59 protein-coding genes (1 of these 59 running past the window's edge) are annotated in these 41,416 nt (G+C 49.6%); 16 read left to right on the top strand and 43 right to left on the bottom strand.

Annotation, left to right across the window (positions count from 1 at the left end):
• Positions 1 to 763, bottom strand: a 763-nt coding sequence (locus tag MES37_RS01740; protein ID WP_237929997.1) for an enolase C-terminal domain-like protein, incomplete at its 3' end; no start/stop codon positions are given.
• A gap of 365 nt (positions 764 to 1,128) precedes the next feature.
• Between MES37_RS01740 and MES37_RS01735 the strand changes: the two genes are divergently transcribed.
• The gene (locus MES37_RS01735) at positions 1,129 to 1,866 is read left to right on the top strand and encodes an IclR family transcriptional regulator domain-containing protein (protein ID WP_064546584.1); all 738 of its coding nucleotides are present in this window, start codon (positions 1,129 to 1,131) and stop codon (positions 1,864 to 1,866) included.
• Here the strand turns inward: MES37_RS01735 and MES37_RS01730 are convergent.
• The 4 genes from MES37_RS01730 to MES37_RS01715 all read right to left on the bottom strand — a co-directional run bounded on the left by MES37_RS01730 (position 1,863) and on the right by MES37_RS01715 (position 4,737).
• Positions 1,863 to 2,399, bottom strand: coding sequence for a GNAT family N-acetyltransferase (locus tag MES37_RS01730; protein WP_121813530.1), 537 nt, complete (start codon positions 2,397 to 2,399; stop codon positions 1,863 to 1,865). The two genes, MES37_RS01735 and MES37_RS01730, sit on opposite strands and share 4 nt — an antisense overlap.
• 3 nt (positions 2,400 to 2,402) lie before the next feature.
• Entirely contained in the window at positions 2,403 to 3,815 is a 1,413-nt protein-coding gene (locus tag MES37_RS01725) for an aminotransferase-like domain-containing protein (protein WP_237929996.1), read from the bottom strand.
• A 359-nt stretch (positions 3,816 to 4,174) separates the two neighbouring features.
• Entirely contained in the window at positions 4,175 to 4,498 is a 324-nt protein-coding gene (locus tag MES37_RS01720) for a hypothetical protein (RefSeq protein WP_237929995.1), read from the bottom strand.
• Positions 4,498 to 4,737, bottom strand: a complete 240-nt coding sequence (locus tag MES37_RS01715; RefSeq protein WP_237929994.1) for a DNA polymerase V — start codon at positions 4,735 to 4,737, stop codon at positions 4,498 to 4,500. Before MES37_RS01715 ends, MES37_RS01720 begins: the two co-directional genes overlap by 1 nt.
• Positions 4,738 to 4,882: 145 nt before the next feature.
• Here MES37_RS01715 and tssD point away from each other — a divergent pair, with 145 nt between their 5' ends.
• From tssD to MES37_RS01700, 3 genes are read left to right on the top strand one after another with little or no spacing between them, the layout of a single operon-like run.
• Entirely contained in the window at positions 4,883 to 5,374 is a 492-nt protein-coding gene (gene tssD / locus MES37_RS01710; protein ID WP_237929993.1) for a type VI secretion system tube protein TssD, read from the top strand.
• 8 nt (positions 5,375 to 5,382) lie between these two features.
• Entirely contained in the window at positions 5,383 to 5,745 is a 363-nt protein-coding gene (locus MES37_RS01705; RefSeq protein WP_237929992.1) for a tlde1 domain-containing protein, read from the top strand.
• Entirely contained in the window at positions 5,742 to 6,245 is a 504-nt protein-coding gene (locus MES37_RS01700) for a hypothetical protein (RefSeq protein ID WP_237929991.1), read from the top strand. Before MES37_RS01705 ends, MES37_RS01700 begins: the two co-directional genes overlap by 4 nt.
• 44 nt (positions 6,246 to 6,289) lie before the next feature.
• On the opposite strand, the gene MES37_RS01695 is transcribed toward MES37_RS01700, so the two are convergent.
• The 5 genes from MES37_RS01695 to MES37_RS01675 all read right to left on the bottom strand — a co-directional run bounded on the left by MES37_RS01695 (position 6,290) and on the right by MES37_RS01675 (position 10,034).
• Positions 6,290 to 6,433 carry a hypothetical protein gene (locus tag MES37_RS01695; RefSeq protein WP_237929990.1) on the bottom strand — a complete coding sequence of 48 codons (144 nt, stop codon included), beginning with the start codon at positions 6,431 to 6,433 and terminating at the stop codon, positions 6,290 to 6,292.
• Positions 6,434 to 6,537: 104 nt separating this feature from the next.
• Positions 6,538 to 6,975, bottom strand: a complete 438-nt coding sequence (locus tag MES37_RS01690) for a tail fiber assembly protein (protein WP_237929989.1) — start codon at positions 6,973 to 6,975, stop codon at positions 6,538 to 6,540.
• Positions 6,976 to 6,977: 2 nt separating this feature from the next.
• Positions 6,978 to 8,201, bottom strand: a complete 1,224-nt coding sequence (locus MES37_RS01685) for a hypothetical protein (RefSeq protein WP_237929988.1) — start codon at positions 8,199 to 8,201, stop codon at positions 6,978 to 6,980.
• Positions 8,201 to 8,824 carry a hypothetical protein gene (locus tag MES37_RS01680; protein ID WP_237929987.1) on the bottom strand — a complete coding sequence of 208 codons (624 nt, stop codon included), beginning with the start codon at positions 8,822 to 8,824 and terminating at the stop codon, positions 8,201 to 8,203. The genes MES37_RS01685 and MES37_RS01680 overlap by 1 nt, the downstream gene beginning before the upstream one ends.
• Positions 8,805 to 10,034 (bottom strand): baseplate J/gp47 family protein, encoded by a 1,230-nt coding sequence (locus MES37_RS01675; RefSeq protein WP_237929986.1) that lies wholly within the window; start codon positions 10,032 to 10,034, stop codon positions 8,805 to 8,807. The genes MES37_RS01680 and MES37_RS01675 overlap by 20 nt, the downstream gene beginning before the upstream one ends.
• A gap of 29 nt (positions 10,035 to 10,063) precedes the next feature.
• Between MES37_RS01675 and MES37_RS01670 the strand changes: the two genes are divergently transcribed.
• Entirely contained in the window at positions 10,064 to 10,612 is a 549-nt protein-coding gene (locus tag MES37_RS01670; protein WP_237929985.1) for a hypothetical protein, read from the top strand.
• A gap of 17 nt (positions 10,613 to 10,629) precedes the next feature.
• On the opposite strand, the gene MES37_RS01665 is transcribed toward MES37_RS01670, so the two are convergent.
• The 23 genes from MES37_RS01665 to MES37_RS01555 form a co-directional block, all read right to left on the bottom strand.
• Positions 10,630 to 10,977 carry a hypothetical protein gene (locus tag MES37_RS01665; protein ID WP_237929984.1) on the bottom strand — a complete coding sequence of 116 codons (348 nt, stop codon included), beginning with the start codon at positions 10,975 to 10,977 and terminating at the stop codon, positions 10,630 to 10,632.
• Positions 10,974 to 11,699 carry a phage baseplate protein gene (locus tag MES37_RS01660; protein WP_237929983.1) on the bottom strand — a complete coding sequence of 242 codons (726 nt, stop codon included), beginning with the start codon at positions 11,697 to 11,699 and terminating at the stop codon, positions 10,974 to 10,976. The genes MES37_RS01665 and MES37_RS01660 overlap by 4 nt, the downstream gene beginning before the upstream one ends.
• Before the next feature lies 1 nt (position 11,700).
• Positions 11,701 to 12,699 carry a hypothetical protein gene (locus MES37_RS01655; protein ID WP_237929982.1) on the bottom strand — a complete coding sequence of 333 codons (999 nt, stop codon included), beginning with the start codon at positions 12,697 to 12,699 and terminating at the stop codon, positions 11,701 to 11,703.
• Entirely contained in the window at positions 12,699 to 12,965 is a 267-nt protein-coding gene (locus MES37_RS01650; RefSeq protein ID WP_237929981.1) for a hypothetical protein, read from the bottom strand. Before MES37_RS01650 ends, MES37_RS01655 begins: the two co-directional genes overlap by 1 nt.
• Positions 12,962 to 13,633, bottom strand: coding sequence for a hypothetical protein (locus tag MES37_RS01645; protein ID WP_237929979.1), 672 nt, complete (start codon positions 13,631 to 13,633; stop codon positions 12,962 to 12,964). Before MES37_RS01645 ends, MES37_RS01650 begins: the two co-directional genes overlap by 4 nt.
• 2 nt (positions 13,634 to 13,635) lie before the next feature.
• A complete protein-coding gene (locus MES37_RS01640; RefSeq protein ID WP_237929977.1) occupies positions 13,636 to 15,477 on the bottom strand; it encodes a transglycosylase SLT domain-containing protein in 1,842 nt (613 codons plus the stop codon).
• A 61-nt stretch (positions 15,478 to 15,538) separates the two neighbouring features.
• Complete coding sequence (locus MES37_RS01635) at positions 15,539 to 16,156, bottom strand: hypothetical protein (protein ID WP_237929976.1); 618 nt, start codon at positions 16,154 to 16,156, stop codon at positions 15,539 to 15,541.
• Positions 16,156 to 16,584, bottom strand: a complete 429-nt coding sequence (locus MES37_RS01630) for a hypothetical protein (protein WP_237929998.1) — start codon at positions 16,582 to 16,584, stop codon at positions 16,156 to 16,158. The genes MES37_RS01635 and MES37_RS01630 overlap by 1 nt, the downstream gene beginning before the upstream one ends.
• A gap of 23 nt (positions 16,585 to 16,607) precedes the next feature.
• The gene (locus MES37_RS01625) at positions 16,608 to 17,936 is read right to left on the bottom strand and encodes a DUF3383 domain-containing protein (protein ID WP_237929975.1); all 1,329 of its coding nucleotides are present in this window, start codon (positions 17,934 to 17,936) and stop codon (positions 16,608 to 16,610) included.
• A complete protein-coding gene (locus tag MES37_RS01620) occupies positions 17,926 to 18,879 on the bottom strand; it encodes a hypothetical protein (protein ID WP_237929974.1) in 954 nt (317 codons plus the stop codon). Before MES37_RS01620 ends, MES37_RS01625 begins: the two co-directional genes overlap by 11 nt.
• Positions 18,866 to 19,294, bottom strand: a complete 429-nt coding sequence (locus MES37_RS01615) for a hypothetical protein (protein WP_237929973.1) — start codon at positions 19,292 to 19,294, stop codon at positions 18,866 to 18,868. Before MES37_RS01615 ends, MES37_RS01620 begins: the two co-directional genes overlap by 14 nt.
• Positions 19,291 to 19,743: a hypothetical protein gene (locus MES37_RS01610; protein ID WP_237929972.1), complete on the bottom strand. Its 453-nt coding sequence runs from the start codon at positions 19,741 to 19,743 to the stop codon at positions 19,291 to 19,293. The genes MES37_RS01615 and MES37_RS01610 overlap by 4 nt, the downstream gene beginning before the upstream one ends.
• A complete protein-coding gene (locus tag MES37_RS01605) occupies positions 19,743 to 20,213 on the bottom strand; it encodes a hypothetical protein (RefSeq protein WP_237929971.1) in 471 nt (156 codons plus the stop codon). The genes MES37_RS01610 and MES37_RS01605 overlap by 1 nt, the downstream gene beginning before the upstream one ends.
• Positions 20,214 to 20,280: 67 nt before the next feature.
• Positions 20,281 to 21,309 (bottom strand): hypothetical protein, encoded by a 1,029-nt coding sequence (locus MES37_RS01600; protein ID WP_237929970.1) that lies wholly within the window; start codon positions 21,307 to 21,309, stop codon positions 20,281 to 20,283.
• Between the two features lie 10 nt (positions 21,310 to 21,319).
• Entirely contained in the window at positions 21,320 to 21,937 is a 618-nt protein-coding gene (locus MES37_RS01595; RefSeq protein ID WP_237929969.1) for a hypothetical protein, read from the bottom strand.
• Positions 21,924 to 23,240 carry a cell envelope integrity protein TolA gene (locus MES37_RS01590; RefSeq protein ID WP_237929968.1) on the bottom strand — a complete coding sequence of 439 codons (1,317 nt, stop codon included), beginning with the start codon at positions 23,238 to 23,240 and terminating at the stop codon, positions 21,924 to 21,926. The genes MES37_RS01595 and MES37_RS01590 overlap by 14 nt, the downstream gene beginning before the upstream one ends.
• Positions 23,221 to 24,057, bottom strand: a complete 837-nt coding sequence (locus MES37_RS01585; protein ID WP_237929967.1) for a hypothetical protein — start codon at positions 24,055 to 24,057, stop codon at positions 23,221 to 23,223. The genes MES37_RS01590 and MES37_RS01585 overlap by 20 nt, the downstream gene beginning before the upstream one ends.
• Positions 24,011 to 25,441, bottom strand: coding sequence for an anti-CBASS protein Acb1 family protein (locus MES37_RS01580; RefSeq protein ID WP_237929966.1), 1,431 nt, complete (start codon positions 25,439 to 25,441; stop codon positions 24,011 to 24,013). The genes MES37_RS01585 and MES37_RS01580 overlap by 47 nt, the downstream gene beginning before the upstream one ends.
• 14 nt (positions 25,442 to 25,455) lie before the next feature.
• Positions 25,456 to 26,781: a terminase gene (locus MES37_RS01575; protein WP_443106264.1), complete on the bottom strand. Its 1,326-nt coding sequence runs from the start codon at positions 26,779 to 26,781 to the stop codon at positions 25,456 to 25,458.
• Positions 26,778 to 27,905 carry a terminase small subunit gene (locus MES37_RS01570; protein WP_237929964.1) on the bottom strand — a complete coding sequence of 376 codons (1,128 nt, stop codon included), beginning with the start codon at positions 27,903 to 27,905 and terminating at the stop codon, positions 26,778 to 26,780. The genes MES37_RS01575 and MES37_RS01570 overlap by 4 nt, the downstream gene beginning before the upstream one ends.
• A complete protein-coding gene (locus MES37_RS01565; RefSeq protein ID WP_237929963.1) occupies positions 27,905 to 28,177 on the bottom strand; it encodes a hypothetical protein in 273 nt (90 codons plus the stop codon). The genes MES37_RS01570 and MES37_RS01565 overlap by 1 nt, the downstream gene beginning before the upstream one ends.
• Positions 28,140 to 28,844 (bottom strand): ParB N-terminal domain-containing protein, encoded by a 705-nt coding sequence (locus MES37_RS01560; RefSeq protein WP_237929962.1) that lies wholly within the window; start codon positions 28,842 to 28,844, stop codon positions 28,140 to 28,142. Before MES37_RS01560 ends, MES37_RS01565 begins: the two co-directional genes overlap by 38 nt.
• Entirely contained in the window at positions 28,834 to 30,111 is a 1,278-nt protein-coding gene (locus MES37_RS01555) for a putative antirestriction adenine methyltransferase (RefSeq protein ID WP_237929961.1), read from the bottom strand. The genes MES37_RS01560 and MES37_RS01555 overlap by 11 nt, the downstream gene beginning before the upstream one ends.
• A gap of 78 nt (positions 30,112 to 30,189) precedes the next feature.
• Between MES37_RS01555 and MES37_RS01550 the strand changes: the two genes are divergently transcribed.
• On the top strand, positions 30,190 to 30,558 hold the full coding sequence (locus MES37_RS01550; RefSeq protein ID WP_237929960.1) for a hypothetical protein: 369 nt from the start codon (positions 30,190 to 30,192) through the stop codon (positions 30,556 to 30,558).
• A 21-nt stretch (positions 30,559 to 30,579) separates the two neighbouring features.
• On the opposite strand, the gene MES37_RS01545 is transcribed toward MES37_RS01550, so the two are convergent.
• From MES37_RS01545 to MES37_RS01510, 8 genes are read right to left on the bottom strand one after another with little or no spacing between them, the layout of a single operon-like run.
• Positions 30,580 to 31,017 (bottom strand): hypothetical protein, encoded by a 438-nt coding sequence (locus tag MES37_RS01545; RefSeq protein ID WP_237929959.1) that lies wholly within the window; start codon positions 31,015 to 31,017, stop codon positions 30,580 to 30,582.
• A 25-nt stretch (positions 31,018 to 31,042) separates the two neighbouring features.
• The gene (locus MES37_RS01540) at positions 31,043 to 31,642 is read right to left on the bottom strand and encodes a class I SAM-dependent methyltransferase (RefSeq protein WP_237929958.1); all 600 of its coding nucleotides are present in this window, start codon (positions 31,640 to 31,642) and stop codon (positions 31,043 to 31,045) included.
• 17 nt (positions 31,643 to 31,659) lie between these two features.
• Positions 31,660 to 32,568: a hypothetical protein gene (locus tag MES37_RS01535; protein WP_237929957.1), complete on the bottom strand. Its 909-nt coding sequence runs from the start codon at positions 32,566 to 32,568 to the stop codon at positions 31,660 to 31,662.
• Complete coding sequence (locus MES37_RS01530; protein ID WP_237929956.1) at positions 32,561 to 33,106, bottom strand: hypothetical protein; 546 nt, start codon at positions 33,104 to 33,106, stop codon at positions 32,561 to 32,563. Before MES37_RS01530 ends, MES37_RS01535 begins: the two co-directional genes overlap by 8 nt.
• Before the next feature lie 60 nt (positions 33,107 to 33,166).
• Positions 33,167 to 33,358: a hypothetical protein gene (locus MES37_RS01525; RefSeq protein ID WP_237929955.1), complete on the bottom strand. Its 192-nt coding sequence runs from the start codon at positions 33,356 to 33,358 to the stop codon at positions 33,167 to 33,169.
• 40 nt (positions 33,359 to 33,398) lie between these two features.
• Positions 33,399 to 33,674, bottom strand: a complete 276-nt coding sequence (locus MES37_RS01520) for a hypothetical protein (protein WP_237929954.1) — start codon at positions 33,672 to 33,674, stop codon at positions 33,399 to 33,401.
• Positions 33,675 to 33,713: 39 nt separating this feature from the next.
• Positions 33,714 to 34,187 (bottom strand): glycoside hydrolase family protein, encoded by a 474-nt coding sequence (locus tag MES37_RS01515; protein WP_237929953.1) that lies wholly within the window; start codon positions 34,185 to 34,187, stop codon positions 33,714 to 33,716.
• Positions 34,171 to 34,521, bottom strand: coding sequence for a phage holin family protein (locus tag MES37_RS01510; RefSeq protein WP_237929952.1), 351 nt, complete (start codon positions 34,519 to 34,521; stop codon positions 34,171 to 34,173). Before MES37_RS01510 ends, MES37_RS01515 begins: the two co-directional genes overlap by 17 nt.
• Before the next feature lie 169 nt (positions 34,522 to 34,690).
• Here MES37_RS01510 and MES37_RS01505 point away from each other — a divergent pair, with 169 nt between their 5' ends.
• The gene (locus MES37_RS01505) at positions 34,691 to 34,981 is read left to right on the top strand and encodes a DUF2622 domain-containing protein (protein WP_237929951.1); all 291 of its coding nucleotides are present in this window, start codon (positions 34,691 to 34,693) and stop codon (positions 34,979 to 34,981) included.
• On the opposite strand, the gene MES37_RS01500 is transcribed toward MES37_RS01505, so the two are convergent.
• Both MES37_RS01500 and MES37_RS01495 read right to left on the bottom strand, forming a co-directional pair.
• On the bottom strand, positions 34,971 to 35,225 hold the full coding sequence (locus tag MES37_RS01500) for a hypothetical protein (protein WP_237929950.1): 255 nt from the start codon (positions 35,223 to 35,225) through the stop codon (positions 34,971 to 34,973). The genes MES37_RS01505 and MES37_RS01500 overlap by 11 nt on opposite strands.
• Positions 35,226 to 35,334: 109 nt before the next feature.
• Positions 35,335 to 35,733 carry a hypothetical protein gene (locus tag MES37_RS01495; protein WP_237929949.1) on the bottom strand — a complete coding sequence of 133 codons (399 nt, stop codon included), beginning with the start codon at positions 35,731 to 35,733 and terminating at the stop codon, positions 35,335 to 35,337.
• A 182-nt stretch (positions 35,734 to 35,915) separates the two neighbouring features.
• Between MES37_RS01495 and MES37_RS01490 the strand changes: the two genes are divergently transcribed.
• The 9 genes from MES37_RS01490 to MES37_RS01455 form a co-directional block, all read left to right on the top strand.
• The gene (locus MES37_RS01490; RefSeq protein WP_237929948.1) at positions 35,916 to 36,176 is read left to right on the top strand and encodes a transcriptional regulator; all 261 of its coding nucleotides are present in this window, start codon (positions 35,916 to 35,918) and stop codon (positions 36,174 to 36,176) included.
• Positions 36,173 to 36,655 carry a toxin YdaT family protein gene (locus tag MES37_RS01485; RefSeq protein ID WP_237929947.1) on the top strand — a complete coding sequence of 161 codons (483 nt, stop codon included), beginning with the start codon at positions 36,173 to 36,175 and terminating at the stop codon, positions 36,653 to 36,655. The genes MES37_RS01490 and MES37_RS01485 overlap by 4 nt, the downstream gene beginning before the upstream one ends.
• A gap of 51 nt (positions 36,656 to 36,706) precedes the next feature.
• Positions 36,707 to 37,483 carry a DnaT-like ssDNA-binding domain-containing protein gene (locus tag MES37_RS01480; protein ID WP_237929946.1) on the top strand — a complete coding sequence of 259 codons (777 nt, stop codon included), beginning with the start codon at positions 36,707 to 36,709 and terminating at the stop codon, positions 37,481 to 37,483.
• Between the two features lie 98 nt (positions 37,484 to 37,581).
• The gene (locus MES37_RS01475; protein WP_237929945.1) at positions 37,582 to 39,201 is read left to right on the top strand and encodes a DUF4942 domain-containing protein; all 1,620 of its coding nucleotides are present in this window, start codon (positions 37,582 to 37,584) and stop codon (positions 39,199 to 39,201) included.
• Between the two features lie 9 nt (positions 39,202 to 39,210).
• A complete protein-coding gene (locus tag MES37_RS01470; RefSeq protein WP_237929944.1) occupies positions 39,211 to 39,855 on the top strand; it encodes an antitermination protein in 645 nt (214 codons plus the stop codon).
• Between the two features lie 364 nt (positions 39,856 to 40,219).
• A complete protein-coding gene (locus MES37_RS01465) occupies positions 40,220 to 40,639 on the top strand; it encodes a hypothetical protein (protein ID WP_237929943.1) in 420 nt (139 codons plus the stop codon).
• Between the two features lie 17 nt (positions 40,640 to 40,656).
• On the top strand, positions 40,657 to 40,941 hold the full coding sequence (locus MES37_RS01460) for a hypothetical protein (RefSeq protein ID WP_237929942.1): 285 nt from the start codon (positions 40,657 to 40,659) through the stop codon (positions 40,939 to 40,941).
• Complete coding sequence (locus MES37_RS24710) at positions 40,934 to 41,065, top strand: hypothetical protein (RefSeq protein ID WP_273693534.1); 132 nt, start codon at positions 40,934 to 40,936, stop codon at positions 41,063 to 41,065. Before MES37_RS01460 ends, MES37_RS24710 begins: the two co-directional genes overlap by 8 nt.
• Positions 41,066 to 41,343: 278 nt before the next feature.
• A protein-coding gene (locus MES37_RS01455) for a hypothetical protein (protein WP_237929941.1) crosses the window boundary here: on the top strand, positions 41,344 to 41,416 show its 5' end (the start). It continues 263 nt past the right edge of the window; the window shows 73 of its 336 coding nt (coding positions 1–73); the start codon lies at positions 41,344 to 41,346; the stop codon falls past the right edge of the window.

The raw sequence follows: 41,416 nt of genomic DNA, 5'->3' as shown, positions 1-41,416 counted from the left end.
CGCTACTGGCTACGGCTTCATCCGCAAGAATCGCTGCATTGCCACGCTGACTCAAACGCACCAGGCTTTCTATGTCATGAGCGGCAACAGGCTGTTCGATTAAGTCGATTCCCATCGCGTCGAGTTCCGCACAGCCGCGTACTGCCTGGCTTGCATCCCACGCCTGGTTGACATCGACACGGATACTGGCTTGCGAACCAAGAGCTTCGATGATGGCGCGCGTATGTTGCAGATCGGTGCGTAAATCCCGAGCACCGATTTTCAGCTTAAAGGCGTTGTGTCGCCCCTGGGCCAGCACCTTCTGACCTTCAGCAATATCTTTGGCAGTATCACCGCTTGCCAGCGTCCATAACACCGGAAGTTCGCTGGTTAACGCCCCGCCCAACAAGGCGCTGACCGGTAAACCCAGCGCTTTGCCCTGCGCATCCAATAACGCCGTTTCGATGGCAGATTTGGCGAAAGTATTGCCGCGCACGCATTTATTCATCAGCGCGACCAGACGGTTGACGTTATCCGCAGGCTGGCCTTCCAGTAACGGGGCAAGATAGGTATCGATCGCGGATTTGATCCCTTCCGGGCTTTCAACGCCATAACTCAGCCCGCCAATGGTGGTCGCTTCGCCCAGGCCGGTGATGCCGTCGGAGCGCGTCAGGCGCAGAATAACCAGCGTCTGGCAGCCCATAGTGGTCATCGAGAGTTTGTGTGGCCGAATCGTTGGCAGATCAACAATCAGGCTTTCAAGATGTTCGATTGTGGCGCTCATATCCTTCCCGTCGGCGTGGTAGTTACGCCTTTATTTTTTAAGATGTTTGCCGGTCAAATCCCCTGCAAACAAAACGGTGTTTCCTGACAATAGGAGCAACCCCACCAAAGCGTCAACGGCGGTAATCGAATTGTTGTGCGATTATCGACGCGTTTCATTTATACGGCGGATATTTGTGATCGTGGTGGAATATTCCATACATTGTCCGGGGCAAAGTTGCCGGGCAAACGGGCTTAGCGCATCCTGATGACCATGAAGAGCGGCTGGAGCGGCAACTTGTGAACGAAAAAAACCATGATATTCAGAATGTTATTCATGATGATAATCAAAAAATTCAAAGCGTTGCTAAAAGAGATCCCAACTTTATGCTGTCACTGGCTCGTGGGCTGGAGGTGCTTAACGCCTTTACCCCCCAGCGCCAGCGACTGACTATCTCGCAACTGAGCCAGAAAACGCATATCTCCCGTGCAGCTGTGCGCCGCTGTCTTTATACCCTCGCCACCTTAGGGATGGTTCACAGCCCGGATGGTCGCAGTTACGAATTACTGCCGCGCGTATTGACGGTCGGCCATGCTTATCTTGCCGGTACGCCGCTGGCGAAAGTGGCGCAGACCGCGCTCGATAATCTCAGCAAATCGCTTAACCACTCGTGTTCCGTCGCCACGCTGGATGGTGACAATGTGCTCTACATCGCCCGTACCGCTGTAGATAATTTAATGAGTATTGATATTGGCCGTGGCAGCCGCCTGCCCGCGTGGGCAACATCGATGGGGCGAGTATTATTGAGCGCGTTACCGGAAGAAGAACTGGAAGTTTATTTGGGGCGGGCAAAGTTGCTGCGTTACACCCAACATACGGTTTCCAGCGTGGCGCAGTTACGTGAAGAGATTGCGCTGGCGCGACGCCAGGGTTATGCGATTAACGATCAACAACTGGAGATTGGTTTACGTTCAGTTGCCGTACCGATGCTGGCACGTGGTGGCAAAGTAGTTGCCGCAATGAATGTCGGCGTACCCGCCACCGAAGTTAGCGTCACAGAACTGCGCGCCAACATTCTGCCACCGCTACGACGCGCGGCGGCAGATTTATCAATGTCACTTTAAAGCATCTGGTTTTTGGTGATGCGGTACAGTACGTGGCGGCACAACGGCTGGCCTTGCTTGAGGGCTGGGTGGTCAAACTCTTCGCAACGATGCATGCCGATTTTTTCCATCACGCGTTGTGATGGCTGATTTTCCAGCGCGGTAAAAGCGACGATTTCGTCCATTGCGTATTGGTTGAAACCAATTTCCAGCGCTTTACGTGCCGCTTCCGGTGCGTAACCTTTACCCCAGAACGGTTTATCCAGCCGCCAGCCTATTTCAATCACCGGGGAAAACGGCAGTTCGTATCCAGGAATATTCAGGCCCACAAACCCGATAAACGCCCCGCTGCTTTTCTCTTCCACCGCCCATAATCCCCAACCTTTATCGGCGAGGATCTGTTCGACAGCATTCACCATATTGTCGCTTTCTTCACGGGTGCGCGTATTGGGGAAGTAACGCATTACTTCAGGACTGGCATTCATCGCGGCAAACGGCTCGCGGTCGCTTTGCTTCCATAGCCTTAAAATCAGGCGCTCGGTCTGGTATTCCATTGTTCACTCCTTAATTTGTTGGCGAATTAAATCAGCCAGGGTGATCACCGCGTGTTGTTCACGCTCACCTAACACCCACGAAGCATTAAGACGAAAATAATTATGCCATGCGCCGCCAGTGGTAAACATTTTGCCCGGTGCAATGCTGATTTTGTGGGTAATAGCTTGCTCACTCAACACGCTGGCATCCATATAATCGGGTAATTCTACCCACAGGAAATAGCCGCTTTCGCTATGGTGAATTTTCACCTCAACTGGGAAATACTGATGCAGCGCCTGCAAGGTTTGCTGTTTACGCTCAGCCAAAATGCGCCGCAGTTTGCGTAAATGGGTGTCGTAACGTTTGGTCGCCAGATAATCAACCAGCGCCAGTTGCATCGGCGAACTGGTGGAAAGTGTGCTCATTAATTGCAGTTGCTGAATACGCCGCGCATGTTTGCCTGCCGCCACCCAACCGATGCGAAACCCCGCGACCAGGCATTTCGAAAATGATGAACAGTGCAGCGTGATGCCTTGCTCGTCATACGCCCTGGCCGGTAACGGACGATCGCGTCCAGAATACAGCTCGCTGTAAACATCATCTTCGATGAGCGTGACATTATGCTGTTGTAACAATTCCACCAGTTGCAGCTTCTTATCAGGTGACAACGTCACGCCTAGCGGATTCTGACTATTGGTCATTAACCAACATGCTTTCACCGGATAGTCGTTAAGCGCCTGTTTCAGTGCAATGAGATCAATGCCGTTTTGCGGGTCAGTTGCCACCGACAGAGCCTTTAAGCGCAAGCGTTCCAGCGCCTGTAACGCGCCATAAAAACACGGGTTTTCAACAATCACCCAATCCCCCGGCTCAGTGACTGCTTGCAGGCTGAGATTGAGCGCTTCAAGCGCACCAGCGGTTATCACAATCTCCTCTGGCGATACCTGCATTCCCTGCTGCGCATAACGCCTGGCAATGGCGTGCCGCAAGGCTTCGTTACCCGGTGGCAAGTTTTCAATCACGCTCATGGCAGTGGCGGTTTTGCTGACAGTGGCCAGTGAGCGGTTAAGTTGTTGTAGCGGAAACAGACGCGGATCTGGGAATGCCGAACCGAATGGCACTACCGATGCGTCGCAACTGGCCTGCAACACATCAAAAATGTAGGTATTGATATCCACCGCTTCATCACGCATGACTTTCACGGGTGCAAGCGTGCTCCGCGCTGCAGGGCGAGAAGCGACGTAATAACCCGACTGCGGCCTGGCAACAATCAAACCCTGGCTTTCCAGGGTTTGATAAGCATGGCTGACGGTCATGAAGCTCATACCACTCATCGTCACCTGCTCACGTAGCGAAGGAAGCTTGTCCCCTGGCAACCACGCCCCGAGTGCAATCTGGTCAATGATTTGCTGCGCAAGTTGCTGGTATTTTTTCATGATTAACCTGTGCTTGCTGCCTATATCAGATAGCTAAAAATACGCTAAATATCACAACTGTTATAGGCAAAAAACGTTGTTCTGTTTCTTATTCCCACCAGGGTAACCCTCTAACATAGCGTCGAAGTTACTGTGCTATGAGGTTGCGCATGTTCGGTTTAGACGCTTTTCATCTGGCGAGGATTCAGAAGTAACGCAAAGCAAGTTAAGTAATATTTTTCAATATATTAGGCATCCAAAAGCTATAAAATAACCCCTCGTTATAGAATGGTTTTTTTCTATAAAACTCAGATAGATAGAAATAGTTTTGGGGAAGTCTTTTCCAACTGATATTAATGTTTTCTATGCTTTCAAACTGATTAAATGATCGGTCTATCATCCTTCCTCGTAGATATGATCGACACAACCACTTTACCGATTACCACCACATCAGCCAGGGCATCCCCCTCTATTGCTTCACCATCAGATGTAATGAGCGAAGCTCCCTGCAACTTTGCGAATTGCGTACTCCCGCAGAACTGGAGCATCACTGTGTCACCATTTACTGGCTTTCTTGTTTTACTCAGTAAAGCGTAACCTTCACTCGTATCAACCAATACTGAATCACCTGATGTAACACCATGTATATCGTTGAGGTTTAGCATACCAAGAGCGAAGTTAGCTGCTGGCGACGGAAATCCCATTACATGATTCTCCCCATGTTCATCATGAAGTAGACCCTGTCGTCTCCTTCGTGATCGGTGAAGTCGCGGAATGAATGTTGATAATAACTAATCCACTCATTGGCCTGACGCAAAGACCAGAAGTGATTGAGCTTTGCCAGCTCGGACACAAAGTCTCGCGTTGCGACAATTTGACCTCGTTTCGGGTCACGCTTGATGGAATTGATGAATGCGATTGGAATGTCACTTTGACGTGGCATAACCCCTCCAATGTATACTGTGTTTATATACAGTATACATAACTTATTCAGGAAATCTATGGCACGAATCGCCCGTGCAAACCCTTTAATAATCATGGTTATTAGTAGAACATTTAACGAGTTCAACTAAAAATGAGGGTTCGAAATGGCAATTCCAGTCTATCTGTGGCTGAAAGATGATGGTGGTGCAGATATCAAAGGGTCTGTTGACGTTAAGGATCGGGAGGGAAGCATAGAAATAACATCCTTGTTTAATTCAGTAGAAATTCCCACCGATAACAACACCGGAAAGATTACCGGCACACGACAACTCCACCCATACGCATTTTTGAAAGAAATTGATTCATCCTCAGTCTATCTCTATCAGGCCGTTACAACAGGCAAGGTACTAAAAAGTGCCGAGTTTAAATTCTATCAAATTAATGACGCTGGTCAGGAGGAGGAATATGCCAATACCCTTCTTGAAAACGTAAGGATTTGCACCGTGGCACCCTTTATGTATGACATAAAAGACCCAGCGTATGAAAAAAATGGACACATAGAAGCGTTGGAGTTGATGTACGAAAAAATCACCTGGACATACAAGGACGGGAACATAATTCATTCAGATAGCTGGAATGAACGTAAAACAGCGTAGGGGGCATTATGACTTGGACGTATGAACAAAGTACCGGCAGACTTTCCCATAACGGGGAATTGAAAGGATCTGGATATTCTGGAAGTTTAACCAACAAAAATAACCCAGACAGAGAGCACGTAAGAGGAATGGGTCCGTTACCTCGCGGCACCTACCACATAGGTGGCTATACGCGATCAAAGGGGCCATTCACTATTACTCTGATACAAAGATCAGGTGAGTCTTATGGACGCTCAGCTTTCCGCATCCACGGGGAAAAAAGAGCACCCGCAATACCCGGCTTTGCCTCTGAAGGCTGCATTATTATGCCTCTCCCAGTACGTATGCTGGTACTCAATTCAAACGATCACGTTTTAGAGGTAGTCAGATGAAGCGCTGGCTGCTGCTTTTAGTGATCCCTTTAATGGTTAGCGCGGCCACCACACCAGGCAACATAGAGCATGCGATAACCGAATACGGCGTTAAAAATTTCGCTAAAAATACGCCTCCAGCTCAGTGGAATGAGACTATAAAAAACATCTCATTTGGTAAAAGTGAATGGCTTGTCCTTGTTCCGAAACTGACACCGGTAATTAGTTTTGAGCAAGGTATTCAGCTTAGCAATGCACTTTATTACTCCATTGAACCCAACGCCAAAGACACCTTAGAAGTTTTAAACATCCTGGATAAACAAAAAATTTACCAGTACCAACAGGGTACGGGAACCAGCTGTGTTCCTCCAATGTCCGAAAGCGGGAAATATGACGAAGCACTGTATCAAAAGACCAGAATTGCTTTACTTAATGTGGGACCTCAGGGTGCGGATTGTCTTTGGGTGTTAGAGGCTGCCGTAGAAGAGCTAAAGACTACGGAGGCGCAAAAGGCTCAATGATTAATAAGTAAAAGAAGCCCGGTAATCACCGGGCTTGAGAGGTGTTATTGGCATTCCAGCCCAAGTTTTTCAGCTAACCTATGCAGCGCGCATTGGCTCATCACTTCTTCTGCGCTTGCCGCGAACTCCTGCCAGTGTTTACCTAAGAAGAAGGCAATCATTTCTTTCTCTTGCTCTGTAAATTCCATTCGACAAGGTCCGTTATATACACGCAGTAAGTCTGCGGCTATATAACCACATCTTTCAAATAGTTATTGCAGATCAATATCCAATCATCGATCGGTGAAAACGATCAATTAGTAGTGAATGGTTTTTCGGGCCACGCTGGAGACTCGGTCTCTAAGGAGAGGTTGAGTACATCTACTGTATAGCGTTTAATCTGCGCCAGTATTTCAGTTTGCTCCGTTGTAGCCTCACCAACATCAACCGCAGCCTGTAGTGGGAACGCATACAATACGGCCTCGCGCAGCTTGTTTTTTTGTTCCAACTTATTAGCGTCTATTATCTCCTCGTTTGTTTTTAATGGGGGCTCGACTTCAAGCCATTCCATTTGGCCTTGTGCATTGTAATTCGGAACGCAATTTTTCGGAGCGGCCCCAATAAAATTCTCGTACACATCGTCACTGATGCGCACCAAGTCATCGGGCAGTACTCCAACTGATTTATAATAACGCAAGCATTTAACTGGATAGAATCCGCGAGTTTCGTTGCTGAATAATTGACTGTGCATGATTAGTACCCCGCCACGACAAAACACCATGCGCCGCTACAGTTTCGCGTATGGAGATTAAAGGAACTGGAAGATGCTACTGTTGCCGTCCACCATGAATCTGAGTCGTCGCCACCACTTCCAGAAAACGACCCGCCAATCCCTAATATTCCATTTGGGAAGGCGGCTGGCAGGTAAACTGTCACGTCAGGATTAGAGGAGGAGTTACTCGCTACGCCACCAATACACTGAAGGAAAATCTGACCATTTGAATGAGTGTAATAAGCTGATGTATTACCTGTGGTTGTTTGCCCTGATGGCGGTGGGTTGGATGGCGTATAACCGACATCTATGTTAACAGCGCCATTCATACCATTTACACTGGTAACTGGATATGGTGGTGGGTTAGATGGCGTATATCCTACATCTATATTTACCACCCCGATCATACCGTTAACGCTGGTGACCGGATATGGTGGAGGGTTGGATGGCGTATAACCTACATCGATATTTACCACCCCGGTCATACCGTTAACGCTGGTGACTGGATACGGTGGAGGGTTGGATGGCGTATATCCTATATAGGCTGCCACTGGGTTAATTACATTAAAAAATGCTTTCGATTGATCCAATATGCAGCATATAGGAACACCAGCAATAATATCCCCTGAATCTAACTGCGCCTTATTTCCTTTATAAAGTGGGAAAGTCCCGATAACCTTCCCACCCAGAGTAATCTGTAATGTTACACCAGCCGTATTTGTGGCAATCGGCGTGACCAGCAACGGGATTTTGATAAGCCAGTCAGCTGTGTTGTTGTTAGAGAATGTCGATGGTAGAGAAATGCTCAATGCATTCGGTGCACCGCCTGCAGTAGCACTTGAATAATCCCCTCCTTGCAGTTGCTCAACCTGAACGAATGACTGTTCTGAACCTCGAGTTGCAAAATTCGCGACTACGTCATTCAGCGACCAACCTTTTGCAGTGGTGCCTTCCTGCCCACGAATTACTGTCAACGTATCGTTTGAAACTGCCGTAAGATGACAGATCTCAAATACCGTCTGCTGGCTGTCGGTGAGCGTGAGCTTTGCGTAAATCCCATGCGGGCTGGAAGGGTTAGATATCTCTGCCGTAAGTAATTTCGCGAAGCTTTCTCCTGCCCCTGGCACTACAGAAAAATATGTTTGAGCTGCAGTGATATCCGATGCCAGCGCCGACGCTGTATTGTTACCGAATCCTATAATCATTATTCATTTACCGTAACGTTGAATGTGTAAATAAACGGTAGGTTTACCAATCCCTGTTTTATTGCCGTAATCAGAAATCTACCAATCCCATCTCCGTAGTCGGGGACTTTAATATCAAATACACCACCGGAGCTGGTGACGCTAATATCGAAGGTATTTTGCAGAACAGGGTCGATACCAGCTGGACCATGAATAAATCTGGCAAGTCGCCTCTTCAACCATGGGGTCGAAAACTGGAAGCCATCTCCTTTATAAAAATTCCATGTCATTATCCGTTTGAAATATTCATCCGGAAGATATTGGGTACTACCTGGCTGATAGACCTTTAACCTTGCGTATGGAATAGTATTGTATTCGACCGTGTTATATGCACCCTTGGCGACACTGGCATCAGTTATTTTAACGTACGGCCTCTTAACCCCATAAATACCCGCTGCAATCCAGTCAAAAATATATCCGTTAATGTTTGCATTGGGCCAATACGGCAAGGATAAATTATTAAAACCGGATAAATAGGTTTGAGCTAACTGGTTATAGGCCGTGAAAAAAGCCACTACGTTTGGATCATCGCTGTACTGCACGAAAGGATATGCCGGAATTACCTTACTGACTGGAGCTGCCATATTGCTGTACCGTCACATGAGATTGGTCTGTTGTGAAATAGCTGTACTCTCCACCGAACACCAGACCCGTTTCATCCGTTGGCGGAACGATAGTTCCATTTATGCCAATCTGTATTTCGATTAGCGATACCTGCGTCGGGCTGATCATTGGAGAAAGAGCCTCAAGAAAAAGTGACTCGATTTGATAGGTGTTGATGGGTTCACCGATAGGCACTGCGTTTACGTAATCCACCAGCGTTGACGAAGTGGCAGCCGAAACACTATCCGGATCCAATATGTCTGAGATGCGAGTGTTCCAGGTGAGGATGACTGTGACCATTTGCGAGGTCGGGAGAATAATCGGGATATCGTAATGGTCCGGATAGTCGGTGATGGTCACTGTGATGCTTTCAGGTTTATACCCGCCGCTTTCAGTGACGTCCCCTGTCAGAACGGAGATATCCGGAATAGCGTTATAAACAGCCAGGCCAACCTCATTCGGATCCCCACCTCCAACCACCAGCGCCCAGGTTCCGGCGCTCACGTTACGGTAGGAAATAAGGTTACTCTTCACCCCCGGCACCTTTAGCAGTAACGAGCGTAAGAAGCTCGGCACTCCCTGCGCCGTTGACATGCCCGACTGCATAACTTGAGCGCGGTATGAGGACGGAGGCTGTGCATCCTGCCCTGGGACACCTGCAGTGATGTTCGTACATGTCAACGTAATGTCGTCAGGAACCGATGTGATAATCTGGGTGACACTACCTTCTGGTACGGCCCATGTACCGCTGGTTGCCGCCAGGCAGTATACAGGTTCCGTTTGCCCGCCAGCCGGAACCACAGCGTTGTTCTGCACGGTGTACTGATAGTTGCCATCGCCGACGGTAAACCCCCTGGGAATAACGAATCCCGGATCCCCGATGAATATGACATTCACTGAGGTGTTGTAGCCGACACCCTGAGTCACACCGTAGATATTCCCGAGCTGCATGAGCATTGGCTCGTTCGCGCCATAAGGCGTCACGGAGTTGATTGTGTCCACCATTGCACTATCAATGAGCGCCAACGCCCCGGTAGCAGTGCTTGCTAAGTCTGTAATTAATGCGGCTGGTAGATTGGCGGTGTAGCCGGGAACTATTGCCGATACGTTGGTAATAAGATTTGATAAAAGCGTTTTGGGTGGCGTGGGTTGTGCTCCAGCCTGAGTGACAGTAACGGGTAGGTCAGACATGCTTACCTCTTAAATATGGAAATTTGGAAATGAAAAAATCGTTTTTCTTTGCTATCTCGTTATTTTTAGCAAGTACAGCAAATGCAGCAAATCTCGAAAACAGAGCAAGTGATGTTTTAAAATATAAGAAATGGTTTGTGGTTGAGTTCACTATGCCAACTACGATTGCCTATAAGGTAGGAACAGAATCTAATCTTCCTTCAGAACAGCAAACATTTTTTATAGATATGTCTCCATTAAGCCACTGTCAGGCTGATAAAATTACAGTCAATCAGTTCATTGGTTATAAACAGATGGATTTCAGTAGCGTTCCATTCATCCCGATTAAATACAAAATTAGCGGTCAAGAGGTTAAAGATTCTGTAGCCAAACCAGAGGTTAGTGAAGGCTTTCTCTTTACTTCAATTGAATCCATTCAAGTATCTGAACTTTTAAAAGCCAAAGATAAAGGTAATTTTTCTTTTTGGATTCAGCCTCCCGCCGAAAGTAAGGAGCCAATAAATAAAATGTTTTTCCCTCTAAATGGTTTTTCAGAAGCTTATAATAAAGCGGTTCAACTTTGTAAAGACAATATGTAATCAAAGATGGCTAAAAATTAAACTGCAATCTGCCCCCTATATGTAACACCATTTAAAAGTATGGCTTGTATCTCATAGGTGGGGTTAACCGCCCCATCAACCTTAGATATCGATAGAGAAGCGAAGTAGCCAGCGAACTGCTGCTGCGTCATGTTGACGTAATAGTCAGGATATACCTGCGTAACGATAGACTGTTGTGCCGGTATGCCGTACTGAGCATAGAAAGGTGATTCTCCCAGGCCAAGTTTAAGCGTTTGAATCAGCGTGGTTAGCCAGCCATACGAAAAATCACCGTCATCATCCTGTTCCACCACAACCCATCTTTTGCTGCCGTTCGCGTCTGTGACGCGGCCCCAAGTTCTCATGGCTCACTCACTCCCGGAGTTGGTGGTTTAGACGGAATGGTTGCACCTCCCGGCTCAACACCTTCGACGTCATGAGGATGTCCAATTAGACTAACGCCACCCGCCACAACATCATCCGTCACGTTCATCGGTCCAATAAACGTCGCTGTTGTGCTCGTCATTTCACCCGGATCCTGAACGATTGGGCCATTCATGTGGATGATGCCTTTGAGATAAATGTCTTTGGCCTCCATATGGATAGCATCAGCCTTTTCAGTTATTTTCCCTGGTTCGACTGTAATCGTGCTCGCGCCGTCAGCGGTCTTAATAATGGCGCCATCAGGACCATATAGGACAATTTTATTCGGGTCCTCTGCTGTCCAGCCTGCATTAGATAGTGGAATAAAGAACAACGGGGTCAGGGATGCAACAAACGACGCGCTCGCAATGCCAGTACCGAGTCCTGAAATGCCACGTAATGAGACATCAGCTGCTACGGTCACGCCTTTGTCCCCCTTTTGAATTGGGTAACGTAGATACTCAAAAGTTGCTACAGGTATCGTAATTTGCGGATATTGTTTGCCGTCGGGCAACATATCGAATTGAACGGTGACTATCTGCCCGCTAACGGCAACAACATGGCACGGAAGCGAGCGACCTGATATTGCAGCCCTGTCGTCTGCTTGCGTCTGGATCGTATTAGACAGGGCTTTGCCGAAGGGGAATTTTTGCGAATCACTCATATTATTTTGCCAGCGCAACTGCCTCGAAAATGGTTACCCATGAATTACTGTTATCCGGGTTAAGGTACTGCCCGACGTGGCGCACAGATGTGATGAGGAATTTCCCAGAAAAATTCACTGTATTACGCAGCATGGCGTACGAACGTTCATTGTTCACAGATAACAGCGATGACGGCCCAGAGATTATATTGGTTGGTAATTCTATTGAATCCCCGCAACGCAGGTCACCACGCATCGGGCATTTGAAAGAGACACTCACTGGACCTATCCACGTCGGCTGTCCGGCGAGTTCGTACGGAAGTATCTGGATCGCACCATCCGAATCGGCAGATGTGTTATCGAAAACGCGGATAAATTTGTTCTGCATGACCATCTGTACGCCGGTGTAGCTTTCAGAATTGATCATCGCGAAGGACTGACTGCGCATAGTTGCCGCCAACTGCCCAATCCGGTTGTAAACACCCACGCCTGCTTCCGCCAGAATTAGCTTATCGCTAATGGAAATATCAAGAGTGAAGTCAGGGAACGAAACTTGTAGTGCGCGGCGCAGTACGTCGCTGAGCTTTTCCCCTTTTTTTCCGTCGAGAGTGATACTTAGTGCCTGTCCCTTGTCATTCAATAAAGGGCTGGGATTCACGATCAAATTGAGCGACTGATTCGTGCCAATCCAGTTAGCGTAAGGGTTATAAATCTGACCGCTAATTATATTCCCTTGCTGAAGGGGATTAGCCAATGGCAACCCTTCGGAAAATCCTGCCTCAAGATTTAGCTGATATCCGGCGAGCTGGACACTCTGCCTGAGCATAGAAATAGGTAGCCCATAAATAGCAATCATTGTCCCGCTATTTATCACATCATAGCCGGTAATTAGCGCATCAAATTCAATGTGCAGGCCGCGCCCCGGCGTATCTTTAGTGTTAAAAGGCCCAATGGCATTTCCGCTGCTATCTAAAGGTGGGTTGCCATTTTTATCAGTTATTTCGAGTCGATAGTATTTCATTAAGTGGCCTCGAACTGACGGCTACTCTCACGATAAATGAGTGCACCAGGAGCGTATGGCAATGCGAGATTAATATCGTAAAACTCTGCCGACGCAATCATCGGCACATACACCACAGTTGCCCCAGTGCTATCGGTAAGTTTGAGATAATAGCGGTTGGCGTACATGTTCCAGGGTACCGTACCGAAAAGCTGCACGCCGCTCACCGTTACCTGGAACGAAAATGGAACTTTGCCATTTGGTTTGAAGGGGATGATCTGGGTCATAGCTTTGGTACCGCTGGAATTGAGTCGCCATTACTCCACCATGAGGCGGTATCAGCAGGGACTGATTTCGGCATGCCAGAGTCGAATTTGCTCATCAGATTGCCCAGCACCGCGTCGACCTGTGATATCTGGAGCAATGGCTGTTCAAACTCGAACGTCCAGGTATGCTGAACTTGTTTGTTCTGCTCCGAAAACCCCGATGTATCGAGCACTGAGCGCATCAGACAGTTGGTATAGATGAACGATGGGGTCATGACTATGTAGCTACCACCACTTTGATTGTGCTGGTCTAACGCCAATTTTAAGGCGGTGAACGTAAGTGATTTTGTAGCATAGCCGCCGTCCTGCGTTGAAGCTGGACGAGTCAACTGCATGATGACACGGTTAGGCTTGTTGACCACAGAGTTAGCGGCTGTCGCCTGGTTGTAGAAGTTCAGTGTGCCGATTTCCTGCTGCACAAGCGTTGTACCGGCCATTGGCATCCATGCAGATGTAGGATTGAAACCAATTTCACCATGGAGTAAGCCGTTAGCTACACTTAACCCCTCGGTGAAAGCTGCGATTGGCAGAATACCTCCGGGAATATTTGCAGCAATGCCATCGACCAGCAGGATTGGAGATATTTGAAAGGCCAGCTTGAAAGCCTGTCCGAAATAGTTGAGCGCCATTGTTACCTCACGTTAACGTAGATCCCCTTCACCTGCGCGCTGATGTCGGAGCCTGGCATCTGGTTGATATCGAGCTTGATCGTGGCACGGGTGTCTTTGTCGGCATTCGCCAGGTTACCTCGAGCTTCTGAGAGTTGCGCCATAATGCCGGGGTGCTGCTCAAGACCACCCTGAACTTTTGGAAGGATTTTTATCAGATAATCGACCGTCTCTTTTTTAAGGCTGAGATTGCCCTTTTTATCGATGCGGCCACCGTTGTACTGCGTCAGTGATTTGGCGATGTCACCGTCATAATGCTTCATGTTGTCGCTGAGATATTTTGCAGCTGCGATGGTGGCCTTATTTGGGTCGAAAACATCTTCACCTTCAAGCCCGTAACCTTTAGCTGTGCCTGGCATAAACTGGAAAAGACCAGCAGCTCCGGAGCCTTTATTTATCGCTAAGGGGTTCCATGACGACTCCTTCTCAGCAATTGCAGACATTAACCCTGATGGTAGACCAGCTGCATCATTTGCCTGCTGAACAAAGTTTTGGATATTACCCTTAAGCGCATCTGGCATTTGGTATTTTTCCCGGGCGGCTTCTTCGGTAAAAATCCCGGTGTACTTGTTGGTCATGGGATTAGCACCTGGGAGATTTCCTCCCAGATATTTATCCCCGAACTTGACCAGCGCCGGATCTGCACCTTCTTTTCCCGTCCCGGTACCACCCAAGTCAACGCCGGGGACATTGCCGGCAATCCACTTAATTGCCTGACCCAGCGCCTGCACGATGGCCTTCACGCAGTCGGCAAACGTCTTCAGGTCGTTCTGGAAATCATCACCTCCGAGCCAATTCGCCACCTTCTCAAGCCCGCTTGCCATAGAATCAAAGAGCGCCTTGCCGTTCTTGCCGTTGAGGAACTTTTGAATGCTGGCCGTGAGGCTGTCCGACAGTTGCGTGATCGGACCGTTAAGGCGGCTGAGCGCTTTCAGGAACGTGTTGCTAATCTGATCAGCGTTGTTGGAAAAGTTGGCATAAACGCCCTGATAACTTTCCTGAGTGCCGCTGCCCATATCCTTATCCAGCCGGGCAGACTGTTCACGGTACTGCTGGTTCAACATCGGCAGACGGTCGCTATTGGCGATCACCTGGTTGGCGGTCGTGCTGTCGATTAGGCTGCCCAACCCCATGCCGTTGAGCACTGTTTGCGATACACCAGTCTTTTTGTACTGCTTGAGCAAGCCGGAAACACGCTCAAGCAGCTTTGGCATATTCGCCGCCGCGCCCTCCTGCGGATTGATGCCAAGGCTAAGCAACCCGGCGTATGCAGGATTCTGTGGGTCGTTCTGTGCCGCTGCCAGTGTCTGCATAATGTTGCTGGTACCGGATAGCCGGGTACCATAAACATTATTGGCGGCCTGCATCTGGCCGGTAGATATGTTCATGCCCTGGCTGGTGCGATACGTGTCGGAAACCGAGCGCGCCATCATGCTGTAGCCGAACGGCCCGGCCACGCTAAGCGCTGCAACTTTCGCTCCCCATGACAGGGTTGTCGTAAACAATCCCTTCAACGTGCTTGTAGTGAGGCTCAGTGTTTTGTTGATCAGTCCAAACGTCTTGAGAGTACCCTGGGCCTCTTTGTTCAGATTTTTTAAAAATTTGTCGAATCCAGAATCCTGTTTGCCGCCAGGCTTTTTGGCTGGTTTGTCGGTGCCGGGGATCGGAGGCGGTGGAACTTGCGCAGGAAAACCGCCCGGACCAACCCCAAACGCAGCCTTAAACTTTTCTGAGATTTCGTTGAGTTGACGAATTTTCTCTTCGTCGATATCGAGAGTAAGAACAGGGAGTTGGTTGCCGGACATCAAAATGCTCCTGGCGGCTTACATCTGAGCAAGTCACGCAGTTGCGCCGCCGTTTTAAGGTTTATCCCGGTATTGATGAAGAGTTCAGAGAAGCCGATTCCGGAGCAGTGGTCGAGGATGTCGCTGACGACGTGCTCTCCGTCTCGCCAGAACTGACGGGTGGCTTCAATGTCGCTAATGAAGCGATCCATTCCGTAAGGCTCAAGGACGTGGTGGCACTGTTCCACAGTCCAGAAACTTGTGACATCAGCCCTTTCGCCTGGTCCGGTTTGTTTATCGCAGAGACGCATGTAAAAAAAACAAGCTCTCCGATCACTTCATCGAGATCAACAATTCCACCATCTAACGCAACATCCAGCGGCTTCGTGTCCCAGCCTTTCCCTTCAACGGGGTAAACAAGATTTGATAAGCGAATAATCTCGTTAACCAACGTGTTTTTTACGCCATCTGTCGTGTCCCAGATCCCTTTATCCATAGAGAGCTTTTCGAGCATCAGGTATCCAACACGCGGACCAGCGACAATCCCCAGCCCCTCGGAAAAAATCACCGAGAACGTTTTGCTCAGAATAAAGAAATGCTCCCGATATACTTCTTTGGAAATTGGCGTCGAGTGGATGTACGCCGTACCGCGCTCGGTTTCCACAGGCACGATAAGGTTCATGGCGCGATTAATTTTCATCAGAAGTCCCACATAGACGAGTTAACGTAATAAGTGCCGGTAAGGGTAATGGCCACTCCCGGATCGCCTCCAGCAAAGGTCATGTCCGCAACGCTTGTGATAGCAGCATCCGATAAATCAAACTCCCCAAAAACGCTACTGTCTGTGTAGAGCCGCACATTGCCAACCTTCGAATCTAACTCCCAGCGCGCTTTGTACTGAGACGCCAGGGACTGGCTGCGCAGGATGTGAAGTTTTACCTGCGAGAGTAAATATGGCTGGGGAGACTGTACGGCCCCGGTCATTGCCGGAAGAAAGTCAGTGATATTCCCCTGAAACGAAATTTCTATACCTTGTTTTGCCAGATAGGAGGCCGACACGTTCAGCTCAGGGAAATCGTCATATTTGGTACTGGCCCGTACGCGGTTAAGTACGCCGGGCGAAATCATTGGATTTGGCACTGTTCAGCTCCTTAGGACAGCTGCATTGTCACGTTAATGTTGAAGGTGATTGCGACGAAGCCACGCATCGGCGTGTAGGTAGCAGAAAGTCCTGCATATCGGCCTTCACCGTAGTCGCCTGGGTTGTCTTTGTCGTACTTTTTAAACGGTATCGCGTTTACAGGCGTAGCGCCGTTCACCAGGCCATACGACACCCCGGTATTGAAGACACCTTGCGCGGCAATTTGCAGGCGGTCGATACCGTCCTGGTTGTAATACAACGGATTGATTGGATTATTGCTGCCGTTGATCACCAGGTTAGCCAGCCGCATATCGACGTTGATTTGCACCCAGTCAACGCTGTACCAGTAAGACATGTCATTGCCATCACAGGTAACACCGAGCACCAGAATGGTGTTGGAAATGCCACCTTCTGCGCCGGTACCGACGTAGTTAATGTTCTGGTCTTTCATTGTGGCGAGAATGGAAGATTTTGCGGCATTGGCATTTACGGCCAGCAGATAACGGAACGCCATCGGCGGTACCTTGTTAATCTCGCTAGGCGACGCAGAAACGAGGTTCCACATTGCGGCCACCGCCGCGTTCGTCGTCGGATAAGTGTCGTCGTTAAAGGCAACAACCGACTTTATCCCGGCATATGGCGAGACATAATTGGTGTCTGGTGGCGCGCCGGTAAGTACGAAGAAATACTGCTTGGACTCATTGCTGGTGTAAAGCTTCGCAAGAGTGATGAAGCTGGGGTCGTTATCCCAGGTAAACGGGACATAATAGGCATAGAACTGCTTAACCGGCTCCTCGATATACGTTTTGAGCGCGGCTACTTCATTTTCGACAACATCGCCGTTATAGCCCAGCTCGAGCACATACACCCCAACAGAGTTTCCCTGAGCGAAGAAGGTATTAACTGCCGTAACGAGATCGTCGCTACCCTCCAGAGTGCATGTGCCGAGAGTAGTTGGTGTCCCGTCAAGATCAGAACCGCTTACCGTCCAGGTTAATTCTCCGTTCAACGAAACCGTGGCTGTGAACGAACCATTCCAGGAGGCTGGCGAACAGTCGCTGATTGTTACGTCAATTTCGCTCCCCGGCTGCCTGTCGATGGCATCACCATTGACCAGCGTCATGGTGAAATCAGCGCCATACGATGACGACTCAGCACTGAGGGAACTGATGGCATTCTGGACCAGATCGTTAATTTCAGAGTCTTGGGTAATGAGCACCGGGGTGCCGGTGTCCAGCAGCGTGGCTCCCGTAGAGATAATGGCGCTCATCTGTTGCAGATTGGACGGCGTAGCGCCGATTGTCTGCGAGACGTTAACCGTGACGATGTTATAAGCCATCTTTGACCTCGTAGTTGAATATCACTTCTTTGATGAGTTGCCGGGAGATTTCACGCGTCGTGGCCTGGTAATAATTGACGTCGAAATCGATGTATTTGAGTTTTGCCAGCGCGCTGATTTCGACCTGATTTGATTTGCCGTCACGGATCACCGGGAGATTGGTGATACCGAATTGCTCATCGTCCAGCGCCTTGTTGACCACATAATCCAGATAGCCGATCGCCTGCTCGTTGCTCATGCCGTAAAGGGTGATGCGAACCCTGTCCTGAACGTGCTGCCAGCGGCGACCATTAATAATGATCGGGGCTGACTGCAACGGACTGGTTTCACGCACGTCAGCAATGACATAGCTGGTCGTGAGGTTTGAAGGAGCCAGGAACGACGGGTAAACGGTGGCGAAATTATTAAGGGATAGCCAAATCGGGGTACTGTCGGACAGAATTAGTTCTTCTGAAATGTCATCCGGATCGTCGATAATCTGCGACCGCATCGTCGGCAGAACAGCTCTACCGCGGTAATGGAAAATCCCGGTTTGTGTGTACCGGCTTTCCATGCGAGAAAACGCAAACTGCGTTCCCTCGTACTCACCAAGGTAAATGGTGTCTGGGTTCTCGGCGTTGAAATCGTCCATTTTCTCAATGGGCGTGAAGATGATGCTGTTTACAGACCGGGAGATAGTTTCGGTCTGCTCGTTCGCCACCTGTCTATGCAGGCTGCCCTTAATAGTGACCACGTGTGGGCTTTCGACCCCCAGCCGCGCCAGTTCATCAGGTTCGAGAATCGCTGCGTTAATCCAGTACACGAAGCCATCGAGCGGGAGCACCTGCTTCACGTACAAGCGAAAGGTAATTTCCTGCCCGGATGAGATTGTTTCGACAGCTGACTGGAGAACGCTTGCGAGTTGCGAGCCGGTATTTTCGGCAATTTCTTCAAGACTCGGCATCGTTATCTATCCATGCAACAAAAGATGATTTGAAAAGCCCGCCGTCGATAAACGACGGGCGCCGTTCGCCGCGGTCTTGTTTCAGGCGGGAGTTTTTACCCTCAAGCGCGGCATGCGTCGGCACGCCGTCAACTGACAGCCCGGCCATCTCCTCGCGCTCGAGGAAGATGTTGAAGGACTGCATAGTGTCACCCAGCAACTCACCGCTGGTTAGCGGCGCGCCAAACTGAATGTGGTTGATGATGGAGTACGCCAGCGCCTCCCCCACTTCCGGGATAATTGTGTCCTGATGCTCTTCCCAGAAGTGGGTGAAAATTTGATATCTGTCCTGGAGGTCTTCGGCTACTTCGTAGGTAGTGGCGGATGTATCGCCGTAGTCGTAGGGAATATCGATGACACCCAGGCAAACTTTCACGGTGTGTACCCCCAGATCGGACCCATTTCCATCAGCACAGCAACGACCTGCCGACCATATGGGTCTTGCATCATCATCAAATCGGCCAGCGTCAGGTTACTCATGGCTTCACCGATTGTGATCGAGCCTGCTGTCCCCTGGTCTGACGCAGCATTAACCAACCCGTTTACAGGCTTACCCAGCCCCAACTGTTTGCGAATATCAGCAAAATAGGTGCTGGGCGGTATATCGATGGCGTGGTTCAGTAACAGTGAGGCACCAGCGTTGTAAACTGTGGCGGTATAAATGGTCGGTAACTGGCACAAACCCATTCCGACATTCACGATTTCCAACGCGGCGTTATAGCAGCATTTCAATGTCGGTGAATCGTCGGAAATGGCAGTGTCAGGCACGCCCATCACGCCACGAACGAATGCGAGGTAACCCTCGAACGTCGGGTGCAGAGTCATTACTTTCTCACCTGAACTTTTTTATCGACCTTTTCAGGGTTCGGCTGATCCTGGTTGATAGCCTCGCCCTTAATTTCCATCAAGATCCCGTCTTCTTTCGGTGCTTCACCACCCTGCAATACCGCACTTTCGACAGCGTTGTTCAGCGTAAGGGCGCTGGCCTCAATGATCTGCTGTGAGCGGTCATCGAGGTTTTCCAGATTTTGCTCTGAGTTTTGAATAATTTCAGAGGTGGTCGCAGCTTCCTCGGTGGAATAGCAAATTCCCGAGAAATTTTTACCCACTTTGTTTTTGTGCTGGAAACCGTACGGCTCATGCTGCCGGATAATGCAGTCGATCACCTCCGGTGGTTGTTCAAGCATGTGCTGCCTGCCCGACGGGATCGTGATGCCGAATGACTGTGTTTTTTCCGGCAATTTATAGTTAAAAGTATGAGACTGGCGAGAGCTGTTGATGATGAAGAGTTTCATGGATTTACCTCAAAAAAATGGGAAGAAAGTTCTTCCCAAATTGGTACGAAAAGAAACAGCGCGGGTATTACTGGTATTTCGCAGACAGAAGCGTCACGCCTTCAGGACGGAAGTTCCAGCCAGGGGTTGAACGAAGGGTATACAACGTGGTGAGACCGCCATCAGGCATAGGTGACGGGATCTCCGTTGGTGCCGCGACATCGCAGAACATGACGTTAACCGCCTGCTGATTGGGTGTCAGGGTGGCGAAGACGTTGGTGTTAATGTCCTGGCGAGCCTCTGGGACGACCAGTTCCGGGTTGGTCACGATGATCAAGTCGGTACCGCCCGCTCCTTTACCAATCAACGTGTCGTCCTGGCAGAAGATGACATCATCTCCACTGGCATCTTTAGCCAGAGTTTTCACCATTGAACCGACCGTCTGGGTACCACCGCCAGGACGCTGATAGCTTGTCAGCTCAACAACGCCTGTCCATTCCATCGCTTCCATGAAGCGCTGAGGACAAAGAACCACCGTTGTCAGCGGCTGGCCGAGCAGCATCATTTTGGTTTTCTGACCCGCGATGAGACTGAGCAAGAATTTAGACATCTCGCCAGAATCCCAGGTCGTGTAGGTATCATTACCCTGGCTGTCGCTCCCGAGGTTTAGGGTCGCTGCGCTTGGAGAGTTGACGATCCCTTCGTTGTTCGACGCCTTCACACCATAGAGCAGCATGTTACGCAGTTGCTGAGCGTGACCCTGACGGTTGGCAAGGCGCAGGCCATCCACCAGCGAGTACCCCCAGCGGCTCGCTGCGTCCGTATCCAGATAGCTGTACTGAGAACGGGTAGAAATACGGTAGGTCATCATCTGGTCGTATCCGCCGGTAATACTGGCAGAAGGCAGCTGGCCTGGAAGAGACTGCCCGACATGCGCTTGAGTCGTCGCACGAAGGTATTTTTGATAAACAACAAGATCGCTTGAGCCGATTTTCACGGTCGGCGCGGAGCCAGGAAGAATATCGAAAGCGCCGGAAGCCATGCTGTACTGCATGATAATTTCCGGCAGCATCATAGATGGCGAAATTGTAGTAATCGCAGGTGCGAATGCGCTCATTGCTAACTCCTTAAATTAGGAACAGGCCACACGGCTTGTCGTTTTCCCAGACCACGTTGCCGTCGGTGTCTTTTTTTACTGTCAGGTTCCCCTGCTGGGATACCATCAACAGGCTGATGTTCACTTTCGGGTTTGCAGACGAACTGCTGGAGTAAACATCCACGCAGTTGTTCACCAGATCCCACACGAAGCCGTCAGCGCCTACAGGATCGTTGCCAGTGGCAAGTGCCGCGACATTCGCGCTGATAGGCAGCGGAATGCGCGCTCCTGAGCCTACTCGGTAGTAATGGATAGAGCTGCCGGCCAGATACAGAGGTACCGGGTTACTCGCTGTTGTAATGCCGTGGTATGCCTGGTTAAACACCGAGAAAGCGTTACACACTGACGCTGTTGCTTTCTTAATTGTCGAGCCACTGACGTTTGTCTCGACAGTAGAAATACACTCAACGACACCAAGCCCCCCCCAGACAGGCGCATCAAGGTCATCGGTCAGCGTACCGGAACAGAGCTGCATACGAATCGCTGGATCGTCCTGTGCATCACCTTGGGTTAGCCCGCGTGATTCGACGTTAAAAAGACCGGAAAACGCACCCTGCGTTTTGAATGGATCAAGATTAATTGCGGCCATTGTTCTGGCTCCCCTGAGTGTTAATTTTGGAAAGTACGCGACCTGGAGTTTTGAATGGTTCCAGCCAGACGTTCATGTCGCCCTGGTACTCCGTGATACGACGCCCGGCTTCATCGTTACGAACACGTTTATGCAACTGGCCCTGCGTATTGTTCATCTCTTCGTCGATAGCCTTGCGAGCATCGGCATAGATAGCGTTCTCCAGAACGGTGAGCACTGCAGCATCAGAAACAGCACGAATATTCACATCCTTGTTTTCTGGTGAATATTTTTGAAGGGCAATCAGTGCACGCTTACGATAATCAAGCGAGCGCTCACCGGAAAACGGCTCAGGTGAACGCTTGCCGCATGCTGTATAGGCGCTATCACAGCGGGTTCTTGCCGCGGTCATGGATGAGTCATCGCGAGCCTTCTCTTCCGCATCTTGCCGTTCCTTTTCCTCGGCATCAGCGGCATCTTGTTTGGCCTTTTCTTCGTCAGCCTTTTTTTGAGCTTCGGCATCTTCCGCGTCCTGGCGTTCTTTATCAGCAGCGTCCTGTTTAGCTTTTTCTTCAGCGTCAGATTTTTCCTTTTCCTCGGCATCCTGCTTCGCTTTCTCGTCTGCGTCCTGACGGGCTTTAATCAGTTTGTCCTGCGAGTCCATCCGCGCAGACATCGTCTCAAGCTTGGTATTGACCCCACCAAGAGCATCGCTGACGGCTGCCTTTAGCAGGATCTGGAGTTCTTCTTTGTCCATCTCTAAGTCACCTTTGTTAGTTACTTCGATCCCCTCAGGGACCCCATCTTTATCCCAGACCCCAAGTGAGCCTTGGTCCTTTGTTACAATTGCAATGTGATCGAGAAGGAACGGCACCCCTTCGATCAGGAAATTCGAATCGCCTTCTGCGCGCTCCGTACACCCGGATTCGCCGCCAAATATCACCGAAGGACTAGTGGACGTTTCTTCGTTGACAATTTTTTGAACGATTTCCTTAACGTAGATGCGCACGATTGCCCACACCTCATCCCCTTTGATGTAAGGGAGCATCACGCTGCCGACGCTCCGCTTTTTGAACTCCTCTTCACTCATTGGGGCTTTTTCTGCATGGTCATAAAGAACAGGCAGGCCGTTGCACCGGAGAAGAAACTCTTCGTTCAGGTATAGGGTCGGGTCACGCCACACGAACTCCTTTAAGCCGTAGCGGTAGGCGGCCCCCGTTCCCGTAATGCGGAGATTGACCAGCCACATATTCGAAAACTGAACGGGGGATGCTAGCGTGCCATCGCGTATGTATTGAGCAGCCTCAAACTCGGTTAAATTCACGTTTTCCTTTCTCCGTTAAAAATTCGTCCGGTAGCTTTTGAGGTGCGTAGATTGGGAACGCACCGCAGCTACAAAACACCTCTTCACCAGCCGCAGTGATTTCGTCGTAGTAGCCGTGCACCGGCTTTATCAATCCCTGCGCCACTGCCCACGAATCACGCACCAGGTAGATGAGTGTGTCGCGCTCTTTGTGGTCAATACGGAAGTTGTAGCCCGGTCGCCGATAGTTCGAGTGCCAACGGAAAGCGATAGCACCACCCTGAATCGCGAGAAGATATTTCACATTGCTCGCCAGCTTATGGCCCTGGTCAATCGCCACCCGACGACTGATGTAGTCCAGGTCACTGACCGATTTGCGGAACGCAGCCTTTTGCTCGTTCTTGTCGACCTCGCTCACGCCTTCCGGAGGGATGGATGTCACCCACCCCTGAAAGCGCTGAACGGTGCGGTCGATGGCCTGGTCACGATTAAGCTGAATCAGATTGGCGCTGGCAAAGATGCGCTTATCCAGCTCCTTGCGAAGAGATGGCTTAATTTTGTCGAGGGTGACTTTGGTTGGGCCGTCTGCTGGCTGGTCCCGCAGCGCGCCGCCATCGATGACGAGGCGACTGTAGATTGAGGTGAGGTGCTTACGGGTTACATCGCTGCTGGGTGATTCCCGGCTGGCTGCCACCCGGAGTTTCTGGGTCCAGGAGAGCAGCGATTTTTCGCTATCCCACCCGTTGTTGACGTAGTAGTTCACCGCGTCGGTGAGTACCTCGTAGAGGCTTTTAGGTTTCCTCTTCTTCCTCGCCTGGCTTGTTCGTTTGTCCGCCATTATTAAGATCCTGCGGTGGTGGTGGCTGGTACTTCGAAAGAGCTTCTATATCGATGATGAGAGGGAAATCGCCATAGGTCTGTGTGCCATTGACGATACCAGCCACCCAATCGGCAACCGCCGCTCTGTTCTCTGGATCCAGAGTCGGGGATAACGCTGTGTAGAGCGCAGTTGCCTGCTGAACCACCTTGCTATCCGCTTCCCGGCGTTTGTCAGGGGACTCTTCGATCAACTCCTGCCATTCGGCGGTGAATTCCCGCTCCCACATGTAGAATGTGGTCTGATAGTCCTCGGTGATGATGTCGGGGAAGTCGTTTTTCAGGGAATTAAAGAAATCCTCGTTCCACGCGATGTAACGCACCATTTTTTCGAAGAAATCCATGACAGGTTCAATCTTCTGCCGCACGCCATCGATGTACTGGCTGACTGCTTTTGAATCCTCACTGCCCTCACTAAACCCCTTGGAGAACGCTTCTTCTTTGAGAAGAATTGCCGGAACGTCGCTGCCAGTGGCAATGTTGGAGATGATGTCGTCACGCGACGTGGTAAGCGCTTTATCGATGTTCTGGAGGTTGAGAGACTCGACGTCATCTTCGCTGCCTATGTTGATGACGCCGCTGTTCCGCGCCATCTTGACAACATCACGTTTGAATTTTGATGCGGCGGCCATGATGCCGTTGGCAATCGAACCATTTTGTTTAATTTTTGCCACCAGCACGCCTGCTTTTTGGCTAACGAGATCGTCTGCCTGCATCGTTCCGACGAACGACTTCATCGGGAACAAGACTCGCTGGAATACGCTGCGGCCAGTGAATCCGAATGCTGAGTTTTGATACTCCAGATAAATTGGCGTCCCGTTGAAAACTTTCAGTGTTCTGGACGTGTGCCAGCTCTTTCCGTTAATTTTCAGCGTATTCTTTGGCTCCTGGAAAAACGGGCTGTTTGGGTTCTGGTCCGTCACCATCGAACCAGCGGCGTTAAGCGGATCCCAGACGTTGATGTAGACATCATCTTCCTGAAGCCCAAATTTCGGCAGTGGAGTGCTGCACCCGGCACCCATCGTTCCAACTCCAATGGCAGCGGCGCCGTAACAGCGGGAGACAAAGAAGAAATTCTTGATTTTCTCGTTGATGCCCATGCGCTCCCAGGTGTCGCGGAACTGAACGACCACCCTTTCGTCCGGGTCGGTAGCGACGTTGTACTGCCGGGGCTTGCACATCGCCATTTCGATTGGCTTCTCGACCAGCTTCCCGCCAAGCGGGTGAAACTGCCAAAGCAGTTTGCACAGTTCATAGCCGACGTCGGTTCCCGGTTGAATCCCTTCATGGTCGAGAATCTTAGTCAGTTCGGAACTGATGTTGTTATTGAACTGAATTTCAGCCATCAGAATTCCCTGTTTTATAGTGCGTCGTAGTTCCCGAACGCGATGATCAGGCCGTACGTGTAGCAGTCGAAAAGGTCATCGGCGCGCTTGTGCGCAAGCGGGTCTGCCAGGTGGAACTTGGCGATCTGCTTGATGAGGTGGTTTGAGGTGTCCTGCTTGAACGTCACTGTTTTATCGAACGCTTCGCGGGTAATTTTGCATTTGCCGAGGTAGTGATGGCCGGATGCAAGAACAGCGCGCTCATCCTTGCCTTTGGCTGTCAGTGCTGACTTGATGGGCTGCATCTGCCAGCCTTCCGATACAGCCTTCTGGTTCAGAATGGCCCCCATGGCAGCATCTTCCATGAACACGCCCTGGCTACCCAGGCGAGGTCGGCAGAGCTTAGCCAGTCGTTCCAGATTGTCGTAGACACCCGGCATGTACTCTGGCAGCAGCGACGCCTGAATCTGCGTGATGTCGTAGTCAATGATGGTTAACCGCGGCTCGGTATAGGTTTCCTCATATGCATAGTAAGTAACGCCAGTGCCATCGTTCTCGCTGCCGCCTTTTAGCGCGGTATCCATCACTGCGAAAATCATGTCGCAGGTTGTCGGCATTGCTACCGGCAGGCCATCCACCAGCAGCTTCTCGATATCCAGCAGCGCGTCTTTGGACCAGTCGATAAATTTCGCGTCAAATTCCTGGTCGAATACACGCGGATCGTTGGCAGCCTTTTCTTTTGCCAGTTCATCAGCCGGTACAAACGGGTTGCTGGATGTCGGAGCATGATGCTCATGGAATCCCAGCGATTTGTCATGGCAGATGGCGTAGAAGAAGTTCTTATCGTCGGTACCGTTAGGTGTAGAGAAGACCCAGGCGCGACCACGACGAGTCAGCAATGTGGGCTTGATTGATTTCGGCCAGATTTCTTCGAGCATTTCCGGCGATTTGGTGAATGCTGATTCATCCAGCAGGACAACGTCATATTCGCGGCCACGACCAGCCAGCGGGTTATTGTTCGTTACCCAGAAATCTATCTTGCCGCCGTTCTTGAGACGAATACGCCCATCACTACGGGAACGGGTTTTGATTAACGGTTGCAGCACCTCTTCCAGATAATCAAAGATTTCCTGCTGTTGCTTATATTCAGCAGTAAAAATCCCGACCATCCCGCCGAGCATCCGATCCCCGCCAGTCTCTTTAAACAAAGAGGTGGCATAGGACACAGCGATGTTGCCCAGGATGGCTGTTTTACCCCAGCGCCGACCACATCGCACGACGTTGTACTGATGCTGGCTACCCTCAGTCCAAACGCGAGATTGTGCGACGTGGAGTTTCTTGCAGAATATTTCCGCCATCAGTCATCGCCCTCACCCTCTTGCGTAGGCTGAAACGCGCCGGGGATTTGCAGGGCGTTATGCACGACAACCAGATTGCTTTCCTGCTTGCCGTTTCTGATGTTCTCGATCTCAACCTGCAGTTTCTCGTTACCGAGTCGCAGACGTTCAAGCTCAAGTTCATCTTTACCAGGGTTGCCAGGCGTTGCATCACCCGGCAGTCGTCCTCGATTGGCTTGCGCCAGCCTGAGCAGTTCACGGCGCGCTGCATCCTGGTTCGCTGTCTTGATTTCCAGCCCGTTCATGGTTTCTTTCACACCAGCAAATAGCCAGCGGTCGGGACCATCAAGCTGAGTTGTGTCAGCGAAGAACGTGCGCATCGAACCTTCACCAAAGCACTTCGGGCAATCCGGGTTGGGTATCGCTGAATCAACGTAGCCAACACCACCAAACTCAGGTGGTTCTTTACCATCGTCGCTGGCCTTTTCCTCCGCGTTCTCGTACTCACTCATGCTGTTCCACTGGTAAAGGTGGTCATCACCCCAGCAGTAGCGACAGTTAACACGGCGAATTTGTGAGAGTGCGTTGGGGTCGGCGTTAGCGATGGAAACAAGCTGGTGAATGATTTCTGATTCGACCAGCGCCATGCGACGTTGCCGTTTATCACGCAGCCAACGAATGGCTCGCGCAACCTTAGGATTTCTTAGGAGCTGGCTGGCGGTGACGTAGGCAGCGTTGCCCTCGGCTTTGTATCCAGCCAGGCGATACGCGTCGACGATTGGTTTTCCTGCTGCAACGTGCTCGGCAAAGATGCCCTGCTGTTCGGAAATGCCAAAATATTCAGGGACAAAGGTGTTATCTGGATCATCATTTTTATCCGTGATATTTGGCAGGGAAAAATTCTCAGATTTTTTTTTCGCGGATTTTTTCTGGCTCGGTTTACCTCGTCCATCCGTCCGTCCGACCGTCCGTCCATTTATATTTTGGACGGAATTTTTGGACGGAGATTTCAGTCGCTCCCAGCAATGCTTTTTAGCCAAATCCACCAGCGTAGATTTTGCGATGCCATGCTTATCTGCGACTTTCTGGATCGAGAGTAACCCGGAGCAATAATCGCTTTTGAGTTCACTCTCGTCCGGTTTACTCATTAGTCAGTGTCCTGGCTTTTCTTCACTTTCAACAACTCTCGAACAGCAAAGGAGTCGCCTTCTCTGGCTAACTTGAACAATGCTGTCCGTAGCTCGGCTTCACCTTTCGCCCTTCCTTTGCGCATGACGGCCATAAACTCTGCCATCTGTTCTGCGTCTTGCCGGAGTAATTTCAGGTCGATATCCAGCACGTCAGCGATTTGTTGGTAACTCAACTTGCATGCTGCCAGCGCCTCAGCTTTGGCCCTGTCGTACTGGATCTTCTGATTCATCATCGATTTCCCCGAGCTTTTGAAGCGCCAGTGCTGCGACGGTTCTCAAGGCTTCTGCGGTATTGATGATGTTCAGCTTACTTTTGGCGTTAATGACGGCATTAAACACGGCGTCAAAATCGCTGATGCTTCCTGCGACAATTGGGCGGTCTTTGGCTCGCTTTCCGATTTTCTCCAGCGCCTCAATAAACAAGGCTTTTTCTTCCGGAAGGAATGCGATGACCAGGTCCTGATAAGTCGGCTGAACAAAGGAGAGAGTTTGCACATCGATGTCGGCAATTTTGAATGCGTCATCGCTCAACCCGGAATAGAGTTTCATGTCCAGGCTGTTTATCGACTCGTACAATTCCCGAAGAATGTTGCTGTCATCCTTACCTTTGAATGCGTTATGGCTTAGTTGTATCGCGACTTGCTCGTCCTCGGTGAGTTCGGTAACGATATCAATAATGTCGATGTCAATCAGACCAGCCTTTATCCCTGCCTGTGTGCGGTGATTACCTGACAACACCGTTCCTCGATAAACGACGGGTAGACTGGTCAGGCACCCGTCGCGTTTGATGTTGCGCACCAGCCGGGTAAACTCATCCGGATCCATGTAGTGAGCGTTCTTCTCCAACAACTTCAAATCGGCCAGGGCCACGCGCCGTATGACGGTTTCAATTGGCATACTTTCGGTACCAGGTGAGGAAGATGTCTTGCGGTGATTGCTCGCGTACCGCAGATGAGTAATTGAGGAATCCTTCCCCTCGTTTCGCCAGCGTGTAAATGCCGCGATATTTCATCGATACCGGCTTGTCAGTGAATGCGGTGGTGTACACAGATTTAATGTCGATGACGTACTGGCGGTTAACATGATTAATAACGTCACGGCTGGTTGCCAGCATCGGAATGAGTTTTGAAATCTTCCGGTGCCGCGTCGTTGAGAAGTCGCTCAACATGTAGATGTTGTGGATCTTGTCGCCGAACTGCGCCATCGAAAAGATGAATGCACCCACCAGCATGCCGTCCACCAGCACACCGAAATTCATCATCCCGGCTTTGTGGTTAATACCTTTAGCCAGGTAGATATTTTTCAGGAAATTTATTTGCTGGGTTGTCAGCAGCACAATTTCAACAAGACTGCTTTCGTTGATTTTCTCATGATCAACAATCTGGTACCGGAACGGTTGGGATTTTCGCTCGTCGCGGCGCAGTGATGACCGGGCATCATTTGCATACATGTAAATCGGTTTGTTGCTGCCAGCGAACATGATGCGTGGCTCGACTGCCTCCATGCGGCGATCGGAAACAATCGCGAAGTTCTGATTATCGTCGAGCAACTGCTGAATGAGTGATTCGGTATTTTCCGGATCCCACATCCCATACGATGGCGCAGGCCAGGCTGTGCAACCGTTCACAAATTTGTAGATGTTCTCGTACCCACCCTTGTATGTGGGCGCGAACATGATGACGGTGCCGTCGTTCTCTCGCGCTGCTGAAATCTGGTCGTGGAAGTCGCCAGCGTGGAAGCCGTCAATCGCGAAACCATCCGTGTATTTGAGTAGCTTTTCCCGTTCCACCCGATGGTATTCCGCCAGGTTTCGAATGATGTGAGCAAAGTGCGCCTTGCTGTACTGATTGTTGCCTTTGAACCGGGCCAGCGTTATCGCAAGGCATACGCATGCGGTGTTAGCCAGCGCATCACCGCGCAGCAAGTTCAAAGGTTCAAGTCGTTCGCTGAAAGAAACGTCCATCGCCTGCCCGGTGAGCAGGTTGCCGACGGCGCAGGACAGCAGTGAAACATCGTTGCCGTAGACCTGCTTATCCGGCATCAGATTCTTGATGGCATGCTCTGTCCGGAACGAACCGGAACAACCGATGTACACGCGTGGTTTGAGGTGGATATTTCCCAAAATCTGGGTGATTAACTTCTTCGGAATGGAGCCAATAAACATAGCAATTCCCGTTAAATATCAGGCACATATGATATAATGATAACGTAAGTTATTGTTATCACGAGGAATGAGTTTACGATGAAAACATCCTGTTTTTCGCTCTATCGCGGAGAGGGTCGAATCAGCATCGCCCGCTATGCCCCACGCAATACGCCAGCCGGGTACCGTACCTATCAAAAGCTGGCACCCGGAAATTGGTTTAACTCGGTGTCGACTTCCCGCTATATCGAACTCTTTCAGTCCGAAATACTGGCGAAATTGAATCCTGAGCATGTCTGGAATGAGTTGCACGTCATCACTGGCGGTGTTGAGCCAGTGCTGCTGTGTTGGGAGAAACCAGGAGAGTTTTGCCACCGCCAGTTAGTGGCCCGGTGGTTTCGGCGTGAGTTGGGGATCGCTGTTGAAGAGTACGATCCCCACACTACGCCGCAGTTGGATATGTTTTAACTGAGTGCCGGGGAAACCCGGCTATTTTCCGAAAACAAATGGTTCACTCAATATCAAGGTGCAAATTTCATCTAAGTCAGATGATTTACTTTGACCAGTAATATAGCTCTGATGCGCTTCAAAAAATTTAGCCCAGCACTCCGTAACCACCTTATTCTCATCAAGTAAGTTCTCAGTCATTGCCAAGGCATGAAAACAATTGTGAAATAAAATAGTTAAATTTCTACGTTCACTTTCGTATTCTTTCAAATCTTTCGTAAACAAGACTTCTGGCATTTTTACCAATTGAAAAGCGTAGTCCCCGATTGCTTGCTTAAATATCAATTTCACTTTAAGTTCGTCCTGCTTGCGCCATCGAAACATGGCCCAAGCAGCAACTACAAACGTGGCCACAGTAGCCATTGCTGAGATAGCTGCCCACATAGTTCCCCATGGCCAGCCTTCATTTACCTGTTGCATGATTAATCCCCTTGATTGAAGGAGATTATTTTACCCTGAAAAATGCGTAGCTGCCGATACCTTCTCGCCCGAGTTGCGATTCAACGTCATTGCCCTCGGCCAGAGCGAAGCCCTGTTCTTTGAACCAGTTCACTAGCCCGTTTCGCGTCCAGTACCAGATATGTTCGTCCGGCCGGAAATGCTTTGAACGAGGAATGTCATCACCAGTTTCAAAAAGCGGTACCGAAACGAAAACCCATTTTTCTGCTTTTCCAACTGCGATGTCGGGACGGTCGATATGCTCCAGGCTATCCCAGAATGCCAGCGCGGGATAACGGTCAGCGTACAGGTCAGCCCATAGTCCACGATGCTGCAACCATTCCACACCTGCAGGGTTCACATCGTAACCCTGCGTGTTGGGCCTGGCCTCGACAAACTGGCCTGCGCCAATACCTACGTCCAAGACAGGTCCACTGCCGTAATGCCGACCGATTAACCGGATACGGGCTGCCGTCAGTTCGCGGCCCAGCTGCGTGTCGGCGAGTTTGCGGTACCGGGCAAAATAGCCTTCGTCGTACGGTCGATTTTTCGGTACCGGATAGCGGCCCATTCCTAACTCAGGCAACCAGACTAGGCCTTTTTTCACTTCACCGGAAAAATGCTTCATGCTGCAACTCGCTTACGTGATGCTTTGTAGACGTTATCGATAAATGGCTGCACTTTTTCAGCCAGGTTGCTTATCGTTTTCTCGCACTGGTGCTTCATTTCCTGACAGCGACAGTAATTGTCCGGGTAGATGAATAGCGCCTGTGACAAATCCATACAGCGCGGGTCAGTGACTTTACTGTGATGATTGTTCCCGCCGTTCCCACCTTGCAGACAGATCATCGGTTTCCCGTAGGCCAGAGCAGCATGCATCACCACGCAAGCACCAGTCAGCACAATGTCGGCACACTCCACCAGCGCCAGCATTTCCCAGATGGAAAGTTCACCATGGTGGAATTTTTGATGCGCAAACGGTTCACCGTCCGGTATCCATTCCTGGCCTTCCTGCACATCGGCAATGCTGATGACGTGAAATCCCGCTGCTGCCAACTGACGGGACACGTCGTCGATGTACTGGTTCAGTGGTCCACGGCTGGCGTTATGCCACTCCACCCGCTCGGAGGTCGGGCGAATTACAGCAATGGGCTTGCCGGCTGTCGTCTTGATATTTGCCGGTTCATAGCTGGGTAAATCAAGCGGTGCTGGCGCGATGCCGAATTGCTGCTCCATTGCGTCGAAAATACTGCCCTGCAGCAGGTGACCATTGCCGTAGAAAATGCGCTGACGCGGCACACCCAGCGGCGCCTCAACGAATTGGACTTGTGAGCATTGCTCGCTGAGCTTCTGTGTGCGTAGCGGAGTACACGTCCGGACAAAATGAACGCCTGGAATATCGCTGTAAATTTCCGGCAGCGGCGTTTTCAGCCAAATTTCGTGGCCTTTGTCAGCCAGCGCTTTCACGAATGAGCGCTGATTGATGTTGTCGCCGATGCCATGCATCCCGTCAAAATAGAATTTTTCAGGCATTAAGTGCAGCCTCGATGGTTGATTGTGGAAAGCAGGCCAGTGCTGTGTGCCGCGATGCGTTGATGATCTCAACATCCGGCAGCAGGCCAGTGAGGGAAGAAAAGTCTGAATGCCAACGGCTTACTTCCCGGGGAACAGGGTTATGCATTGTCGCCGGGTGTCTGCCGTGCCAGTGAGCGCCGTTCGCCAATGTGCAGTCATAGCCAAGCAGAATGACGCGCTCCGCGCCGAGGTGCGCTGCCAGTTGAATAGCGCGCTGACCGGAATTAAACGGGCCGCTATCTGCAGGGCGAAAGAATCGCAAACCGTATTTGTCACAGGCTCGCTGGCTCTGGGTCCATCGTTCCGCCCCTGGACTTACGACGTCGTGGTTGTGTGCCCACCAGAGATAATCACCAGCAAAGATGTGCTGACATTCCGGTACCGCGAGCCAGCTTGAGTTAACGGCAATGACTGGTAAGCCGGAGTCGGTGGCCTGCGCGCAATCGTACGCTGTCAGCGATGGGCCGCTGGCTATGCAAATAAACGTTTGGGTCATGGGGGGGATCTGTAGGTTTGGCATTATCACAGGCACTCATTGAATGCCTGTTGTAATGCCCTAATCCTTGATGAACTCATCCGTTTGAATGACGATTTCGCCAGTGAGCAGCATGGCACTGTTGACATCGACAAAAACTGAGGCATGAGGATTAGCATTTTCATTCAACCACTTAATCAGTGGCTTGGCTGCTTGCTCAAAGCTGGCGCTGTTGTAACGCTGTTTTGTAACTTCCTGCTCTACTTTTTCCATGTTTATTTACCTTTCTGGTGCTAAGGGAAAACCTGCTCAGCTATTCGGCTGGTTGTGGACAGACTATTTGCTCCAGCGCCGCATCGGCCTGGCTCTGCTGCTGCTTTTTGGCAGCAAGATTTGCGGCAGCCGCTGCTGTGGTTGCGGTAGAAGCCGCCAGCGCGACTTCGGCATGTTCGAACTGGCGGTCGGCGCTTTGTTTCGCGCTCATGGCTTCGCGTTCAGTTTTTTGCTCTGATTTAAGCTGGTCACTGGTACACGCGGATAGCAAGCACGCCAATGTCACGCCAGTTAAGACGATAATTACTTTTTTCATTTGGGTTTTTACCTGGTTAGATGCGGGTGAACATCCGGATTAGAAATTGTAGGTCGGTTGCCACTGGCCTGATTTCATCACAGCAGCATGACGTTGAGCGCGATCGGGAGTTTGTTTTGCCCAGGTGCTATCCAGCATTTGACTGGCGGCTTCGCTCCAGTTCTCAGCTTCAATTGCTTTCAACATGTTTTTAAAGCCAGCGACACCACTTACGCCCATCTGATACGCCATTGAGGTGAGAATATCGAAACGTGGTTGATTGCAGTGAGGAAGCGCTGGCGCAATGACGCTATTGCTTTTCATACTGGATACAGTGGTATCCACCAGCGATTGAAGCCAGGCGTCAATTGTGGGCTGGGTAAGCGTAAAGGTGTAATGTCCAATCGGAGCACCCTGAGGGCCAAGCTTGAAACCTACGCCAGTTGTGGGATAACCCAAGCTATCAATATACGGTTTAGTTTTTGTCCCTTCTTCCTGTTCTAATAACAAAATAATTTCACTTTTCTGATTCATCATTTTTCACCAGATTATTTTTGCGTGAGTCCCACGCACCAAGTACAGCGGCACGAATACGATCCGCACCGATAAAACCGACCAGCATGCCAACCAACGGCATCCACTCTTCGTGTAAACCTGTCTTACGCATGACAGCCAGAACGCTTAATGTGATTGCGATCGCCAGAACGCCTGCAAAGGTAGAAGCACACCAGCCTTTGCCGTCTTTCATGGCAGACCATAACGCAGCAAGGAAAGCAGTAAGGCTTCCCCAACTGGCATACGGATGACTCAGCAGCCATGCGCCGGCTGCTGACAACCAGCCGAGCAATCCGGGTTCTTTTTCGATCATGTTTTCACCTTGCCAGGATTGCGGGCAGAAAAAAGCCCCAGCAAATGCCAGGGCCATATGTTGCGAGAAATGCTAAAGAACGAGGCCGTCAGACCATTGATCTGGTGGCATTATACCCCGACTGATATCGTTGCGCTGCGAAAGTAACCACATCAAACGAGAGGTAATTATGGCGCTTTATATTGCAAGGATTGAGCTTACTGATGCAGGCAGCGAAAACTATGAATCATTGCACGAAGCAATGGATTCAGTAGGGTTCTCAAGAGAGTTTCTTTATCCAGACGGGTCATGGCACCAACTTCCAACAGGCACGTATGTAGGAGTCAGGTTGGATTCGGAGATTGAGCCAATCAGAAACAGCCTGATTAGCATCGCCAAGCGAGAATCCCCAGGCGATCCTCTTGTGATTGTTTGTGAAATTGAAAAATGGGGGGCTTATCTCCCGAACTCTAACTCTTAGTTTTATCCCACACGCCGAGGCGGTCAGTGTCTTCCACTCCATTGACCGTTTTTTTTTGCTCTTCTGGTGCGTTGTCAAACTGGTATAGCTCTAAAAAACCCTCAGCAATCTGACGGCCCAACTCTTTATGTGTGATGGGTGGTTTGTTGCACATCACGCTTCCACTACGAGGTACAGTGATTAGTGAGGCCATAGCCTGATATGCAGCTTGTTTTGCATCTTCGGGTAAGTCTTGAAATTTCATGTTTTCTCCAAATAAAAAAGCCCGCTGTCAGTAGCGGGCTTTTGCATGGGTATAACTTGTCGAGCTTGTGGAGAAGATTAGAGCAAATTTATTCAGCAGACAAGAAATGTTAAGTTTTTTTTAGTTCTATTTTAGCTGGGTCAATCCCGAATTTTGCCAAGTATTCTTTCACTCTTTCGTCATAGAAGCGCTTCTTGTCTTCCATTTGCTTGATAATTTCATCGACTTCCGCATCTGGAAGCTCTTTAGCCAGCTCCACTAACTTAAGTTGCCTAAAATCGAAATTTTTAGTTGCTGCATGCTCCGGTTCTTCTGATGGGTAGGGCTTATCAAGATATCCAACTGGCATCCCGTAAGTGCCCTCAAGTCTGCGCGCAGCCTTGGCACCAAAGGTAGTTCGTCCAGACATGAGTTGTGAGATATAGCTACTCTCTTCCCTAGGTATGGTTTTATCGCTAAACCATTCTCTTAGTCTTTGTTGCCGAATTGGTCTGATATCAACTTTCATATAATCACTTGTTATTTCTTGATATTCGTTCAAAAAAGACCTCGAAAACCAAGCGTAATATAGCTCGAGGTGAATAATATTCTATGTGTAAAGTTTAGCAATACGAAAATTTCAGGCAACCCCTTCACACAAAACTTAAAAACAACTAAAATACACTAAGTACAAACCAACAGAGACTACATATGGACTTTAAAACCTATTACGACAACCTAGAGCGTGGTGAGCGAATGAAGCTTGCTAAAGAACTTGGTGTTTACCTGGGATCCCTTTCCCAAATGGCATCGGGCTATACGAAGATCCCACCAGCACGAGCACTTGCGATTGAGTTGGCCACTCGAGGAGAAGTAACACGCAAGGAACTGCTTCCGAATGATTGGGAAAAGTATTGGCTTCCGAGCGAGCTAGATCATACAGACGTTCTTCGACGAGAGGTTGAACAATGAAAATCAACCTACCAGCCCTCTGTTCTACACTCAGTAGTTGGTCACGCGAAATCACTCAATTCAAGGCAACCATGCTGATTACGAAGGCATATGTTGATCTCGGAATGGCCTACCCAACAGAGCTAAGTAGAATCGAATACGATGACGGAACGGTCGATCATCAGGCACTTACCAACAATAACCAGAATATTTTTCACCGCTGGCGTAAATGTAATACTGAAGACCAAATCAAAAAATTAACTGCACTGGCACCAGCAATAATCGAAGCCATGCCAACTTATCTTCGCGACATGATAACCAACGGAGATAGCCTTGAATTTCAGACCGCGAGACTTTTAAAAGAGCATACCGATGTATTGAATGCGATTTTACTTGGCTCTCCATTGCCTGATTTTGAGAAAGAATGCGCCGAATTCGAAATCGCTTATGCCAGTGCAAAAAAAGCATACCGTTTTAAGCAGCAGAGACATGACCACTGATCAACCGTTTTAAAAGTGTAACGCTATGTGCGTTACACAACTGAGGTTTATATGGCATCAAACTGGATAAAGGTTGAGGTAATTACACCCGACAAACCAGAGATATTCAGGCTGGCTGAAACATTGAACATCGATCCTGATGCCGCATTGGGTAAAGCCATTCGGTTTTGGGTTTGGGCCGACCAGCAAACAATCGACGGCAACGCAAAGTGTAACGCTAATGGCGTTACAAAAAATGCAATTGATCGCATCACATTCATGCGTGGTTTCGCTGATGCCCTGATTCAAGTGGGTTGGCTATACGAAACAGAAGGTGTACTGACTTTACCGAACTTCGACCGTCATAATGGGGAAAGTTCTAAAAAACGGGCACTTACGAATAGAAGGGTTACAGAATATCGCGATAAGAAACCCAAAGGTAACGCTAAGAGCGTTACAGAAGGCGATCAAAAAGCGTTACCAGAGGAAGAGGAAGAAGTAAAAGAAAGAGAGAGAGAGGCGCGCGAGCAGCCTGTGGATAACTCATGCCCGAAATTTTCGATGCAACCTGATTGGCTCCCTGGTGATGATTTTGCCATCCAGTCTGCAGCATGGGGACACGATATCGGGGTTGCCCCTGGATACACCTCTGCCCAGCTCCAGCAATTTCGAGATTACTGGCTCCCTGAGACGGCCCTGAAATATCAATCGCAGTGGGAAATGTCTTTTGCCGAAAGTCTTTCCCGACAAAAAATCAGCTCAGGCAGTACACCTGGGGCCCAGGGCGTAAACTCGATCCCTGAACCTGACAGAACGATCCCAACAGGCTTTCGTGGTGGAACTGATTGAAAAATATAAATATTTATTGATTTAATACTATCCATAGGCAGGTAATAAAGTAGGATGTATATGAAAAACAATTACTTAGCCACCAAGAGACATGACCAATGACCAGTGAAATTTTTAATACCGGCGAATTTTTCGCACCAACGCCGAACGACCTCGTAGAAAACCTGATGGGGAGATACACCTTCGAACGTCAAAAAATAGAGTCGCTGGCGGTGATTCTGAACGATGACGACGCTCAAGTGGCAATAGACCACTTCATGAGTGGGAATCAGCGTGACAAGCGTTACACGAACCACACAGCCCTTTCAGTTTTATTCGCCCGTGATGGCGCTATTTCCCATCTGAACGCAGCTTACTGGCAGAAGGCGCTTCTGCTAACCGATGTTCTGGACGTAATGCCTGCTGCGCGCCGTGAGGAGTGGAACGAAAATATTCTCGAAATGCGGACACCAGAATTCGAGGAAGAAACTGTCAGGACAACGCTGTTTGATATGCTCAATTCCCGCAACAGATTTTTCGGCGAGCGTGTGGACGGTATTTTCAAATCGCTATCAGGCGAGCACGTCACGAACAGACCCGAAGGATTCAGCAAACGCATGATCCTCTCTGGTGTTTACGACCAGTGGGGGATGACCAATTACAAAATGGTTAATCAGGTGCTGGATTTACGGCAGGTAATCGCAAAGTTCATGGGCAGGCCGGAACCGTCATACGAACTGACGAACAAAGCACTGAAAACAGCACGCGATTACCCCGGTGAATGGATGTCAATCGATGGTGGCGAAATGCGGCTCAGAGCTTACCTGAAAGGGACTGCGCACTTTGAGGTTCATCCGGATATAGCCTGGCGTCTGAACTGTATTCTTGCCAGTCTGTATCCGTTAGCGATCCCTCCAGAATTTCGGGCTAAACCGAAGAAAAAAATCAAAGACTTTGTGTTGATGCAAAACGCCCTTCCCGTCGCCGTGTTGCAAGACATGTGTCTGCTTGAGATCGGTGAATACAAGCCGCGTCAACGCAACAAGTATGACGAACCAGTCGAGCCTAAAACTCGAAACCCATACAACCGTACTTTCCGCGGGTATGACGAAGACCGTCGCGTTCGTGCTGAGTCAGAGAGAATACTCTCGACTATTGGCGGCACCAAACTGTACAGCGGGAGCTGGTCCTGGTGGGAGTTCGAGTACGATCCGACCCGAGTCCTGGCTGAAATAATCGCATCCGGCTGCGTCCCTGACGATAAGAGTCACCAGTTTTACCCTACTCCACCAGCGCTGGCTGAATACTGCGTTCAACTGGCTGGCATCGAGGAAGATCATAATTGCCTTGAACCGAGCGCCGGCCACGGAAATATTGCGGAATTTATGCCCCAGGACCAGACAATTTGCGTGGAAATATCTTCGCTCAAATGCCAGGTGCTCGCCAGTAAAGGCTGCAGGGTTTATGAAGCTGATTTTTTAAAGTGGGCGCAGAACGGAGGCTGTTTTGACCGAATCGTTATGAATCCCCCATTCAGCGACGGCCGCGCCCTCCTCCACTTGCAAACTGCCGCATCTTTAACGAAGACGGGATCCCGCATTGTTGCAATCCTTCCAGGCAGCATGCGGAACAAAGACGTGCTCTCTCAAGACTGGAACTGCACATGGTCAGAACCGCGTTCAGGGGAATTTACAGGGACCAGTGTATCTGTGGTTATTCTCACCGCAGAACGCCAGTAGGGAGAAATTATGCGTCTTAAATACGCCATAACAATCGGCGATCCTAAATCAGCTCAGATTGTTGCATACCAGGCCAGAGATACTGGTAAGAGCCATTTACAACGCGACGATATTGTCGCGTCGCTGGGTATCACTCAGGCGCGGTGCAGAGCTGGACTGTCACTCATTTACGCAAAATACACGAAAGACATTAGCGCGGCAGAAACCGCGCTCAACGAGCTACAAATTTATGCGAAAACGGTCACAAAAAAATATCTGTTCCATTATTCCGGGCCAAGTTTGCGCGTTGCCGCTTCGGTTGTCGCTATGCTTGTTCTTGAAGATTTTTGCAGAACCGTAGATACACCAGGCGCGAAATGTCATTGCGGGGGAAAAGGGCAAATTCGCGATTTAAAAGAATCAAAGAAGCTGGGAATGGCGGTATCTAAAGTATGTCACCGCTGCAAAGGAAGTGGCCTCAAGCCGCTTACCCACACGCGGTGTCATCACGCGATAACAGCACTGATTCCGATATCTCAATCAACATATTCCCGACACTGGAGGCCGTTCTATGACGACCTTCTGGCTTGGTGCTATCGGCAAGAATCCATAGCTGAGTGGAGCTATAACTCGATTACGTCGCTAAATCCGTTGCATCTTGAGTCTGGAGACTGACAGGCAAACATTTTGGACGAGTAGAGGAATATGCACTCTTAATGGAGTGCGCTACTTAAGTCAAATCGAGGTCGCAGGCCATGACGCTTCAAACCGTAAGAAGTATAGCTTCCCTGTTAGCATCTTATTCCTTATCTAACATGCAGCGCGAAATACTAAATGGTGATGATATCAGAGACTTATTAGTAAGAATGCAGAGTAGCAATCCAGATGTACGAGATAAAGCGAGAAAAAAATTACTTAACACAATATTTGAAGAACTACACAAAAACTAAAATCAACTAAAAAACACTAAACAAAAAGTTGCCTTTTTAGGTAAAACAACTAAAATAACCCTATAGCAAACAACTATAGGGTTTCAAAAATGGTCATCACCATCCTAAACGCGAAGTCAGAAATTGACGTTATTATCCCCGCCTGCATCCCGCACGACAGCGCAATCCAGGCTGCAAAAACCGCAGTACGTGAAGCAGCTCTACACGACATCAAGCTCACAGCAGTAGATGAAGATGGCGAAAGCGTCTTTGATGCTGAATTCGAAATGCTCATTCAGTTCATTCCGCATGCTCGCCGCATAGCTTCCGACATCAAAGACAATCCGGCAGCCGTTCCAATGTTCTTGTCAGGTTCCCCGCAGTTAGCCGATCTGATTTCCAGCGCAATCACTGAGTATTTTCAAAAGCAGATTGCTATCGGGCAAGAATACCTGGCAATGCCTGAATCAAAACGCCAGAAAATGCGCGAGCAGCTTTTCGGCATGATGTTCAGCAGCACCGCGGCTTAATTAAAGAGACATGACCAATGACCAATAAAATTAGCTTTGAAGTAACTGCGTCTGATGCATCTATTAAACCGGATGACTATCGTAATATTCGTGTTGAAGTTGATGGCATTGCAATTAGCGACCTCCTGGAATCAATTGAAGATAACGCTTCAATTCTTGAAGAAATCGGTGAAGAAAAAATTGCCGATTGGATCTCCGAAGAAAATAAATTGGCTGAATTACTCAACCATTTCGATGACGTTGATCTTGCCGATTATTTAAAAAATAAAGGTTGGGTATTTGCGGAGGCAGTAAATGCGTAATCCAATGTCCGACTGGAAGCGTAAACCTGTTCAGGTACAGGCCGTTCGCCTCCCGCTGTTCTGGGCGTTGGTTCGCCGCTTCTGTTACCTGTTAGCACAGAAGGGTGACCCTAGCATTCAATAAATGTAGTACGGCCAGCCAGCGGTGCCGTCAAACACTGGCAGTTAGTTGACCGCTTCAAGCACTCGACGACCCTCAGGCGGGGCAATTGACGGAACCCGGAAAGACGGGGCAAAAAATGGCTGTAGGGGAAATCTGTTAATTCAGATTACGAACGAACCGGAGACCAGCCATTAATTGCCACATCCGAAATCATCAATTAATTATGGTGATTCCCGATGTAGCAAAATTAAATATGCCAGAAATGGCAGGGTATTCTATTAACTGAAATGAGGTTATTTATGGAACATATTAAAGTTGAGCTGAAAACAATTAACACCATTTTCCCATCTGTTGCCGAGGCATTCGTTAATG

Source organism: Buttiauxella sp. S19-1 (assembly GCF_022134725.1).
In the GTDB taxonomy this organism is placed as follows: domain Bacteria; phylum Pseudomonadota; class Gammaproteobacteria; order Enterobacterales; family Enterobacteriaceae; genus Buttiauxella; species Buttiauxella ferragutiae.
This window is presented reverse-complemented; position numbering and strand designations above follow the sequence as displayed.

Coding starts and splice junctions, on each gene's coding strand:
- MES37_RS01545 (WP_237929959.1), bottom strand. CDS start 31,017: ATGCAACAGGTAAATGAAGGCTGGCCATGGGGAACTATGTGGGCAGCT.
- MES37_RS01585 (WP_237929967.1), bottom strand. CDS start 24,057: ATGGCGGACAAACGAACAAGCCAGGCGAGGAAGAAGAGGAAACCTAAA.
- MES37_RS01580 (WP_237929966.1), bottom strand. CDS start 25,441: ATGGCTGAAATTCAGTTCAATAACAACATCAGTTCCGAACTGACTAAG.
- MES37_RS01645 (WP_237929979.1), bottom strand. CDS start 13,633: ATGGCGCTCAACTATTTCGGACAGGCTTTCAAGCTGGCCTTTCAAATA.
- tssD (WP_237929993.1), top strand. CDS start 4,883: ATGGCAATTCCAGTCTATCTGTGGCTGAAAGATGATGGTGGTGCAGAT.
- MES37_RS01660 (WP_237929983.1), bottom strand. CDS start 11,699: ATGAGTGATTCGCAAAAATTCCCCTTCGGCAAAGCCCTGTCTAATACG.
- MES37_RS01675 (WP_237929986.1), bottom strand. CDS start 10,034: ATGTCTGACCTACCCGTTACTGTCACTCAGGCTGGAGCACAACCCACG.
- MES37_RS01620 (WP_237929974.1), bottom strand. CDS start 18,879: ATGCCGAGTCTTGAAGAAATTGCCGAAAATACCGGCTCGCAACTCGCA.
- MES37_RS01490 (WP_237929948.1), top strand. CDS start 35,916: ATGGACTTTAAAACCTATTACGACAACCTAGAGCGTGGTGAGCGAATG.
- MES37_RS01535 (WP_237929957.1), bottom strand. CDS start 32,568: ATGCCTGAAAAATTCTATTTTGACGGGATGCATGGCATCGGCGACAAC.
- MES37_RS01725 (WP_237929996.1), bottom strand. CDS start 3,815: ATGAAAAAATACCAGCAACTTGCGCAGCAAATCATTGACCAGATTGCA.
- MES37_RS01735 (WP_064546584.1), top strand. CDS start 1,129: ATGCTGTCACTGGCTCGTGGGCTGGAGGTGCTTAACGCCTTTACCCCC.
- MES37_RS01505 (WP_237929951.1), top strand. CDS start 34,691: ATGGCGCTTTATATTGCAAGGATTGAGCTTACTGATGCAGGCAGCGAA.
- MES37_RS01685 (WP_237929988.1), bottom strand. CDS start 8,201: ATGATTATAGGATTCGGTAACAATACAGCGTCGGCGCTGGCATCGGAT.
- MES37_RS01690 (WP_237929989.1), bottom strand. CDS start 6,975: ATGCACAGTCAATTATTCAGCAACGAAACTCGCGGATTCTATCCAGTT.
- MES37_RS01635 (WP_237929976.1), bottom strand. CDS start 16,156: ATGAAAATTAATCGCGCCATGAACCTTATCGTGCCTGTGGAAACCGAG.
- MES37_RS01525 (WP_237929955.1), bottom strand. CDS start 33,358: ATGGAAAAAGTAGAGCAGGAAGTTACAAAACAGCGTTACAACAGCGCC.
- MES37_RS01515 (WP_237929953.1), bottom strand. CDS start 34,187: ATGAATCAGAAAAGTGAAATTATTTTGTTATTAGAACAGGAAGAAGGG.
- MES37_RS01465 (WP_237929943.1), top strand. CDS start 40,220: ATGGTCATCACCATCCTAAACGCGAAGTCAGAAATTGACGTTATTATC.
- MES37_RS01530 (WP_237929956.1), bottom strand. CDS start 33,106: ATGACCCAAACGTTTATTTGCATAGCCAGCGGCCCATCGCTGACAGCG.
- MES37_RS01700 (WP_237929991.1), top strand. CDS start 5,742: ATGAAGCGCTGGCTGCTGCTTTTAGTGATCCCTTTAATGGTTAGCGCG.
- MES37_RS01680 (WP_237929987.1), bottom strand. CDS start 8,824: ATGGCAGCTCCAGTCAGTAAGGTAATTCCGGCATATCCTTTCGTGCAG.
- MES37_RS01560 (WP_237929962.1), bottom strand. CDS start 28,844: ATGCCAATTGAAACCGTCATACGGCGCGTGGCCCTGGCCGATTTGAAG.
- MES37_RS01565 (WP_237929963.1), bottom strand. CDS start 28,177: ATGAATCAGAAGATCCAGTACGACAGGGCCAAAGCTGAGGCGCTGGCA.
- MES37_RS01670 (WP_237929985.1), top strand. CDS start 10,064: ATGAAAAAATCGTTTTTCTTTGCTATCTCGTTATTTTTAGCAAGTACA.
- MES37_RS01550 (WP_237929960.1), top strand. CDS start 30,190: ATGAAAACATCCTGTTTTTCGCTCTATCGCGGAGAGGGTCGAATCAGC.
- MES37_RS24710 (WP_273693534.1), top strand. CDS start 40,934: ATGCGTAATCCAATGTCCGACTGGAAGCGTAAACCTGTTCAGGTACAG.
- MES37_RS01665 (WP_237929984.1), bottom strand. CDS start 10,977: ATGAGAACTTGGGGCCGCGTCACAGACGCGAACGGCAGCAAAAGATGG.
- MES37_RS01715 (WP_237929994.1), bottom strand. CDS start 4,737: ATGCCACGTCAAAGTGACATTCCAATCGCATTCATCAATTCCATCAAG.
- MES37_RS01640 (WP_237929977.1), bottom strand. CDS start 15,477: ATGTCCGGCAACCAACTCCCTGTTCTTACTCTCGATATCGACGAAGAG.
- MES37_RS01470 (WP_237929944.1), top strand. CDS start 39,211: ATGCGTCTTAAATACGCCATAACAATCGGCGATCCTAAATCAGCTCAG.
- MES37_RS01605 (WP_237929971.1), bottom strand. CDS start 20,213: ATGAAACTCTTCATCATCAACAGCTCTCGCCAGTCTCATACTTTTAAC.
- MES37_RS01520 (WP_237929954.1), bottom strand. CDS start 33,674: ATGAAAAAAGTAATTATCGTCTTAACTGGCGTGACATTGGCGTGCTTG.
- MES37_RS01600 (WP_237929970.1), bottom strand. CDS start 21,309: ATGAGCGCATTCGCACCTGCGATTACTACAATTTCGCCATCTATGATG.
- MES37_RS01720 (WP_237929995.1), bottom strand. CDS start 4,498: ATGGGATTTCCGTCGCCAGCAGCTAACTTCGCTCTTGGTATGCTAAAC.
- MES37_RS01480 (WP_237929946.1), top strand. CDS start 36,707: ATGGCATCAAACTGGATAAAGGTTGAGGTAATTACACCCGACAAACCA.
- MES37_RS01485 (WP_237929947.1), top strand. CDS start 36,173: ATGAAAATCAACCTACCAGCCCTCTGTTCTACACTCAGTAGTTGGTCA.
- MES37_RS01500 (WP_237929950.1), bottom strand. CDS start 35,225: ATGAAATTTCAAGACTTACCCGAAGATGCAAAACAAGCTGCATATCAG.
- MES37_RS01475 (WP_237929945.1), top strand. CDS start 37,582: ATGACCAGTGAAATTTTTAATACCGGCGAATTTTTCGCACCAACGCCG.
- MES37_RS01595 (WP_237929969.1), bottom strand. CDS start 21,937: ATGGCCGCAATTAATCTTGATCCATTCAAAACGCAGGGTGCGTTTTCC.
- MES37_RS01695 (WP_237929990.1), bottom strand. CDS start 6,433: ATGGAATTTACAGAGCAAGAGAAAGAAATGATTGCCTTCTTCTTAGGT.
- MES37_RS01730 (WP_121813530.1), bottom strand. CDS start 2,399: ATGGAATACCAGACCGAGCGCCTGATTTTAAGGCTATGGAAGCAAAGC.
- MES37_RS01625 (WP_237929975.1), bottom strand. CDS start 17,936: ATGGCTTATAACATCGTCACGGTTAACGTCTCGCAGACAATCGGCGCT.
- MES37_RS01650 (WP_237929981.1), bottom strand. CDS start 12,965: ATGACCCAGATCATCCCCTTCAAACCAAATGGCAAAGTTCCATTTTCG.
- MES37_RS01495 (WP_237929949.1), bottom strand. CDS start 35,733: ATGAAAGTTGATATCAGACCAATTCGGCAACAAAGACTAAGAGAATGG.
- MES37_RS01460 (WP_237929942.1), top strand. CDS start 40,657: ATGACCAATAAAATTAGCTTTGAAGTAACTGCGTCTGATGCATCTATT.
- MES37_RS01510 (WP_237929952.1), bottom strand. CDS start 34,521: ATGATCGAAAAAGAACCCGGATTGCTCGGCTGGTTGTCAGCAGCCGGC.
- MES37_RS01555 (WP_237929961.1), bottom strand. CDS start 30,111: ATGTTTATTGGCTCCATTCCGAAGAAGTTAATCACCCAGATTTTGGGA.
- MES37_RS01610 (WP_237929972.1), bottom strand. CDS start 19,743: ATGACTCTGCACCCGACGTTCGAGGGTTACCTCGCATTCGTTCGTGGC.
- MES37_RS01570 (WP_237929964.1), bottom strand. CDS start 27,905: ATGAGTAAACCGGACGAGAGTGAACTCAAAAGCGATTATTGCTCCGGG.
- MES37_RS01630 (WP_237929998.1), bottom strand. CDS start 16,584: ATGATTTCGCCCGGCGTACTTAACCGCGTACGGGCCAGTACCAAATAT.
- MES37_RS01655 (WP_237929982.1), bottom strand. CDS start 12,699: ATGAAATACTATCGACTCGAAATAACTGATAAAAATGGCAACCCACCT.
- MES37_RS01705 (WP_237929992.1), top strand. CDS start 5,383: ATGACTTGGACGTATGAACAAAGTACCGGCAGACTTTCCCATAACGGG.